The organism is Sphingomonas aracearum (genome assembly GCF_003345355.1).
Taxonomy (GTDB): Bacteria; Pseudomonadota; Alphaproteobacteria; order Sphingomonadales; family Sphingomonadaceae; genus Sphingomonas; species Sphingomonas aracearum.
The window spans coordinates 54,112-109,193 of the sequence record NZ_QQNB01000002.1 but is presented as its reverse complement, the minus strand read 5'-3'; the positions used below and the strand labels follow the sequence as shown (position 1 = coordinate 109,193).

Below are 55,082 nucleotides of genomic sequence, written 5' to 3'. Positions count from 1 at the left end.
CCGGCGGACCAGCTGCCCTTCGCCCTCGGCCGCGATCTGGCCGGCACGATCGAGGCGGTCGGCACGCGCGCCCACAACATGCTGAGCCATGGCGACCGGGTGTTCGCCTTTATCGGCCAGGACCGCGGGGCACAGAGCGACTATGTGGTGGTGCGCGCGACGGAGCTTGTCGCCATGCCCGGGAACATGGATTTCGAGAGCGCCGCCGCCATTCCGCTGGCCGCCATGACCGCCTGGCAGGGATTGCTGGTCCATGGCGGATTGCAGGCCGGCCAGCGCGTGCTGATCCATGGCGCCGCGGGCGGAGTCGGCCACCTTGCGGTGCAGATCGCGCGGTGGAAAGGCGCAACCGTGTTCGCCACCGCCGGTACCGACGACCTCGATTACGTGCGCTCGATCGGCGCGGACACCGTTATCGACTACAAGAACGAGAGATTCGAGGATGTCGCGACGGAGCTCGATCTCGTCTTCGACACCCAGGGCGGCGAAACACAGGCCCGCTCCTTTGGCTGCATCCGGCCAGGCGGTTGCCTGGTGTCCACGCTGGAGCCGGACGAACAGGCCGCCGCCGAGCATGGCGTGCGCGTGCCCCCGCGCTGGCATGCCGAGCCCAATGCGGCGCAACTGGGCGAGATCGCCAAACTGCTGGAGGCAGGCACACTGCGGGTGGAGGTCGCTCGTAGCTTCCCCATCGAGGAGTTTGATGCCGCCTACCGCTTCGCGCGTGACGGCCACCCGCGCGGAAAGGTGGTACTCACCCTGGACTGAGCCGATGGCCACCGCCCGGCGTCACACGAACGTCTCGCATCTGTAACGTTTCTGTCTCTCAGGTTGCACACGGCCGTCATGTCCCGCGCCTACCCGCGGCTCGTGATCGGCAAGGGGGTGCCTGGTCGATCTTGGGCGCACATGCCCAAATGTCACAACAACGACCATCGACCTGGGAGCATTCCACATGGCGACCTTCACGCGCTACGGTTCTTTCCTTCTGGCGACCACGGCCAGCCTCGCGCTGAGCGCGTGCGGCGGCGCCGACGACGTCGCCTCGCCGGGCGCGGGCAGCGTAACGATCGTGCAGCCGGCGCCGACGCCGACGCCGGCCCCCACCGGCACGCCGACCCCGAGCCCGATCACCGCGGCGCAGTTTGCTCAGGCCACCACGCAGAGCGGCATCACCATCACCGCCGACGAGCAGCTGGCGATCGTGAATGCCGGCACCAACAACAACGTGAACGGCACGGGCTCGGCCATCAACGGCATCGCGCCGGTCGGCACCGCATCGCTGGCAACTGCCAGCAACCCGACGAGCATCGACAGCTTCTTCACCGCGACCAGCTATGTCGGCGCGCTGAGCGGCCCGAACGACAATGCCTTCCAGGGCTGGACCTGCAACTCGAGCTCGGCCAATTTCGGCGGAACTTCGGCCTCCTGCGCGGCGGTGCCCGCGATCGGCACCGGCGGTTCGGCGGCGGCCTGCCCGACCGGGACCATCGCGGAAGACGCTCTGGTGCAGACGTTCCGCGTGTGTCGCCTGCCGCAGCTCATCACCTCCAGCCTGACCCTGCCGCGCATCCAGGGCGTGGTCTATCGCCTGCGCGGCGAGACGGTGGTCGGCAACGATGTCGGCACGACGGGTGCGGACAGCGGCGTCACGCTGACGATCGCGCCGGGCGTGACGATCGCGGCCGACAGCTCTGAGCCGACCACGGACGTTCTGGTCATCAATCGCGGTTCGCGCGTCAACGCGGTCGGCACCGCCAGCGAGCCGATCATCTTCACCTCGCAGCAGAACCTGACGTCGGGCAATGTCGGCGAGGGCACGCAGGGCCAGTGGGGCGGCGTGATCCTCCTCGGCCGCGCACCCACCGCGGTCTGCGCCGCGGGCACCGGCCCGAACAATGCGAACGGCACCAGCACCACCTGCCAGCTCAACATCGAGGGCCTGTCGACCGGCCGTCCCTATGGCGGCCCGAACGCGGCCGACAACAGCGGCAACTTCCAGTACGTGCAGATCCGCTTCACCGGCGTGGCGCTGGCCGACGGCAACGAGCTGCAGGGCCTGACGCTGGGCGGCACCGGCTCGGGCACGACGATCGATCACGTGCAGAGCCACAACTCGGCCGACGACGGCATCGAGATCTTCGGCGGCACCACCAACATCCGCTACTTCGCGGTGACGGGTGCGGACGACGACGGCTTCGATATCGATAACGGCTATCGCGGCTTCATGCAGTTCATCATCGCCGCGCAGAAGGTCAGCGGCGCGACCAACGACTCGTTCTCGACCGAGATCGACTCGAACGCCGCCGAGGATCTGCTCCCGCGCACCTTCTCCACCTTCGCGAACTTCACCTTCATCCAGACGGCGGCGGCGCCGGCCGCGATCCGTCAGCGGGGCGGCTCGGACATGCGGTTCGTCAACGGCATCGTGAAGACCCCGGCGAACGTGGCCTGCATCAACCTGATCGCCGGCGAGAAGTCGGCTACCGATCGCTCGACGATCCGGCCGGCAGACCAGGCCCTGCAGGAGTTCGGCCCGCCGTCGTTCAACTCGGTCTACTTCGCCTGCCAGGGCCGCTGAGGAGCGGGCGGCTTCGCCCTTCCTCCAGCACTCGGTTCCGGGGTGGCGGCAGCGCCGCCCCGGCAACCCGTTAAAGCCTACTGAACCGGGGACCACGGCCATGCAGCAGCGGCTTGCTTTCGCGACACTTCTTCTTCTTTCTTCCAACTTCGTGGCACCGGCCGTGCTCGCGCAGGTTTCCGGCGGCACTTCCTCGCCGACGACCAGCTCACCCCCGCCGGCCCAGACCTCCACCACCGGAACGCAGGCGGACACCGCCACAGGCGTGGCCGCAGGCAGCCAGGCGGCGCCCGCGGAGCAGGACCAGGTCGAGATCTCCGCCCCGGGTGCGGGCAGCACCGGCGAGGACATCGTCGTGGTCGGCCGCAACATTCCCAACACGGTGCGAGCGACCGGGCAGGTCGTGTCCGTCCTCTCGACGGCCGACATCGCACGCACCGGCGAAGGCGATATCGCCGGCGCCCTGACCCGCGTGACCGGCCTGTCGGTCGTGGGTAACGGCTTCGTCTACGTGCGCGGCCTGGGCGATCGTTATTCCTCTTCGTTGCTGAACGGCTCGCCGCTCCCCAGCCCGGAGCCGCTGCGTCGCTCGGTGCCGCTGGACATCTTCCCGACGACGATCGTCGGCTCAGCGCTCGTCCAGAAGACCTACTCGGTCAACTATCCCGGCGAGTTCGGCGGCGGCGTGATCAATCTCACGACCAAGGCGATTCCGGACAAGAATTTCATTTCGGGCGGCGCGACCATCTCGGCCGATGATGCGACCACCAGCGAGCTCGGCTATACCTATCATGGCGGCGATGCCGACTGGATCGGCTTCGACGACGGCACGCGCGACGTTCCGTCCTTCATCCGCAACGCTCCCAAGGGATCCGGCATCATCCCGGCGGCGCAGGTGGCCCAGCTGTCCAATGCGTCCACGACGCTGCTCCAGCGCAACAACCAGCTGCCGGCCAACTGGTCGGGCGAGATCAGCAGCGGCACCGTGTTCGATTTCGGTTCCGACCGGCTCGGCATCATCGCCTCGCTGAGCGCGAGCAACACCTTCCGCACCCGCTCGTCCTTGCAGCAGGATACGGTGACGGCCGAAGGGACGCTGCGCAACAGCTTCCAGACGCTCATCACCGACAACCGCATCGTCGCCAACGCGTTGCTCGGCTTGGGGTATGAGTTCGGCGAGAACACGATCCGCTGGACCAACGTCTACATCCACGACACGCTGAAACAGGGTCGTGGCTCGGCGTCCGACACCTACAACAATTTCAGCGGTGTGCGCTTCCAGCAGAACACCAACTGGTTCGAGCGCCAGCTGATCGAAAGCCAGCTGGTCGGCGAGTTCAAGCCGACCGACGCTTTCAGCCTGGACGTGCGCGGGGCCTACGCCAATTCGAAGCGCAACGCTCCCTACGAGCGCCAGTTCGACTATCTCTGCTCTTCGACCACCACCAACGGCCTTCCGATCACCAACGACGGGCTGAACCAGACCGGCGGTCTGCAATGCGCGGGTGCCTATCAGGTCACGCAGCGCTTCAGCCCGTTCGCGTCGATCATCTTCAGTGAGCTGAACGAGGATCTCTGGACCGGCCAGGCGGACGCTTCGTACAAGATCGATGCCGGTCGGCCGATCACGCTTTCTGCCGGCTATTTCTACCAGGGCACGGACCGTACGTCCTCGCGCCTGCAGTTCAACTATCAGACGTCAAATGGCGGCGGCACGGCGCCGCAATATCCGTACAACCTGCTGCGGCCGGATTACCTGCTGAGCCCGGACGTGATCAACAATGCGTGTCCGCAGACGGCGAACACCGCTCCCTGCACGATCGAGCTGCAGTTCAACACGCAGGCGAGCGCCTATCTGTATGACGCGTCGCTGGACGTCCATGCGGGCTATGTGCAGGCCGAGGCGGAGCTGCTGGACGGTTTCCGCGCCGTTGCCGGTGTCCGCTACGAAACGGCCGACGAGCGCGTCACGCCGGTGAACGCGACGACCACGCGGTTGAACAACGATTATTGGCTGCCGGCTCTCACGCTGACGTGGAACTTCGCGCCCGACATGCAGCTGCGCACCAGCGTGTCGAAGACGATCTCGCGGCCGCAGTTCCGCGAATTGGCGCCGCAGTTGTTCCGCGATCCGGACTCGGATCGTCTCTTCTACGGCAATCCGCTGCTGCGCGACTCGAAGCTGTACAATGCCGAGGCCCGCTACGAGTGGTTCTTCGGTCGTGACCAGCGCTTCACGCTGGCGGGCTTCTACAAGCGGATCGACAATCCGATCGAGCAGGTCGGCTTCTATACCGGTTCGGACGACCGCTTGCAGACCGGCTTCACCAACCTGCCCAAGGCGAAGCTGTACGGCGCCGAAGTGGAGTTGCAGAAGTATTTCCCCCTGGCCGACCTGATCGGTGGCGACTTCTTCGCCACGCGCCGGGCGGTGCTGATCGCCAACTATACCTATACCAAGTCCGAGATCACGGCCGACGCCACCTGCGTGCCGAACGTGCTCAACCAGACGCTTCCGAGCTGTCCGGCAGGTTCGGGGTTGGGGCCGGCATTCTCCCAGTTCCGCGACGGTGCGCCGCTCACCGGGCAGTCCGACCATCTGGTGAACGTGCAGGTCGGCATTGAGGACACGGCGCGGTTGTCGCAGCTGACCTTGCTGTTCAACTATGCCAGCGACCGCGTGACCAACCGCGGCCCGTCCTTGCTGTCCGGCGACGGGTTCCAGCCCGACATCGTCGAGCATCCGGGGATCCGCCTCGATCTCGTGGCGCGGCAGGGCATCGAGGCGTTCGGCGGCCGGTTCGAGATCAAGGCCGAGGCGCGCAACCTCACGCGCACCAAGTATCGCGAGAGCCAGACCTTCGCCAACGGCAACGAGGTGTTCATCAACCGGTACAATCTCGGCCGGGTGTTCTCGCTGGGCGCCAGCGTCACCTTCTGACGCTTCAACCTAGGACGGGATGGAGGGGAGGGCGGCGACGTCCTCCCCTTTTTCGTGGGTCAGCCCCAGGGGCGCTCGCGAAACCACTTGGTGATGACGTATTTCACCCCGGCGCGCACCTTCATGCCCTGGTGGAGCGTGGAGGGATTCAGGGTGCCGTCCGTCCGCCGGTTGTTCCAGGCCAGCAGCTTGCCGGTTTCCGGCTGCACGATCTTGTCGACCGCCTTGAACCGGGTCGCGCCCCCCGCCTCCGGCTCGTTGAGGTAGATCATGACCGTCCAGGTGCGATTGCCGGCGACCGAGCAGAAGCGGAGATAGTCCACGCCATTCGGCTCGAAATAGTCGGTATGCCCCTTGAACTCCTGCCCGACAGCGTAACGCTGCCCTTGCATCGGTTCGCCATATGCCGGGTCGAGGCCGGTGAAGGAGGCGATGCGGGCGTCAACCGCCGCCACCAGCGCATCGCCAGCGTCCAGGTCGCAGGTTGCGCTGGTCCGGAACGCTGCGTCGCCGTTCGGGTCGGAGATGGTGGAGGGCCGGCGATGCGCGTCGATGCGCGCCACGAGCCCCGCGCATTCGTCCCGCGAGAGGAAGGCGCGGCGCACGAACAATGTCAGCTTGGCGCTGGGCACCTTCTGCACCCCGGGCTGCGCGCCCAAGGCGGCGACCATCTCCTCTGCCAGAAGGCCGGAACCGAAACGGGCGGGAGCGCCGAACTGCGTGGTCATGCGGCTATGCCTGCCAAACGGGCGCGCGCATTTCCACCCCTTCCGCTGCGTGCAATCCGCCTGTAACAATCGGGCCTTAGCGGACATTCCGTCGCGGGGAGACACGATTGCGCCTGGAACTCGATGCGCGCGCACGCCGTCTCTTGCGGCGGTTGCCGCGTACCAACCCCTATTCGCTTGCCGAGATCGTCCTGCTGGCGGTGCTCGCCTGGCAGTGTGCCGCGCTGATCTGGGCGATCCTCACCCCGGTCGATCCGCTTGGCCGGTGGAAGCCTGTCGCCCCGTCGGGCCCGGCGCTGCCCGGCGCGGTGTTGCGCGGCTTCGACCCCTTCTTCCGCCTGCAGCAGCAGGCCGGGCCGGCGACCGTGACGTCGCTTCAGCTGAAGCTCTTCGGCACCCGGATCGACGAGGCCAATGGCGGCGGCTCGGCGATCATCGCGGCGGCAGACGGCATCCAGAAGAGCTTTGCCGTCGGCGAGGAGGTCGCCCCCGGCGTCCGCCTGAAGGCTGTGGCGTTCGATCATGTCAGCCTCGACCGCGGCGGCGCGAGCGAGGACCTGTTCCTGGATCAATCGAGCGGCGCCCCCGCGCCAGCTCCCGCCGATGGAGCGCCCGCTCCGGGTGGTGCGGCAACGCCGCCGTCGCCGGCCCCCGCCGCGGGCGGCAGCAGCATCGCGCAACTGCGCGGCGAGGTCGGCGCCATTCCGCGCATCGACGGCGGGCGGGTGTCCGGCCTGGTCGTCCGCCCGCAGGGCTCCGGCGCGGCGTTCCGCCGGGCGGGGCTGCGCGAAGGCGACGTCATCACCGCGATCGGCGGCCGCCCGGTCACCGGGCCGGGCGACCTCGACCGCATCGGCACCGAGTTTGCGGGAGGCGGAACCTTGTCCGTCACCGTTGAGCGCGGCAACCAGACGCTTCCCCTCGCGATCACGATCACAGGCCAATGACCAAGACCTTTCTCAAGACCGTGCTCGCCCCCGCCGTGGCGCTGGCCCTCGCCGCGCCGCTCGCGGCGCAGACGACGCTCAACGTTCGCGACGCGGATATCCGCGCCTTCATCGCGGACGCGGCGAAGGTGACCGGGCGCACCTTCATCATCGACAACCGGGTGCAGGGCAAGGTGACCGTGGTCACCGATCGCCCGCTCTCGCGCTCGGAATATCTCGAGGTGTTCCTGTCGACCCTGCGCGCGAACGGCCTCGTCGCGGTGCCGACATCGGGTGGCGCGTTCCGCGTGCAGCCGATCGACAATGCGGCACAGCAGCCGAGCCGCATCGGGGTGGGCGGGGCGCAGCGAAATGCGTTCGTCACCGAGATCGTCCGCCTGCGTTCGATCGACGCGCAATCCGCTCTCGACACCGTCCGCCCGCTGGTGAGCGCGCAAGGATCGGTCACCGCCAATCGTGGCGGCAACTCGATCGTGGTGGTCGATTTTGCCGACAACGTCCGGCGCGTGCGCGAGGTGCTGCGCCGGATCGACACGGACAATGCGTCCACGCGCGTGGTGGCATTGAAGAATGCGGGCGCGCGCGAGATCGCCACGGCGCTGCAGACGCTGGCGGGCGCAGGCGGCGGCGGGCAGCAGGGAGGCGCGCAGGGCGCCGGCGCGGGCGTGAGCGTGGTGGCGATCGCCAGCTCCAATTCCGTCGCGCTGCGCGGTGACCCGTCCACCGTGGCGCGCCTTGCCGCGGTCGCCGAGGATCTCGACCGCCGGGCCAAGGACGGCACCGAGATCAAGGTCATCTTCCTCGAAAATGCCGATGCGGAGCAGCTGCTGCCCGTGCTCCAGCAACTGGTCGGGCAGCAGCCCACCATGCCGCAGGAACGCCAGCTCTCGTCCTCCGGCTCTGCCTTCGGCGGCAACGGCAACAATACGGGGGGGCAGGCGAACACCGGCTTCTCGCAGGCGACCTCCGCCCCCGCGCCGACGCAGGCGGTTTCGACCGGCAGCGGCACCGGCCAGCCCGCCGTCACTTCCGATGGCGGCCGCACGGCTTCGGTGGTCACCCGCTTCCTGGGCGCGAACGCCATCGTCATCGCCGCGCCTGCCGAGGTTCAGCGCCAGCTCGCGGAAGTGATCCGCCAGCTCGACACGCGCCGCGAACAGGTGCTGGTGGAGGCGATCGTCGCCGAGGTTTCCGACCAGACGGTCAACCGGCTCGGCGCGCAGTTCCTGATCGGCTCGCCTTCGGGCGGCGCGTTCGCGGCGTCCACCTTCGGCAACTCGGCACCCAACATCCTCCAGATCGCCGGCGCGATCGGCGCGACCGAGCTCAACACCTCGACCACGACGACGGTGAACACCGACGGCAGCACCACCAGCACCAGCACGCAGAGCGGCGCCGCGGATTCGCTGCAACAATCGGCGATCCAGTCCATCCTGGGTGCCAGCGGCGGCTTCGGCGGGTTCGGCGGGCAGATCGGCGACACGATCTTCGGCGCGATCATCAACGCGGTGAAGAGCGACACCCAGTCGAACCTGCTCCAGGTCCCGCACGTGGTGACGCTCGACAACCAGCAGACGCGTTTCCTGGTCGGGCAGGAGATCCCGATCACCACCGGGCAGGCGCTCAGCCAGAATTTCGACAACGCCTTTCGCACGGTGCAGCGCGAGAATGTCGGCATCCAGCTGGAGGTGCGACCGCAGGTGAATTCTTCCGGCTCGATCAAGCTGTTCCTGCACCAGCAGGTCAGTTCCATCGCCGGCCCGGTTTCCAGCGACAACAGCGACCTCATCCTGAACAAGCGCGAGGTGGAGACCACGCTGACGGTGGACGACGGGCAGATCGCGGTGATCGGCGGCCTGTTGTCGGACGACGAGCGGCGCACCATCGAGAAGATCCCGCTGCTCGGCGACATCCCGCTGGTCGGCAACCTCTTCAAGAGCCGCGCCAAGCAGCGGACCAAGACCAACCTGATGATCTTCATCCGGCCCACCATCCTGCGCAGCGCCGCCGACAGCCGCAAGCTGACCGAGCAGCGCTACGGCTATCTCCGCCTGCAACAGGCGGGCCAGGATCCCGACAGCGAGCCGAGCATCGACCAGCTGGTGCGCGATTACATGGGTGCTGCTACCCCACTGCCGCCGTCCGGACAGCCCGGCAGCATCGAGGACCCTCGCGTCGCCGTGCCGGTGGAGCGCCAGTCGCAGACCGTGTTCCGGCCGGCGCAGCGGTAACGCCATGCAGATCGCCTTTGGCAAAGCGCCGGACGGCCCCGTGGCGGAGAGCGATGCGGTGGAGGTGCCGGCAGGCGACGCGACCTTGCCGGCGCTGCCGATCGTCGACGTGCCCTATGCCTTTGCCCGCAAGTTCGGCGTGGTGGCGCTGCTCGACGAGCGCGACGGCGCGTTGCGGGTGACGTTGCGCGAAGGTGCCGATCCCAAGGTGCTGATCGAACTGCGCCGGTGCTTCGCCCGCCCGTTCGAAATCGATTTCGCCGCCCCGCCGGCCTTCGACCGGCTGCTTTCCGACCGCTATGCCATGGACGGGCAAGCGGCGGCAGCGGCGGCAGGCAATCTGGGTCTTGGCGGCGAACTGGACCTGCTCGCCGGCGATCTGCCCACGGCGGAGGATCTGCTCGACTCCGCCGACGACGCGCCGGCGATCCGGCTGATCAACGGCGTGCTGGCCGACGCGGCGCGGAACGGCGTGTCGGACGTCCATGTCGAGCCTTATGAGAGCGGCCTGGTGGTGCGCATGCGCATCGACGGCGTGCTGCGCGAGACGTTGCGCATGCCGCCCCACGTCGCGCCGGTGGTGGTCAGCCGTATCAAGGTGATGGCGCGCCTCGACATCGCCGAGCGGCGCGTGCCGCAGGATGGGCGCATCGGCATTACGCTGGGCGGCAAGAGCCTGGACGTGCGCGTATCCACCCTCCCGAGCCGCGCGGGCGAGCGGGTGGTGCTGCGTATCCTCGACAAGGATAACGCCGGCATCGACCTGGAAGCACTGGGGCTCAGCCCCGAAATGTATGCCCTTCTCAACGAGGCACTGGCGGAGCCGAACGGTATCCTGCTGGTCACCGGGCCGACCGGATCGGGCAAGACGACCACGCTCTATGCCGCGCTGCGCACGCTGAACGACGGCAGCCGCAACATCCTCACCGTGGAGGATCCGGTGGAATATGCGGTGGACGGGGTGGGTCAGACGCAGGTGAACCCGAAGGTCGGCCTCACCTTTGCCGCCGGTCTGCGCGCGATCCTGCGCCAGGATCCGGACACGGTGATGGTGGGCGAGATCCGCGACCGCGAAACGGCCGAGATCGCCGTGCAGGCCTCGCTGACCGGCCATCTGGTGCTGTCCACCGTGCACACGAACGATGCGGTGGGTGCGATCACCCGCATGCGCGACATGAAGGTGGAGCCGTTCCTGCTTGCCTCCACCCTGCGCGCCGTCATCGCCCAGCGCCTTGTCCGGCGGTTGTGCCCGGTCTGCCGGGAGGCCGTGCCGTCAAGCCCCTCCGTGGCCGCGCTGATCGGGCTGAAGGCGGGCGAGACGGTGTACGAACCGCGCGGGTGCGAGGCATGCGGCCAGACCGGGTTCAAGGGCCGGCTCGGCGTGTTCGAGGCGGTGCGCGTGGATGAGACGATCCGCCGCCTCATCAACGAAGGCGGGGACGAGGCGGCGATCGCCCGCCACGCCTTTGCCCATGGCGCAACCCTGGCGGGCGCGGCGCGTGATCTCGTGCGGCGGGGCGAAACCACGCCGGAAGAAGCGGTGCGGGTGTCGCGGCGCGACGCGATGGACGTTGACGAGGCGGCGCTGCCGCCTGCCGACCATGGCTGACTTCGATTATCTCGCCATCGACACGCGCGGGCGCGAGATGCGCGGCCATGTCGTGGCGGAGGATGCGGCGGATGCGCGCGCAAAGCTCGACGCGCGCAGGCTCTACGTCGTGCGGGTGGAGCCCGGCTCCGGAGCGCCGGCCAAGCCCAAGTCGCTGGTTTCAGGCATCTCGCTGCGCGGGCGGCGGATGGGCGGCAAGCAGTTGACGTTGTTCACGCGGCAGCTGGCCACGCTCAACCGGGTCTCGCCCCTGGAGGAAAGCCTGCGGACCATCGTGCGGCAGACCGAGCAGGAACAGGTGCGCGAGATCGTGTCCTCGGTGCACGCCGGGGTGACCGAGGGCCGGCGGCTGGCGGAAGCGATGGGGCGCGAGCCGAAGAGCTTTCCGCCACTCTATCGCGCGATGGTGTCCGCGGGCGAGAGTTCGGGCTCGCTGCCGGTGATCCTCGAGCGCTTGTCGATCCTGCTGGAGCGGCAGGCGGAGATCCGCGGCAAGTTGATGACGGCCATGGCCTACCCCGCGGTGCTCGCGGTGGTGGCACTCGGGGTGGTCACGTCGTTGATGATCTTCGTGGTGCCCCAGGTGGTCGAGCAATTCGACACGGTGGGGCAGGAGCTTCCGCTCCTCACCCGCCTGGTGATGGGCCTTTCCGCGCTGATGGCCGGATATTGGTGGCTGATGCTGGCGGTGCTGGCGGGGCTTGCGCTGTTGTTCTGGCGGGCGATGAAGGAGCCGGCGATCCGCCTGTCGTTCGACAGCTGGCTGCTGCGCATACCCCTGCTGGGGCGGCTCATCCGCGACCTGCATGCGGCCCGCATGGCGCGAACGCTCTCAACGATGGTCGCCAGCCGTCTTCCCCTTCTGGAAGGGCTCGCGCTGACCGCGGGCACGATCCACAACCGTCGCCTGCGCCTCGCCTCCGACGAGATCGTGGAAGCCATTCGCGGCGGCGGTTCGCTGTCGGCCGCCATGCGGCGCGCGGGCGTGTTCCCGCCGCTGCTGACCTATCTCGCCGCCTCGGGCGAGTCGGCCGGTCGGCTGGACGAGATGCTGGAGCGCGCCGCCGATTACCTGGAGCGCGAATTCGATCGCTTCACGGCAACCGCGCTGTCGCTGCTCGAGCCCGCGATCATCGTCGTGATGGGCGGCATCGTCGCCACCATCGTGCTATCCATCCTGCTGCCGATCCTGCAGCTGAACACGCTCGCGGGGCAGTGAGCATGAGGACCCATATGCGTATCGAACAGAAGAAGCGGCGTCGGCGGGAAGACGGTTTCACCCTGGTGGAGCTGATGGTGGTGATCGTCATCATCGGCCTGCTGGCGACCATCGTGGCGCTCAACGTGCTGCCCTCCGGCGATAAGGCCCGGATCGAGAAGGCACGCGCGGATATCTCTACCATCCAGGCGGGGTTGGACCTCTACCGGCTGCAGAACGGCAGCTATCCGAGCACTTCGCAGGGGCTTCAGGCGCTGGTCACCGCCCCGCAGGGCGCCGATCCGGCCAAGTACCAGTCGGGCGGCTATATCAAGAAGCTGCCGGACGATCCCTGGGGCCGCCCGTACCTCTACGCCTCGCCCGGCCAGCACGGTCAGGCGGACGTCTGGACCCTGGGCTCCGACGACAAGGAAGGGGGCGAGGGGCCCGATGCCGATATCGGCAGCTGGCAATAGGCGGTCGCGCGCGGCGCGCGTCCCCGAGCGCGGCTTCACACTGGTCGAGCTGATGATCGTCATCACGATCATCGGCCTTGCCTCTGCCGCTGTCGCGCTCAGCCTCCCCGATCCGCGCGGGCGGCTGGACGAGGAGGCCGAGCGCTTCGCCGCGCGCACCCGTGTCGCGCGCGATTTCGCCATCATCAATGCGCGGCCCGCCAGCGTGTGGGTCACGGCCGGCGGCTATGGCTTCGAGCAGCGGCGTGGCGGCGCGTGGAGCGCGGCGGCCGACGGCCCGTTGCAGGTCACGCAATGGGGGCAGGGCACCCGCCCGCTGCTGGCAACGCAGCGTGAACGGATCGTGTTCGACCCTACCGGCCTTGCCGATCACGGCTTCGACCTGCAACTGGTGCGCGACGACGCCAACCGTACGGTGCGCATCGGCGCGGACGGGAGCGTGCGCCTTGTCGGCTGAGGCCCCCGCCGCTTCGAGGCCGGAGACCGGCTTCACGCTGATCGAGATGATGGTGGCGCTCGCCGTCTTCAGCCTGGCGGCCCTGGCCCTGTTGCGGCTGGAGGGCGCGACGATCCGCGGCGCCGGCATCGTTGACGAGACCTTTCTTGCGCAGACGGTTGCCCGCAACGTGGCGATCGAGGCGTTGACCGATGCCCGCCCGCCGACGATCGGCGTCACCCGCGGGGTGGAGCAGAATGGCGGGCGCGCCTGGACCTGGTCGCGCGAGGTGCGCCCGGCAGGCGGCGGGCGCGTGCTGACGATCGCCGTGTCCGTGGCCGATCCGGGCGGGGCGACGCTCGGGCGGCTGACCGTCGTGCGCGCGGGAGCGGGCGCATGACGGCTCCGACCGGTCGCACCGGCGGGTTCACGCTGGTCGAGATGATGATCGCGCTGCTGATCTTCGGCATGCTCGCGGCGGCAGGAGTCGCGCTGCTGTCGGTCAGCATCCGTGCGCAGGCCGCGACCGGCGCCAAGCTGGATGATGTCGCGGCGCTGAACCGCTTTTCCTCCGTTTTCTCTGCCGATCTCGCCGAGGCGGTGGCGCGACCCACACGCAACGAAGCGGGCGACAGCGTCCCGGCGTTCTTCGGCGCGCCGGGAGAGATGGTGCTGGTGCGCGGCGGCTGGACCAATCTCGATTCGGCGCCTCGCGCGAGCGCGCAGAAGGTGCAGTACCGGGTAACCCAGGGAGCGCTGGAGCGGATCACCTGGCCGATGCTGGACGGCGCTCCGCCGCTCGCACCCACCGTCCTGCTCGACCATGTGGCGAGCGCGACACTGCGCTACCGGTACAATGGCGCGTGGAGCGACCGCTGGAATGGTGCGGCAACCGCACCGCCGCTGCCGCAAGTGGTGGAACTGTCGGTGCAGCGCGAGAACGGCACGGTTTTCCGCCAGCTGGCGCTGGTCGGCGCTGGCTATGATCCGCGGCCGCCACGCGACGAGGCCGGGGGGCAAGCCAATGCCGGTGCCTGACCGGGAGCGCGGTGCCGCGCTGCTCACCGTTCTGCTGCTGGTGGCGATCATCTCGGTGATGGCAGGAACGGCGCTGGAGAAGATGCGCCTGTCCACCCGCCTCGCGAGCAATGCGGTGGCCGGCAGCCAGGCGCGCGCCTGGGCACAGGCGGCCGAGACGATGGCGCTGTTGAAGGTCACCGACGTGTTGGGCCGCGATGCGAGCCGGGTGACGCTGGCCGGCAATTGGAGCAACACGCCCGTCCCGCTGCCCATTCCCGAGGGCACCGCAGTTGCGCGGGTGCGCGACGGCGGCAATTGCTTCAACCTCAATGGCCTGGTCACCGAAACGACCCCGGGCGTGTACGCCGCCTATGCGCCGGCGATGGTGCAGTTCACGAACCTGATGCGGCTCGTCGGCGTCACCGGCCAGAACCCGGAGGCGATCACCGCCGCTACGACCGACTGGATCGACAGCGGCAACGATCCGCTGCCGAACGGCGCGGAAGACAGCAGCTACAAGGGCTATCGCACCGCCAACACGCTGATGGCCGATGTGAGCGAGTTGCGCGCGGTGAGCGGCATGACGGCGGAAACCTATGCCCGGCTGCGCCCGTGGCTTTGCACCCTGCCCAAGGCGGAGCCGTCAAAGGTGAACGTCAACACGCTGTTGCCGGAACAGGCGCCGCTGCTCGCCATGCTGCTGCCGCAGTCGGTGGCGCCGCAGACGATCTCGGGGCTGCTGCTCCGTCGCCCGCCACAGGGCTATGAGAGCGTGACCGCCTTCTGGCAGGGGCTGGCGCTGGGCGGCCAGGCGGCCGGGCCGGAGGCGGAACGGCAGACCGCGATCACCACGCAATGGTTCGCGCTCGACATCCAGGTCGTGTTGAACGATGCGGAACTGGAACAGCATGGCCTGATCGATGCGACGCGGTTGCCGGCACGCATCGTGTCTCGCGCCTGGGGGGAGCGTTCGTGACTCTGGTTGTGTTTTTGCCGCGGCCGGGCGGCGAGTGGCGCTGGCTGCGGACGGCCGAAACGGGGGTGGTCGCCCGCGGCAGCGGCGTGCCCGTGCCCGCCGCGGAGGAGCCCGTCGTCGCCGTGACGCCGGCCGACGCGGTGGTGCTGCACTGGGCGGAGCTGCCGGACCGCTCGCCCGCGCAGGCGATCGCGGCGGCGCGCCTGCTGGCGGCGGAGGCGAGCCTCACGCCCTTGGCAGACCTTCATGTTGCCGTCGGCCGGGAGGATGGCCGCGCCGAGCGCCCGATCGCCGTCGTGTCGGCACAGGTGATGCAGGCCTGGCTCGCCGACCTCGTGCTGGCCGGCCTTGATGCGCGCGCGATCGTTCCGGCCCCACTGCTGCTGCCCTTGCCCGAAGAAGGGTATGTCGCCGCCGACCTCGGCGGGGAGCGCGTTCTGCGGGGGGTGACGAGCGGGTTTGCTGACGCGCCGGGCCTGACCGAACTCGTCACGGGCGGGGACGAACCGACCCTGCTGGCAGCCGACGCGGTGGATGCCGCCATCCTGGCCGCCGTGGCGGCGCCGGCTCTCGACCTGCGGCAAGGCGCGTTTTCGCGGCGGCGGCGGATCGGGATCGAGTGGCCGCTGGTGCGGCGACTGGCCTGGCTCGGAGCGGCGATCCTTCTGGTCACCCTGCTCGTCAGCCTCACGCTCATCCTGCGCTACAACATCGCCGCCGGCGCGCTGGAGGACCGGGCGGAGGCGCTGGCGCGCGAGAACCTGCCGCGCGGCGAAACGGTGAACAATGCGGACCGGCAACTCGCCGACCGGCTTGCCCGCCTGCGCGGCGGCGGGCTGGGCTTCAGCCGCACGGCCGCCGCGCTGTTCGCGATCATGCGGACGCTGCCCGACGCGGAGGTCACGGCGTTGAACTTCGACGCCACCGGTGTGCTGAAGCCGTCCGTGTCGCTGGCCAGCGAGGCGCAGGCCGCCGATCTCGTCACCCGTCTGCGGGCGCAGGGCTTTGCCGCGACCCCCAGCACCTTTACCAACAATGGCGGCCGGCTGACGGGCGACGTGACTGTGGGGGCTCCATGAGCGGTCTGCGACTCTGGTTCGCGGGACGATCGTTGCGCGAGCGGCGGCTGATCCTCGTGATGCTTGCCCTGCTGGCCGTCACGCTCGTTTGGGCCGGCATCCTGCTGCCGGTGACGGATGGGCTCGCCAGTGCCCGCACGCGGCATGCGGACGCCGTTCTGCGGCTTGCCGAGACGCAGGCGCGCGTGGCGGCGATCCGCGCCGTGCCGCGGGCGGCGCCGCTCGGCCAGCCGCTCGATGCAGAGGTGCGCGCGCGCGCCGACGCCGCCGGCTTCACCGTTGCCAGCCTTGCGCCCCAGGGCAGCGACCGGGTGCAGCTCAGCATCACCCAGGCGCGCCCCGGCGCCCTGTTCGCGTGGATCGCCGGCCTGGAGGAAGCGGGCATCCTGGTGGAGACCATGGCCATCACCAACAATGGGGACCAGACCGTGTCGCTTCAGCTCACCCTGAGGAGCCAGGCATGAAGCGTTTCCAGCTGGCGACGCGCCGTCCCGTCCTTTTCGGCGCCTTCCTGGTGGCGGCGCTGCTCGTCTCCCTGCCGATGCGCCTCGCGCTCGACTGGCTGGGGCTCGACGCGTCCCGTTTCGCCGCCCGCCGCGTGAGCGGGGCGGTGTGGCTGGGCTCGCTGGCCGAGGCACAGATGGGCGATCTGCCCCTCGGGGATCTGCGCGCGCGGGTTTCGCCCTTTCCCCTGCTGATCGGGCGCGCACGGGTGGAGCTTGCGCGGCGCGGCACCGATCCGGCCCAGCCTCTTTCCGGCGGGATCACCATCACGCGGCACAGCGCCGGGCTAGACGATGTCACGGCCACGCTGGCGGCGGGGCGTGCCTTTGCCCCGCTGCCCGTCACAATGCTCGACCTCCAGGCCGTGAGCGCGCGCTTTGGCGATGCGGGTTGCGAGCGCGCCGAGGGCATGGTGCGGGCCACGCTTGCCGGCGACATTGGCGGCGTTCCGCTCAGCCAGGCGCTTTCGGGCGCAGCGCGGTGCGAGGGCGGGGCCTTGCTGTTGCCGCTGGCGGGGGCCGGCGGGACGCAGAGCGTGTCGGTGCGCCTGTGGCCGGAAGGTCGGTACCGCGCGGAGTTGACGCTGGGGGCCAGCGATCCGGCGCAGGCACAGCAACTGGCAGGCGCCGGGTTCCAGCAGACCCCCGCTGGCTGGCGGCTTTCCGCGGAAGGTCGCTTCTGATAGCTTGACGGGGCCGGCATGCTGCCGCTAGGGGCTCTGGCCTTCGCGGCGACCGTAGTTCAATTGGTTAGAGCGCCGGCTTGTGATGCCGGAAGTTGCGGGTTCAAGTCCCGTCGGTCGCCCCACTTTTCCCGAGAGATCAGATGACCTGGGGCTTGCCGGATTTCGACGCCCATGAGGGCGTGCACCTGTTCACCGATCGCGCCAGCGGCTTGCAGGCGGTGATCGCGATCCACTCGACGGCGCTGGGCGCCGCGGCGGGCGGGGTGCGCTTCTGGCATTACCCGGACGAGGCTGCGGCGCTGACCGACGCGCTGCGCCTGTCCCGCGGCATGAGCTTCAAGAACGCCATGGCCGGCCTGCCGATGGGCGGCGGCAAGGGCGTGGTCCTGGCCGAACGCCCGGGCGCGACCATCTCCACTGCGCAGCTGGAGGCGTTCGGCGAAGCCGTCGAGTCGCTCGGCGGCAAATATGTGACGGCCGAGGATGTCGGCATGTCCGAGGAGCGGATGAAGGTCATCGCGACCCGCACGCGCCATGTCTCCGGCCTGCCGGTGGAAAGCGGTGCCGCCGGTGGCGATCCGGGGCCGTATACCGCGCAGGGCGTCTATCTGGGCGTGCGTGCGGCGGCGAAGCGCGGCCTGGGCGCGGACGAGATGCGCGGCGTGCACGTCGCGATCCAGGGCGTGGGCAGCGTCGGCGGCGGCTTGGCCCGGCTGCTGGCGGCGGATGGCGCGCGCTTGACGCTGGCCGACGTGAACGTCGCCAAGGCGCAGGCGCTGGCCGAGGAGCTGGGTGCGGACGTCGTGGCGGCCGATACGCTGCTGGCGACGGAAGCGGACATCGTCAGCCCGAACGCGCTGGGCGCGATCCTGACCGAGCAGTCGATCGACGCGCTGCGCACCACGGTGATCGCCGGCGGCGCCAACAATCAGCTCGCCACCGCCGATCTCGGCGCGGCGCTGCACGCGCGGGGCATCCTGTACGCGCCGGATTACGTCATCAACGCGGGCGGCATCATCAATGTCGGCCTGGAATACCTCGGCCAGGGGGACGAGGCCGAGGTGCTGGCGCGGATCGGCCGCATTCCCGTCCGCCTGGAGGAGATCTGGGCGGAAAGCGTGTCCACCGATACGCCTGCCGCGGATGTTGCCGATGCCATGGCGATGCGGCTGATCGGCCGCGCCTGAGGTTGCCGCAAGACAGGTGACGCCGGCCTTTCGAACACGTAAGGAAAGCCGCGTGGCCAGCCTGCATGCCTTTGCCAATCCGGCACGATTCCTGAAGATCGCTCGCCCGCTGACCGGATGGCTGTTCTGGACCGGCGCGGCGCTGATCGCCTTCGGGTGCTGGGCCGGCCTGACGCAGACGCCGCCCGATTACCTGCAGGGCGACAGCGTTCGCATTCTCTACATTCATGTCCCCACCGCCTGGCTCGGCATGGGCGGATGGAGCGGCATCGCCCTGTCCAGCATCGCCTATCTCGTCTGGCGACACCCGCTGGCGAACGTCGCGGCGCGCGCCATCGCCGTTCCCGGCGCGATGTTCGCGGCGCTGTGCCTCATGACCGGCTCGATTTGGGGTCGGCCGACCTGGGGCACCTGGTGGCAATGGGATGGCCGGCTCACGTCCATGTTGCTGCTGTTCTTCGTCTATCTCGGCTATATCGGGCTGGCTCGCGCCGATCGCGAGCAGGGCGGCGACGGCCGCATTCCGGCTCTGTTCGGCGTCGCCGGGTCGGTGCTGCTGCCGATCATCCGCTATTCGGTGGTGTGGTGGAACACGCTGCACCAGGGCGAGAGCATCGGCCTGGCAAGCTCGACGATCGACGGCAGCATGCTCTGGCCGCTCGGCTTCACGCTGGCGGGCTTCAGCCTGTTCTTTGCGGCGGTCGTGCTGATGCGGATGCGCGACATGCTGGCGCGCGCCAGGAACGAGGCGCGGTTGCGCCGCATGGCGCGCGCATGAGCCACTGGGCGTTCGTGAGCGCCGCGTATGGCGTGACCTTGCTGACGGCGGCGGCGCTTGCCTGGATCAGCTGGCGGGCGATGCGGGGCAGCGAGCGCCAGTGACCGCCAAGAACCAGCGACTGGTGCTGGCCGGCCTTGCCGTGCTGGCCGTGGTCGGCGCGGCATTGCTGGCGCTGTCGGCGCTGAAGGATCAGGCCGCCTTTTTCTATGCGCCGGGCGACGTGGAGAAGAGCGGCCTGCCGCTGGGCCGGGAAGTGCGGTTGGGCGGCATGGTCGCGGCGAACTCGATCGCACGACAGCCGGACGGCGTCTCCATCCGCTTCCGCGTGACGGACGGCCGGGCGACGGTGCCGGTTGCGTTCACCGGCATCGCGCCGGACCTGTTTCGCGAGCGTTCGGGCGTGGTTGCCGAGGGGCATTTCAACCCGGACGGCAGCTTCACCGCGACCAACCTGCTGGCCAAGCACGACGAGAAATACATGCCGCCTGAGGTTGCCGGCGCCATGCACGAAACCAAGACGCTGGAGCGGTGACCGCCGAGCTTGGCCTTGCCGCGCTGTGGCTCGCCGCCGCGCTTGCCCTGCTGCAGATTGCCGCCGCCACGCTCGGCCTGCGCCGCGAGGGCGCGTTGGGAGAGCAGCTGCGTGGTGCCGTGCGCCCCGTGGCGGTCGCCCAGGGGCTGCTGACGGCGATCGCCTTTGCGGCGCTGCTGGCGGTGTTCTCGGGGTCCGACATGTCCGTCGCGCTGGTGGCGGAGAACAGCCACACCGCCAAGCCGTGGCTCTACAAGGTTGCGGGCGCCTGGGGGAACCATGAAGGCTCCATGCTGCTCTGGGTGACCATCCTCGGGCTGGCGGGGGGCGCCGTGGCGCTGCTGGAGCGTCGGCTTCACGAACGCACGCTGGTGGCGACACTGGGCGCGCAGGCGGTGATCGCGCTGGGCTTCTACGCCTTTCTGCTGTTCTCCTCGAACCCCTTCGCGCGGCTCAGCCCCGCCCCGCCCGATGGTCTGGGCCTCAATCCGCTGCTCCAGGACCCCGGCCTCGCCTTTCACCCGCCCACCTTGTACATCGGCTATGTCGGGATCTCCGTCGCCTTCTCCTTTGCGGTTGGCGCATTGGTCACGCGCGATGTCGGGCCGGCCTTTGCCCGCGCGATGCGCCTCTGGGTGCTGGGCGCGTGGATATTCCTGACGCTCGGCATCACCGCCGGCAGCTATTGGGCCTATTACGAGCTTGGCTGGGGCGGCTGGTGGTTCTGGGATCCGGTGGAGAATGCGTCGCTGATGCCCTGGCTCGCGGCGACGGCGCTGCTGCACTCGGTCACCGTGGTGGCCACCCGCGACGGCTTGCGGGCCTGGACGATCATGCTGGCGGTGGTCGCCTTTTCCATGTCGATGCTGGGCACCTTCCTGGTCCGCTCCGGCATCCTGACGAGCGTTCATGCCTTTGCCGTGGATCCGGAACGCGGCACGTTCATCCTGGCGCTGCTCGCCTTGTACATCGGCGGCGCACTGGCGCTGTTCGGCGCGCGGGTGGGCACGGTGCGCGCGGGCGCCACGTTCGAGCCGTTGAGCCGGGAAGGCGGGCTGGTCGCCAACAACCTGCTGCTGTCCGTGATCCTGGGGATCGTGCTGATCGGCACCTTGTACCCGCTGCTGGCGGCGGCGATGGGAACGCAGCTTTCGGTGGGGCCGCCCTTCTTCAACGCCACGGCGGGGCCGATCGCGCTGGGGCTGGTCGCGCTGATGGGGGTGGGACCCTTGCTGCGCTGGCGGCGCGACGACAAGGACGCGCTGGTGTCCCGCACCTTGCCGGCGCTGGGCACGACCTTGCTCGGCATGGCTGGCTTCTTCGCGCTCGGCGGGGTGACGCGTCCGCTGCCGCTGCTGGGGCTCGGCCTGGCCCTCGGGCTGGCGGTGGCGAGCATCGCCCCGCTGTGGCGGCGCAATCTGCGGCGTACCCCGCTGTTTACCTACGGCATGGTGGTGGCCCATCTCGGCATCGCCGTGAGCCTGTTCGGCATGGCCGCGGACAGCGTATTCACCGAGGAGAAGCTGGTGGCAGCGCAGGTCGGACAGCCGGTGCTGGTCGGTCCGTTCAGCGTGACGCTGCAGGGCATCCGCCCTGAGATCGGCGACAACTGGTCCGCGCTGGAGGGCGTGTTGCGGGTCCAGCGAGGCGAGGGCACCCCCTTTCTGTTGCGACCGCAGCAACGGTTCTTCGCCGCCCCGCCCACCACCACCAACGAGACCGCCATCCGCACGGAGGCGGATGGGCAACTCTATACCGTGCTCGGCCGGCAAGGCGCGGATGGCCGCTGGCAGCTTCGCCTGTGGTGGAAGCCATGGGTGACGTGCATCTGGCTGGGCGGCGCGTTGGTGGCGCTGGGCGGGGCGCTGTCGCTACTGGGCCGGCTGCGTCGTGAGCGGCAGGTGCGCGTCGATCCCCATCCGACGGAGCGCTGGACATGAAGCGGTGGCTGCTCTGGGTGCCGCTGGTCGGCTTCGCCGCGCTGCTCGGCGTGATCGCGCAGGGGCTGCTCAAGCCGGCGGATCGCACCGTCCGCTCGGCCATGATCGGCAAGCCGGTGCCGGCATTCCGTCTGGCGGCGATCGCACCGGGCAAGCCCGGCCTTGCCAGTGACGATCTCCAGGGCGGGCAGCCGCGGCTCCTCAACATCTTCGCCAGCTGGTGTATCCCGTGCATTGCCGAGGCGCCGCAATTGCTCCGCCTGAAGCAGCTGGGTGTGCCGATCGACGCGGTGGCGGTGCGCGACACACCGGATGCGGTGGCCGATTTCCTGCGGCGCAACGGCGATCCCTATGCGCGGATCGGCAGCGACCGGGAAAGTGCCGTCCAGCTTGCCCTCGGCTCCTCGGGCGTCCCGGAAAGCTTCGTCGTCGACGGGCAGGGCCGCATCGTGCTCCAGCATGTGGGCGACATCCGCGCCGACGATGTGGATGCGATCGCGGCCGCGGTGCGGAACGCGCGATGAAGCGCCTTCTCCTCCTTGCCGCAGTCCTGCTTTCCGCGCCGGTCCTTGCCGACAGCCGCCTGCCGCCGGCCTCGTTTGCCGACACCCAGCTTGCGGATCCGGCAAAGGAGGCCCAGGCGAAGGAGCTGATGGCAACGCTGCGCTGCCTCGTCTGTCAGGGCCAGTCGATTGCCGACAGCGATGCGGAAATGGCCGGCGACATGCGCGCGCTGGTACGCCGACGCATTCAGGGGGGCGAGCGGCCGGACGCGATCCGGCGCTGGCTGGTCGAGCGCTACGGCGATTATGTCACCTATGACCCGCCGTTCGGCCCGGCGACCGCTCTGCTCTGGATCGCGCCGCTGCTGATGCTGGCGGCAGGGGTGCTCCTGGCGCGCCAGGCGTTCCGGAAAAAGCCGCGCTGATGGGCTGGCTGATGCTCCTGCTGCTGGGTGTCGCCACGGCGGCGCTGATGTGGCGGATGGGTCTTGCCCGTCCGGTCTGGACACTGGCGGGTGCGGCCCTGATGCTGGGGGCTGCCGGCTATGCGCTGCAGGGTCGGCCGACCCTGGCCGCGGCGCCGCGCGTTGCCGACGCGCAGGGCATGGAAGTCGAGCCGGCGATCGTGGAGCTGCGCGGCGCGCTGTTCGGCCGCTTCACGCAGGAAGCCGCCATCATGACCGCGAGCGACGCCCTGTTGCGTGCCGGTGCGCAGCAAGGCGCGGTGCGGGTGATGCTGGGTTCGCTGAACCGCTATCCGCGTGATTTCGCGTTGTGGACCGGGCTCGGCTCCGCTCTCGCGGCGCATGATGGCGGGCAGGTGTCGCCGGCCGCGCTGTTCGCCTTCCGCCGCGCGATCCAGTTGGCGCCGGAGCACCCCGGCCCCCGCTTCTTCCTTGGCCTGGCGTACGTGCGCGCGGGGGACTATGCAGCGGGCCGAGCGCAATGGCGCGCCGCGTTGCGCTTCAGCGAGCCGGGGACAGGATATCGCGCGGAGATCGCGCTGCGGCTCGGCCTGCTCGAGCGCCTGATCGCTGCCACCGGCTGAGCCGATCGCTCAGCGCTGCTGCGCGAGTACCTCATAGGCCATGACAGCCGTGGCCACGGCCGCGTTGAGGCTGTCGGCCTTGCCCAGCATGGGTATCTTGACGAGCAGGTCGCAGGCAGCGGCGTAATCCTCTGGCATCCCGCGCGCTTCGTTGCCGGTGAGCAGGAAGGTGGGCGCGGCATAGCGGGCAGCGCGATAGTCGTGCGTGGTGTCCAGGCTTAGGCCGACGAGCTGGCCGGGCCCGCCGCGTAGCCACTGGAGGAAGTCGCCCCAGCCGCTCTGCACGACCGGCACGGTGAACAAGGCGCCCATCGACGCGCGCACCGCCTCAACCGAAAACGGGTCCACGCAGTCGCCGATCAGGATCAGGCCGCCGGCGCCGACGGCATCGCCGGTGCGCAGGATGGTGCCGAGATTGCCCGGATCGCGCAGCCGCTCGGCCACCAGCCAGATGCCCGCCCTGGTCCTGTCGAGACTGTCCAGCGTGCGCGTGAACTCCTCGTACACGCCGACCACCGCCTGCGGATTGTCCTTGCCCGACAGCTTGGAGAGGATGTCGGCATTGGTCTCGATCGCGTCGCCGCCGCGATCCTCGACATCGGCGATCAATGCCCGGACGAGCGGGTGCGCGGCGCTGTCGGCGGCGAAGAACAGGTATTGGGGCAGGTGGCCCGCTTCGCGAGCTTCGGTCAGCACGCGCAGGCCCTCGGCGAGGAACAGCCCCTCGTCGCGCCGGTGCTTCTTCTCGCGCAAGGTGCGGATGCGTTTGACGAGCGGATTGGAAAAGGCGGTGATCTCGCGAGGCATGACGCGCCCTATCGCAAGCGTGCGCGGAGCGGAAGCGAGGCCGCCGCCTTCGCCCGGCTATTCCTCGCCGAACTTGTCCTCGACCAGTCGGCAGAGCACCGCCACGGTTTCCTCGGCGCCCTCGCCATCGGCGGAAATGGTAATGGTGTCGCCCATCGCCGCGCCCAGCATCATCAGGCCCATGATCGAGGTGCCCGTCACCGAACCGGCGCCGTCCTTTTCCACGGCGACGTCCACCGGTTGCGTGGAGGCAAGCGTCACGAACTTGGCGGAAGCGCGCGCGTGCAGGCCGCGGCGATTGGTGATCTCCACCGAGCGGCGTACCGCCATCACGCCGCCGCCTCGCCCAGCACCTCGGAGGCGACCGAAATGTACTTGCGGCCGGCCTCGCGCGCGGCGGCAACCGCGTCCACCACCTTCATGGTCTTGCGCGCGGATTCCAGGCGGATCAGCATAGGCAGGTTGATGCCCGCGATCACTTCCACGCGACCCTTTTCCATCAGCGAAATGGCGAGGTTCGAGGGCGTGCCGCCGAACAGATCGGTCAGCACGATCACGCCGCGACCGGCATCCACCCGCGCGATCGCGTCGGCGATGTCGCGCCGGCGACCCCCCATGTCGTCCTCCGGCCCGATCGCGACGGTGCCGACGCGCTCCTGCCTGCCGACCACATGCTCCATCGCGGTCACGAACTCATCGGCAAGGCGACCGTGAGTCACCAGAACCAGACCGATCATTAGCTAGACTGTCCCACCCCAACCGTCTCGACCGGGGCGCCTTCCAGCGAGTCCTGGGGCGCGGCGGCGAGATCACGATGGCTCACCGTGGGCGAAAAGCCCGCCGCGCGCAACCGCGCTGCCATCGCTTCCGCGACGTGAACGGAGCGGTGTCTCCCGCCGGTACAGCCGAAAGCGACCGTAACGTAGGATTTCCCCTCCGCCCTGTAGCGCGGGAGCAACAGCTTCAGCAGCGACTCGATCTGGTCCACCGCAGCGTGATAGGCCGGGTCCGCCTGCACATAAGCGGCGACATCCGCGTCCAGCCCGGTGCCGGGGCGCAGGGCCTGGTTCCAGTGCGGATTGCGCAGAAAGCGCATGTCGAACACGAGATCGGCGTTCACCGGCAGGCCGCGCGCGAAGCCGAACGAGAGGATCGAAAAGGTCGGCTCGCCCTGTCCCTCTTGCCCGAACGTCGCCCGGATCTGCTGGGCGAGCTCGTTGGCGGAAAGGCGGGTGGTGTCGATCAGGCGATTGGCGAAGCGCCGCAGCGGCTCCAGCAGCTCGCGCTCCCGCCGGATGCCTTCCACGGCGGGCCGGTCCAGCGCAAGCGGGTGACGGCGACGCGTTTCCGAATAGCGACGCTCGAGCTCGGCGCCGGCACAATCGAGGAACAGCGTGCCGACTTCGTGGCCGTGCGCCTCGCTCAATTGCCGGACGCGGCGAACGATGCGCTCGGAATCGAAGCCACGGGTCTGCGCGCCGATGCCGAGGGCAAGCGGGCGCGCTGCCTGGACCCCCTCCGGCTCCGGTGCGGCGAGCAGGCGGTCGAGCAGCAGCAACGGGAGGTTGTCCACCACCTCCCAGCCGAGATCCTCCAGGGTCCGCAGCACGGTGGACTTGCCGGCGCCCGACAGCCCGGTGACAAGCAGGATGTCCTTGCGCTCGCTCACGTTCCGAGCACCGCCGCCAGCGCCCGCTCCACCTTGATCGGTGCGGAGGCTTCCAGACCCGCCAGGTCCACTGCCGGGAGCTCGACGCCCGCAATGCGGCTGATCTGCGGCTCCGGCAGCCGGGGCACGGCAGCGCCCAGGCGCACCACCAGCGCTACCGGCGCCTCGGGGAGGTGCGGCATGTCATGGATGCCAAGGCCACGTATTTCCATCTTGCCCGCTATATTGCCCGGCGCGCGCGCCCGTACAACCGCGCCGTCGCGGCGGAACAGGGTATAATCATCGCTGACAAGGGTCGCGCCGCGATCGATCAGGCGCAATGCAAGGTCCGACTTGCCGGTGCCGGACGCACCCTCGATCGCCACGCCCTTGCCGCCGATGGCGACCGTCGTGGCGTGGCGCACTTCCTCGACCCCCTCGCTCATTCGAAAGCCAGCGGCAGGCGGACGACGAAGCGCGCGCCGCTCAACCGGTCTTCCCGGTCCTCCACATGAATGGTGCCCTGGTGAGCGTCCACGATGGTGTGGGCGATGGCGAGGCCGAGGCCGGAATGCTGTCCGAACTCCTCCGCCGCGGGGCGGATCGATTGAAAGCGGCGGAACACGGCGTCGCGCGCCTCCGCCGGGACACCGGGGCCCTCGTCCTCCACCCGCAGGACAATTGCGTCGGGCTCACGCGAAACCGCCACCACGATCAATCCGCCATCCGGAGAGAAGGAGATCGCGTTGTCGATCAGGTTCTCCACCACCCGCTCCAGCCGCGCGCCTTCGCCCATCACGATCAGCGGCCCCGGCAGGCCGCGATCGAAGCGCAGCCGGATGTCGCGCTCGATCCCGCGGGCTTCGCGGTTGGCGATCAGCGCCTCCACCATCGCGGCAAGATCCACCGGATCGAACTTGGCGCGGCTGAGCTGCGCATCGAGGCGCGACGCTTCGGAGATGTCGGTGATCAGCCGGTCCAGCCGATGCACGTCGTCGCGCACGATCGCGAGCAGGCGCTCCTGCAGCTCCGGGTCGCGTACCTGGCCAAGACCCTCCACTGCGGAGCGCAAGGACGCGAGCGGGTTCTTGAGCTCGTGGGTGACATCGGCGGCGAACGCCTCGGTGGCGTCGATCCGGGCGCGCAGGGCAAGGCTCATGTCGGACAGCGCGCGGGCGAGCATCCCGATCTCGTCGCGGCGAGAGGGCAGGCGCGGCACCACCACCTCGCGCGCGCGGCCTCGGCGCACCCGCACCGCGGCGCGGGCAAGGCGGCGCAACGGGCGCACGATGGTGCGCGCGAGGAACAGCGACAGGAGCACGGAGACGAGCGCGACGATCAGCAGGACCACGCTCAGCCGGAAGCGCTCCACCCGCACCGTTTGCGTGATCTCGCGGGCGTTCAGCGTCGTCATCACCACGCCCGCCCCCGTGACCGGCGCGGCGGCGGTGAAGACGGGCGTGCGGTCCGGCGCGCGCCAGACCCGCGCGGACACCTTGCCTCCTGCGGCGACCTGAACGTCCGGCCACGCCTGTCCGTCCCGGCGTTCGCGGTAGAGCGGCGCGCGCTTCGCCTGCACCACGGTGTCGATCACGGCATCCAGGAAACGCGCAGCATGCTGCTGCCAGCCTTCCTTGTCGGGATCGAGCAGCCGGAAGTTCCTGAGGCCCGAGGCGCGCGTGTCGAGGAGCAGGCGCCCGGCCGGGTCGAACAGTCGCAGGCGCGAGCCGGTATCCTTTGCCAGCCGCAGCGCCAGCGCCTCGCGCTCCCCCGGCTCGGCTGCCGCCATCGCCTCCGCGATCAGCCGTGCCTCGCGGTTGACGCGCAACAGGGTCGAATCGACGATCCGGCTGCGATAGGAATCGAGATAGAAGAACCCGCCGGCCAGCAGCGCCAGCGCGATGATGTTGACCGCAAGGATGCGCGGGGTGAGGCTGACCCGGCCGGACCAGCGCAGGGACAGCTCGCGCCCGTCCTGCAGCGACAGGTCGCCCGCGTCCTCCGCGTCATTCCTCGGAGAAGCGATAGCCGGCACCGTAGAGCGTCTCGATGGCGTCGAATTCTGGATCGGTCTGGCGAAACTTCCGCCGGATCCGCTTGATGTGGCTGTCGATGGTGCGATCGTCGACATAGATGTCGTCCTGATAGGCAGCATCCATCAACTGGTTGCGGGTTTTCACGATCCCGGGGCGCTGGGCAAGCGTCTCCAGGATCAGGAATTCGGTCACGGTGAGGGTCACGTCCGCGCCGCCCCAGGTGACGCGGTGGCGGGCCGGATCCATCGCCAGGCGCCCGCGCACCAGCGCCTCGCTGGAGGTCGCCTGGTCCTTGTCGGTGCTGGTCTGCACCACCTCCGCGCGGCGCAGGATGGCGCGGATGCGAGCGATCAGCAGGCGTTGCGAGAACGGCTTGGCGATATAATCGTCCGCGCCCATGGCGAGACCCAGCGCCTCGTCCAGCTCGTCATCCTTGCTGGTAAGGAAGATCACCGGCGTCATCACCCGCTCGCGCAGGCGGCGCAGCAGCTCCAGCCCGTCCATGCGTGGCATCTTCACGTCGAAGATCGCCAGGTCCGGCGGATTGTCGACCAGCGCCTTCAGCGCCGTCTCGCCATCCGAATAGACGCGGGTAAGGAAGCCCTCCGCCTGAAGCGCGATCGACACCGAAGTCAGGATATTGCGGTCGTCATCGACCAGCGCGATCGTCGCCGTCACGGAGCGGTGCAGCCTTCGACACTCATCCCCGCAGAGTAGGACAGGCGGGCGACATTCTCAACCGTCGCGCTGAAGCGACGGCCTGCCGCCGGAAGCTGTCGCCGACCCGTAACAGGACACACCCTAGCGCCAGCCGCCACGCGCGGTTACATGGGCCGCCAACTCGCGACTCAGGAGCTTGGCACTTTCATGGACATTCGCCTCGGCCTTACCTTTGACGATGTCCTGCTGGTGCCCGCCGAAAGCGACGTGGTGCCCAGCCAGACGAGCACCGCCACACGGCTGACGCGGGAGATCTCGCTCGACATCCCGATCGTGTCCGCGGCGATGGACACGGTAACGGAGGCGGACATGGCGATCGCCATGGCGCAGTTGGGCGGGCTCGGGGTTCTCCATCGCAATCTGTCGGTGGAGGAGCAGGTCGCCGCCGTGCGCGCGGTGAAGCGGTTCGAAAGCGGCATGGTCGTCAACCCGATCACCATTCGCCCCGACGCCACGCTGGCCGATGCGCAGGCGCTGATGGCGCAGCACCGCATCAACGGCATTCCGGTGACGGAGGCGAGCGGCAAGCTCGTGGGTATCCTGACCAACCGCGACGTGCGTTTCGCGGAGAATCCACGCCAGCCGGTCGCCGAGCTGATGACGCGCGACAATCTCGCCACCGTCTCGCCGGGCGTCAGCTCGGAAGAAGCCCGCCGCCTGCTGCACCAGCGGCGCATCGAGAAGCTGATCGTGGTGGACGAGCACTATCGCTGCATCGGCCTCATCACGGTGAAGGACATCGAGAAGGCCGTCACCTATCCCAACGCGACCAAGGACGCGGCCGGCCGCCTGCGGGTGGGCGCGGCGTCCACGGTGGGCGACAAGGGTTTCGAGCGGACGGAAGCGCTGGTCGATGCCGAGCTCGACCTCGTCATCATCGATACCGCGCACGGCCATAACCGCGACGTGGCGCGCGCCGTGGAGCGGGTGAAGAAGCTGTCCAACTCCGTGCAGGTCGTCGCCGGCAACGTCGCCACGGCGGAGGCGGTGCGCGCGCTGGTGGATGCCGGTGCGGATGCGGTGAAGGTCGGCATCGGGCCGGGCTCCATCTGCACCACCCGCATCGTCGCGGGCGTTGGTGTGCCGCAGCTCACCGCGGTGATGGACTGCGCGGAGGAAGGCGCGAAATCGGGCGTGCCGGTGATTGCCGATGGCGGCATCCGCACCTCCGGCGACATGGCCAAGGCGCTCGCCGCCGGTGCCTCGTCGGTGATGATCGGATCGCTGCTGGCCGGCACGGCGGAAGCGCCGGGCGAGACGTTCATCTATCAGGGACGCGCCTACAAATCCTATCGCGGGATGGGCTCGGTGGGCGCAATGGGCCGGGGTTCGGCCGACCGCTACTTCCAGGGCGACATCAAGGACCAGCTGAAGCTGGTGCCCGAGGGGATCGAAGGCCAGGTGGCCTTCAAGGGCCCGGCCAAGGACGTCATCCACCAGCTCACCGGCGGCATTCGCGCAGCGATGGGCTATACCGGCTCCCCGACGGTGGCCGAGCTTCAGAAGCGCGCGCAGTTCGTGCAGATCACGGGCGCGGGGCTGCGCGAAAGCCATGTGCATGACGTGACGATCACGCGCGAGGCGCCGAACTACCCCGTCGGATGACGCCGGCCGCTCGCACCCAGGCCGCGATCGAGTTGCTCGACGCCGTTCTCGCCGCCGCGCGCGAGGGCGGGGCGGCGGCGGACACGCTGGTCGCGCGCTATTTCGCGACGCGCCGCTATGCCGGATCGAAGGATCGGCGCGCGATCCGCGAGCTGGTCTATCGCGCCATTCGCGCGTTCGGGGAGCCGCCGGAAAGCGGGCGTGCGGCGCTGGCCGGCCTTGCCGACGAGGACCCCGCGCTGGCGCAAACCTTCGACGGATCGGCCCGCGGGCCCGCCGCGATCGCCGCCGACGAGCCGCGGGCGGTTCCCGGCGTCGCCCCGGCGTGGCTGCTCGAACAGCTCGCCGTGTCCGGGTTCTCGAGGTTCGAGCTTCCGGCGCTTGTCGATCGGGCGCCGCTGGACATCCGGATCAACGTGCTTCGGCCCGGCCCGCTGGACCTGCCGGAAGCGGAGCCAATCGCCGGGCTGCCGAACGGACGGCGCCTGCCCAGCGGCACCGATGTCGAGCGGCTCGACGCGTGGCGCGAGGGGTGCATCGAAGTGCAGGATGGGGGCAGTCAGTTCGTCTCCCTCGCCGCGCAGGCGGAGCCCGGACAGCGCATCATCGACCTGTGCGCCGGGGCCGGCGGGAAGACGCTCGCGCTCGCCGCCGCGATGGAAAACAGGGGCGAGCTGCTGGCGACGGACACAGACCGTGCCCGGCTCTCCCGCCTCCCGGCGCGGGCCGAGCGCGCCGGGGCGAGCATCGCGACCACGCGGCTGCTCGATCCCGGCCGTGAGCTGGCGGCGCTGGACGACTGGCGCGGCGGCAGCGACACGGTGCTGATCGACGCACCCTGTTCGGGCACCGGGACCTGGCGACGCAATCCGGAGGCACGATGGCGCCTGACGCCGGAGCGTCTTGCGCGCCTGGTCGATACGCAGGAGCGGCTGCTCGAGATCGGACGCCAGTTGGTTCGCCCCGGCGGCGCGCTGGTGTTCATCGTCTGCTCGCTGCTTGATGCCGAGGGCGCCGATCGCATCGACGGGTTCCTGGCCCGCCATCGCGACTGGGAGGCCGAGGCGCTGGGGCTGGCCGCCGGCCGCCCGCGCGGCGAAGGCGTGCGGCTCACGCCCGCGCATGACGGCACCGACGGCTTTTTTGTCGCACGCCTGCGCGCGCCCTGCTAACCACCCGTCCCGTGTCCACGCTGGAGCAAGTCATGCGTTATACGACCCTCGCTGCCGCCCTCGCGCTGACGCTGGTGACCGTTTCCACATCGCTTCATGGGCAGCGGCCCGACGACCAGATCGACGCTCGCTCGGTTGCGCTCGTGCAAAAGGGCATTGCCGCCCAGGCTGCCGGCAATCTGGACGGAGCGACCGACCTGTTCGAGTCTGCGCTGGCGGTTGATCCCCGTAACCGCGCGGCCTTTATCCACCTTGCCGAAGTGGCGGAGAAGCGCGGTCTGGATGGCAGCGCGATCCGTTACTACCGCGCGGCGTTGCTGCTGGAGCCGACCGATCGCGCTGCCCTCGCAGGTCAGGGCGAGGCACTGGTGATGAAGGGCGCCGTGCGCCAGGCGGAAGCCAATCTGGTGAAGCTGCGGACCCTGTGCGGCAAGTCAGCCTGCCCGGAGGCGACGAAGCTCGCCGCGGTGATCGCCAAGGGTCCGCCGGTGGCAACCGCGGCCGCCACGCCGACAACGGTGCCTCCCGCCTCCGCGCCGGCCAAGAACTGAGCCAGGCGTTCAGCGCCCGCGACGTCGCCGCGGGCGCTCGTGCGGTTCCGGCAGGTCGAGGGACAGGCGCGGGATGACCGCGCACCGCGCCATCACCGTGTCGATCATTGCCAGCAGCCGCGATCGTGCCTCGCCGAGCTGGTCGGGAGCGACGCCGCGCTCCTGCGTCTCCAGGTTCACATACGGAAGCCCGCGGAACACGGCGAAGTTCGACGCGCTGCCATCCGACGTGACCACATGCTCGAACATGATGTTGAAGTCCGCGTCCGAGAGCGGGCGCGCGCAGAAGCCGCTGAACGGGCTACGCTCCCCGAGGTAGGAGACGATCGCCACGCTGTCCGTATCGTCGAACGGCCAGCGCCCGGCGATTGAGCGACGGGGCATGTAGAGGTCGTTGCATAGCAGCACCGAGATGGTGCCCTTGCCGGTTTCCTCGCCCGACTCCGGCGGCAGGCAGCTGGACCCGGCCGCATCATAGCCGGGATCGTTCGTGTGCAGCGCCACGCTCAGCCGCGCAGGGTTGCCGAGATCGGCCAGCATCGCGCCGGCGAAATCTGGCGTGTCGGGGCGGAAGTTGCGGTTCGGGTCCACATCGCCGCCAGCGGCGACATCGCCGTTGCCGCGACTGTCGGGCCCGGCGAGGCTGCGTGCTTCCTCCACTGCCATGACGACGCCGCCATACGAACGCGCCGCGTAGACCGCCGCCTGGAACGCCGCATTCTCGTTGTCGTGCGGCACCAGCCAGAGCGGGCCGTCCGGCCGCCGGGTGTTGGCGATCCGGTATAGCCGCCAGAAGGTGCGTCCTTCACGGAACTCGATCCGGCGGACCTGGAGATCGCGCCATATCTCCGGATCGGCCAGCCGCCGGAAGTCGTCCAGCTCGATCGTCAGCGGGTCCACCGCCGTGACGATCTTCTGCACCGGCGGCGGCGGCACCTGCGCGGCGGCAGGGACGGCGGCGAGCAGCAGGGCGAGAAGGGCAGCGCGCATGTCGCTGCTTACCGAACCGAACGACAGGTTTGAACCCGCACGCCCGGCCCGATGCGGGACAGATCAGGCCGGCACGCCGTACAAGTCGTGCTCGTCTGCGTCCTCGATGGTCACCCGCGCGAAGTCGCCCACCGCCAGATGCCCGGCATCACGCAAGTGGACCTCGCCGTCGATTTCCGGCGCGTCGGCCTGGCTGCGGCCAGTGGCGCCGCCCGTCTCGGCGTCCACCGCATCGACAAGGACTTCCAGCGAACGGCCGATCTTGGCCTGGAGCTTGGCCGCGGAGATGGCCGCGGTCTTCTCCATGATGCGGGCGTAGCGCTCTTCCTTGACCTCTTCCGGTACGTGATCCGGCAGCAGGTTGGCGGCGGCACCCTCGACGGGCTCGAAGCGAAACGCGCCCACGCGGTCGAGCTGCGCCTCGTCCAGCCAATCGAGAAGGTACTGGAAGTCCGCTTCCGTCTCCCCGGGAAAGCCGACCACGAAGGTCGAGCGGATCGCGATGTCCGGACAGATCTCGCGCCACTTGTGGATGCGCTCCAGCACCTTCGCCTCGTTGGCCGGGCGGCGCATCAGCTTCAGCACGTTGCGGCTGGCATGCTGGAACGGGATGTCGAGATAGGGAAGCACCAGCCCCTCGGCCATCAGCGGGATGACCTGATCGACATGGGGGTAGGGATAGACGTAATGGAGCCGCACCCATGGCGCGATCCGGCCCAGTTCGCGCGCAAGATCGGTCATATGCGCGCGGACCTCGGCGCCTTTCCACATGCGCGGGTGATGCTTGATGTCCACGCCGTATGCCGACGTGTCCTGGCTGATGACCAGCAGCTCCCGAGTGCCCGCTTCCACCAGCTTTTCCGCTTCGCGCAGGATCGCATCGGGACGCCGGCTGGCAAGGTCGCCGCGCAGCGAGGGGATGATGCAGAAGGTGCAGCCGTGATTGCAGCCTTCGGAAATCTTCAGATAGCTGTAGTGGCGCGGCGTGAGCTTCAGGTCGGTGAGTTCCACCGCGCCGCCCGGCACGAGATCCAGATAGGCGGAGCGCGCCGGCGGTGCCGCTTCATGCACCGCCTCGACGACCTGTTCGTACTGGTGGGCGCCGGTGACGGCGAGCACCTGCGGGAAGCGGGCGCGGATCGCCTCGGCTTCCTGTCCCATGCAGCCGGTGACGATAACCCGGCCGTTTTCGGCGATGGCCTCACCGATCGCCTCCAGGCTCTCCTCCTTGGCGGAATCGAGAAAGCCGCAGGTGTTGACCAGCACGATGTCCGCACCGGCATAATCGGGCGACATCTGGTAGCCGTCGGAGCGCAGCTTGCTGAGGATCCGCTCGGAATCCACCAGGTTCTTGGGACAGCCAAGCGACACCATGCCGACACGCGGCGGGGAGGGGAGAACAGTTGCCATGGGAGTTCGGGCGCACATAGGCGATGGCGGCGAATTTTTCCAGCCGTCCTCTTCCGCCAGGCGCAAGCTTGTCGAAGGGCGTGCGCCGCACCTACACGGGTGGTGCAGCGGCCCGGTGGAAAGCGCGGCACAGGAGGACAGGTGATCTACGATCTGGTGCCCCATCCGAGCCATCCACCCGGCGGGGTGCAAGGCGTCCGCGTGCAACTCGACCGACAGGACGGCGCCGTGCTCCGGCTCGAATACATCATCCGCCACACCGCTCCGCTCGCCCTGCCGTCGGTTGGGCCGGCAGAGCGCGCGGATGCGTTGTGGAAGACCACCTGTTTCGAGCTGTTCCTGTCGCAGGAAGAGGTCGGCTATTGCGAGTTCAACTTCTCGCCGTCGACCCGCTGGGCTGCGTACCGCTTCGACAGCTATCGGGGAGGCATGGCTGACCTCCCGCTGGCATCGGCCCCCGAGATCGCAGCATCACGCGCCGCGGGAACCTTCACGCTGGCGGTTGAGGCAGAGCTCCCCGTCACCGCCTCATCTCCGAGAATGAGCTTGACCGCGGTGATCGAAGAGCAGGACGGGACCAGGTCCTTCTGGGCGCTGGCGCACGCGGACGGACCGCCCGACTTCCACAACCCGGCTTGCTTCACGGCCACGCTCCCGGCACGAGGAGCGGCATGAACTTCGGTATCGATCGCCTCCTGTCCGACCCCGAACTGCGGCGTCCGTTGGAGGGAAAGCGCGTGGCGCTGCTTGCGCATCCCGCTTCCGTCACCCGCGACCTGACGCACAGCCTGGACGCGCTGATTGCCGCCGGGCTGAACGTGTCGGCGGTGTTCGGCCCCCAGCATGGCGTACGCGGTGACCTGCAGGACAACATGATGGAGTCGCCGGACTTCACCGATCCGACCTATGGCATGCCCGTGTTCAGCCTGTACGGCGAGGTGCGCCGTCCGACCGGGCAGTCGATGGGCACCTTCGACGTCCTGCTGGTCGACCTGCAGGACGTGGGCTGCCGCATCTACACGTTCGTCACCACGCTGCTCTACGTGCTCGAAGCAGCGGCCAAGCATGGCAAGCAGGTGTGGGTGCTGGACCGCCCAAATCCGGCCGGGCGGCCGGTGGAGGGGCTGACGCTGCTGCCCGGTTGGGAGAGCTTTGTCGGCGCCGGTCCGATGCCGATGCGGCATGGCATGACGCTGGGCGAACTCGGCCATTGGTTCATCGCGCACTACAGGCTGGACGTCGACTATCGCGTGATCGCGATGGACGGATGGCAGCCGGCAGCGGCGCCCGGCTTCGGCTGGCCGGCCGAGCGGCCGTGGATCAATCCCAGCCCGAATGCCGCCAACGTCAACATGGCCCGCGCTTATGCGGGAACGGTGATGCTGGAGGGTACCACCCTGTCGGAAGGGCGGGGCACCACACGCCCGCTGGAGATGTTCGGCGCGCCGGACATGGACGCGAAGGCGGTGATCGCGGAGATGCGACGGATTGCTCCGGAGTGGCTGAACGGCTGCACCCTTCGCGATTTCTGGTTCCAGCCGACGTTCCACAAGCATGTGGGCCGATTGTGCAACGGCGTGTTCCTCCATGCGGAGGGGCCGTCCTATGTGCATGACGCCTTCCGTCCATGGCGGGTGCAGGCCGCCGGGTTCAAGGCGATCCGCTCGCTTGCTCCGCAATACGATCTATGGCGCGACTTCCCGTACGAATATGTGTTCGACAAGCTGGCGATCGACGTGATCAACGGGGGCCCTGGCCTGCGCGAGTGGGTGGACGATCCTGCGGCAACCGCATCTGATCTCGACGCCGTGACCCGGCCCGACGAACTCGCCTGGGAAGAGGAAAGGCGGACACACCTGCTCTATTAGGACCAGTGCGGTTCGTTTCGTCGGATGCTGCGCGCAATTCGACGCAGGTTAGGTGATCGGTAAGACTAGATCGCGCAACAGTCCGGCAACGAGTCGGGGTGGGTCGTCGATGGAATCGGACAATCGCTATTATGCGCGCCGGGCGGCGGAGGAATATGTCGCCGCACGTCGCGCGATCACCGAAGAAGCACGCAACCGCCGGCTGGCCCTTGCCGCCAGCTTCGAAGCGAAACTGGCGGCGCTCGCGGCCTGATCTCGGGCGTCGCGGTTGAAGCTACCGCTTGCGCGTGAGTTCCCGCATCGCCTCGTCCAAACCCTCCAGGGTCAACGGGAACATGCGGTCGTTCAGCAGGTCCGCGACCATCCTGATCGACTGCGAATAGGTCCATTGCGCCTGCGGGATCGGGTTGAGCCACGCCGCCGCCGGGTAGGTGTTCGTCAGGCGTTGTAGCCACACCGCGCCCGCTTCCTTGTTGAAATGCTCCACCGATCCGCCCGGATGGCTGATCTCGTACGGGCTCATGGAAGCATCGCCGACGAACACGAGCTTGTAGTCGTGACCGAATTTATGGAGCACGTCCCATGTCGGCGTCCGCTCCTGAAAGCGGCGGCGATTGTCCTTCCACACGCCCTCATACGGGCAGTTGTGGAAGTAGAAGAACTCCAGGTTCTTGAACTCCGATGTCGCAGCGGAGAACAGCTCCTCGCAGAGCTTCACGAACGGATCCATCGAGCCGCCCACGTCGAGGAAAAGCAGCAGCTTGACGGCGTTTCTCCGTTCGGGGCGCATCACGATGTCGAGATAACCCTGACGCGCGGTGCCCGCGATCGTGCCGTCCAGATCCAGTTCGTCCGCGGCGCCCTCGCGCGCGAAGCGGCGCAGCCGGCGGAGCGCGACCTTGATGTTGCGGGTGCCGAGCTCGCGCGTGTTGTCCAGATTGCGGAACTCGCGCTGATCCCACACCTTCAGCGCGCGCTTCTGGCGGCTCTCCCCGCCGATCCGCACCCCTTCGGGATTATAGCCGGAATTGCCGTACGGACTGGTGCCGCCGGTGCCGATCCACTTGTTGCCGCCCTGGTGCCGCCCCTCCTGTTGCTCCAGCCGCTTGCGCAGCGTGTCCATGATCTCGTCCCACGAGCCCAGCGACTTGATCTGCGCCATCTCCTCCGGGGTAAGATACTTTTCCGCCACGGCCCTGAGCCATTCGTCGGGGATGTCGGCATTCTGCGTGCCGTACCCACCGGCCACACCGCGGAAGACCTTGGCGAAGACCTGATCGAAGCGGTCCAGCAGGCCCTCGTCCTTCACGAAGGTGGCGCGGGCGAGATAATAGAAGGCGTCCGGCGAGCGCTCGATCACCTGCCGGTCGAGCGCTTCCAGCAGGGTAAGGTGCTCCTTCAGGCTGGCGGGAATGCCGGCGGCGCGGAGCTCATCCAGGAAGCTGAGGAACATCGGCCAATCATGGCGAGCTTGCCGGGGCGTGGCAATCGCCGGCGCGCAGCTTACTCGTAGGCGTCGATGATCGCCGCCACATAGTCCGGATCGGTCCCGGTCAGCTCGGTCGCCGGCCGCGCGCGGGGAACGCTCGCGCCTTTCACCGGCGTGCCGTAGACGAAGCCGTAGACGGGGTAGGTCGAGCTGCCGAGGCCGTCCATGTCCTTGTACCAGACCTTGACCATGCTCCAGTCGTTGTCGCGGCTGACATCGGTGAGCGTCACGTCCTGCTCCGCATGGCCCCGCTCGCCATTCTGTCGGGACCAGTTGGCGTGGGTGAGCATCAGCACGCGCTGGGTGACGACCCGGCTGACCACGGCGACATGGCCGAGCCGGAGCCGGTCGGACCGGGCGAACACGATCACCGCGCCCTGTTTCGGCCTGGAACCGCGCTGATAGCGTCCCTCGGCCTGATCCCACCAGGTCCAGGCATTGCCGAAAATCTGGATGCCGGAGGCGGCGCGAGCGAACGGCACGCATTCGCCGACATAATCCAGCAGCCGAGCCTGCGCGGGCAGGGCCAGCGCCCCACCGCATAGCGCCGCACCGAGGACGGCGAAAAAGCCTTTGCGAACAACACCCCGCATGTCGCCGCGCTAGCACGCGGGGGTTGGCGAAATGTTGGAGCTTGTGGTTAACGCCCGATTACCCGGCGGCTACCCCGCGGGGGTAGCGAGGCCTACGCCTTGCCGCCCTGTCGCCGCGCCATGAACGCCAGCCGCTCGAACAGCATGACGTCCTGCTCGTTCTTCAGGAGCGCGCCATGGAGGGGAGGGATCGCCTTTGTCGGATCGCGGTTCTGCAGCACCTCCAGCGGCATGTCCTCGTGGAGCAGCAGCTTCAGCCAGTCGAGAAGCTCGCTGGTGGACGGCTTCTTCTTGAGGCCGGGCACCTCGCGCACGTCGTAGAAGATGTCCATCGCCCGGCCGACGAGCAGCTTCTGGATGCCCGGGAAGTGGACATCGATGATCGCCTGCATCGTCTCGCGATCGGGGAACTTGATGTAGTGAAAGAAGCAGCGACGCAAAAAGGCGTCGGGCAGCTCCTTTTCATTGTTCGACGTGATGACCACGATCGGGCGTTCGGCGGCACGCACCGTCTCCCCCGTCTCATAGACGTGGAACTCCATGCGATCGAGTTCCTGCAGCAGGTCGTTGGGGAACTCGATATCCGCCTTGTCGATCTCGTCGATCAGCAGCACGGAGGTCTGCGGCGCGGTGAAGGCGTCCCACAGCTTGCCGCGGCGGATGTAGTTGCCGATGTCGTGAACCCGCGGATCGCCCAGCTGCCCATCGCGCAAGCGGGCGACCGCGTCATATTCGTACAGGCCCTGGTGCGCCTTGGTGGTGGACTTCACGTTCCACTCGATGAGCGGCGCGCCGACTGCCTTGGCGATCTCATAGGCGAGCACTGTCTTGCCCGTCCCCGGCTCGCCTTTCACCAGCAGCGGCCGGCGCAGCTGCACCGCCGCATTCACCGCGACCTTCAGGTCGTCGGTCGCGACATAGCTCTGGGTTCCCTCGAAGCGCTGCATGGTTCGTCCTGTCCCGTTCGATCTTCGGGCATGGACGTGCGGGATTTCGCGACGGCGCGCAAGCGGGCAGCGGGGCGCTGCGTGTCAGGTATCCCGCCGCGCCGAGGAACGCGCTTCCAGCAACTCCCACAAGCCGCGATGCTGGGCGAGCAGCTGCTGCGCGCCGAAGCCGATGGCGCGGCCCAGGCCTGCCGAGGTGGTGGCGGCGGCAAGCATTGCGGTGGTGGTGTCGGGCTCGGGCAGCTCGCTGGCGATCGACTCCACGCCGAACCGAGACGCCGCTGCATCCAGGACCGCGCGCAAGGTACGCCAATCGAGGATGAGTGCCGCCGCTGCGCCCAGCGCGCAGCCGGCGCGATCGGACTGGGCCAGCATGTCCAGGGCATGGCGCTGCCCGGCGATCGCCGCCTCCGTTTCGGCCTGGCCGGGCGTGGAGGGCAGCGGCCCGGCAGCGGAGGTGAGGCGGGCGAGATAGGCACGCTCGGTGCCGATGCCGCGCTCCGCCGTCGTCAGCCATGCGGTTGCCGGTGCCAGGGTGTTCCGGGCCGCCGCATATTCGATCATGCCGGGCAAGCGGCCGTGCAGCGAGCAGAACGCATGAACGGCGTCCGCCAGGTCACGTTGCGCCGCACCGCGCTCGGTCAGCTGCCACACCATCGCCCGCGACGCGCTGCCATCGGTCGCGACGAGCGCAGCGACACTTGCCTCGGGCCGGATCGCGACATTGTTGGTTGCTGCGTTCACTTGACCCCCGAACCGGCACGCTGACATCGCCACTTCCAACAACGAAGCGGCGCAGCCCTTGAACTGCCGGACACCGTTATACCGAAGCACGTAAAGATGCGGTTTATGCGCCGTTTAGCATCCGGGGCTGCGTACCCCGCCTTTCGGGCAGCGGGCGGCAAGCTATCGGGCCGCGATCAGGCCGATGCGCGCGCGATCAGGGCGGTGACGCCGCGGACGGCACCGTTCAGGCGCAAGGCCGCCAGGCCGATCCGCACGGGCACCGGTGCGCTGCGGTTGACGAGCAGCCTGGCATTGACCACCTGCGGCTCGCCGCTGGCGATCACCGCTTCGATGGCATCGCCCGTCAAGGCCCGGGCGGAGATGTCGAGGAGGCTGACGAAGCGGACGCTGGCAAGCGCTTCGCCCGACAGGCCCGTAAGAGCCTCCAGCAAGGAGTCCGGCGCTTCCAGATAGCCGCGCAGGTTGATCCGGGCGACGGCCATGTCGCGCATCGCCTCCAGCGCCTGACGCCGGGCATCGTCAACGGCGCGCGCCTCCGCGAGATCGGCGGCCAGCGTCGCATCGCGCGCGGTGAGGGTCACGCCGCCGCCATGGGGCGCGATCGCCACCATCAGCGTCCGGCAGGGATAAGTCGGCGAAGGAAGTTCCAGACTTTCGGCGACGCCGGTGCCGGCCACGCGGCGCACGGCCTCCGCCAGGATCGTGCCGGCGCTGCTCGAACTGAGGCCGGCCACGTTGGCGCCCACCGCCGCTGCCTCGCCGAAATAGGCCCGCGCCGCCTGGTTGGCGAAGCTGACGCGCAGGGAGCCATCGGCGACCACCACCAGATCGCTGACCCCATCGACCAGCGTTCCATCGATATCGGCCGAGGTCCCCGCCTCTTCGCCTGACGGCGCACATAGCGCCTCCATCACATCAATGGTCGTCAACACGAATCGCGGGCGACCGCGCTGCAGCACATAGACGGGCGAGCGGGCCGCCCGATCCTGCCAGATGCCGAAATGACGTACGAGATCGGAGGAGGTGACGACCTGGTCGCGACCAGGCTCCAGGCGGGCGATGCGAGTGGGGGCGTTCATGCGCCAAAACAACAAGCTAACCCGCAGTCGGGCAACGTGATACTGCCCGATCGGTCCCGCTATTCACGAAGAAACCGGCCATTTCGCGCCGGAATGGATCGAAACAGACGATCTGTTCGACCAAAGTTGGTCCCACACCGCCCCGTCTGTTCCGCAATTCACGGAATAAGCGCGCGCGCGGCATTGTCGCCGTCGCAAGCTCGGGCGGGCAAAAGAGGGTGAGGCCGCAGCGATGCTGCCGGTCTCCTGCTTCGGTTGCGGAAGAGGCGCCGGTCCCGCGCCCTTTTCCTCCGATCGAAGGAGCGCGCCGCTTCTCCCCCGCCTGTCCGCGGTGCGCATGGGGGCGGCCCCGGCGAAGACTGGTCCTCCTCGCCGGGGCCGCTTGCCGCTTACTGGTCCAGGAACGACCGCATCTTGCGGCTGCGCGACGGGTGTTTGAGCTTGCGCAGCGCCTTGGCCTCGATCTGGCGGATGCGCTCGCGCGTCACCGAGAACTGCTGGCCGACCTCCTCCAGCGTGTGATCGGTGTTCATGCCGATGCCGAAGCGCATGCGCAGCACGCGCTCCTCACGCGGGGTGAGGGAAGCCAGGACGCGAGTGACGGTTTCCTTCAGGTTGGCCTGGATCGCGGCATCCACCGGGATCACGGCGTTCTTGTCCTCGATGAAGTCGCCCAGATGGCTGTCTTCCTCGTCGCCGATCGGCGTTTCGAGGGAGATCGGCTCCTTGGCGATCTTCATCACCTTGCGCACCTTCTCGAGAGGCATCGAGAGGCGCTCCGCCATTTCCTCCGGCGTCGGCTCGCGGCCCTGCTCGTGGAGGAACTGGCGGCTGGTGCGGACCAGCTTGTTGATCGTCTCGATCATATGCACCGGAATGCGGATCGTGCGCGCCTGGTCGGCGATCGAGCGGGTGATCGCCTGACGGATCCACCAGGTCGCATAGGTCGAGAACTTGTAGCCGCGGCGATATTCGAACTTATCGACCGCCTTCATGAGGCCGATATTGCCCTCCTGGATCAGATCCAGGAACTGCAGGCCGCGATTGGTGTACTTCTTGGCGATGGAGATGACGAGGCGCAGGTTCGCCTCGACCATCTCCTTCTTGGCGATCCGCGCCTCGCGCTCGCCCTTCTGGACCATGTTCACGATGCGGCGGAACTCGCCCAGCGCCATGCCGGTCTGCTGGCTGATCTCGCTGATCTCGATCCGGATACGGTCCACCGCATCCGCCTCGTTGGCAGCGAAATTGCCCCACTTCTTGTCCACGCCCTTGACGCCCGGCAGCCACTGCTCGTCGAGCTCGTGGCCGACATAGCGGTCGAGGAAGTCCTTGCGCGGCACCTTGTGGCGCTCGGCCAGGCGCAGCATCTGGCCGCCCAGCGCGGTAAGGCGGCGATTGAAGCTGTAGAGCTGATCGACGAGATACTCGATCTTGGCATTGTGGAACTGCACCGATTCCACCTCGGCGGTCAGTTCCTCGCGCAGCTTCTGGTACTTGCGCTCGTCCGCGGCCGACAGCTCGCCGCCGGCGCCCATCTGATCCAGGCGGCTTGCCTGCATCTTGGAGAACTTCTTGTAGATCGCGGTGATGTTGGCGAACCGCTCCAGCGCCATCGGCTTGAGCTGCTCCTCCATCTGCGCCAGGCTGAGGGTGTTGTCCTCCTCCTCGTCGTCGCTGGGGCGCGGCGCGCGACGCTCGGTCATGTCGTCGTCATCGTCGTTCGACGCGACTTCCTCGGGCTCCTCCTCTTCCTTGAAGGAGGGACCGGCGGCACTTTCGCTGATCTCGCCCGAATCGTCCTCGGCGCCCGCGACCTGCTCGGCCGACGGACCCTTGGAGAGCATGGCGTCGAGATCGAGGATCTCGCGCAGCTGCATGGTGCCTTCGTTGAGCGCGGTGGACCAGTCGATGATCGCGTTGAAGGTGATCGGCGATTCGCACAGGCCCAGGATCATCGTGTCCCGGCCGGCCTCGATCCGCTTGGCGATGGCGATCTCGCCCTCGCGCGACAGCAGCTCCACCGCGCCCATCTCGCGCAGGTACATGCGAACGGGATCGTCGGTGCGATCAACCGTTTCCTTCTTCTTCTCGACGACGAGTGCAGTGCCGTCGTCGGAAGATTCCGCCTCGGGCGTATCCTCGTCGTCGGCGCGCTCCTCGGTCTCGCCGTCCTCGCCCTGTTCCTCGTTCTCGACGATGTTGACGCCCATCTCGTTGAGCGCCGACATGATGTCTTCCATCTGGTCGGACGACATCTCGCCTTGCGGCAGCGCTTCGTTGAGCTGGTCATAGGTGATATAGCCGCGCTTCTTGGCGCGGGCGATCACCTTCTTGATGTTCGCATCGTTGAGATCGATCAGCGGCGCGTCCCCGGTGTCGCTCGTGTCCTGGACGTCCGCCATATCCGTCTTCGCCATCAATTGCCCTCGGCCTTGAATGCTCTTGCGTCTTCGTTTGCCTGCACGAGATTTGCAAGCCGCGCTTCGAGCGCCTGTTTTTCCCGCACCAGCGATACCTGCCGCTCGAACGCCTCGTCCGAGTAATGGGCCTGCATCGCCGCCGTCGCCTCGGCCAGAGCCGCGTTCACCTCCGGCCCCGCGACCAGAATCGCGATCGCTTCATCGAGATCGGCCCGAGCCATGGCTGGATCGGCATCCCTCTCGGTGAAAGAACAACGAAGCTGGTCGGCGCGCAAGAGATCACCCGCGATCTGGTCGAAGCCGGATTTCGCCAATATGGTAACCAGGCGCTCGGTATCAAGCGCCCTGTCCTCCACCGCGAGATCGACAACAGCCTCGAACAGGCGTCCCAGCGCACCATCCGCGAGCTTCAGGGAGCCCAACACCTCCATGTGGCGGGCGATCTCGGCGGGATGGCGGATGAGCCCGGCGAGCACCGCCTTGGCGAGCACGCGATCGATACCCGCGGCCTTCACCGCCAGCGCCTGCTCGGTCGCGGGGGCGAGCGGCGGCTTCCACCTGGTGCCGGGTGCACGCGGCGTCCACTCGCGGCGCGCCGGGCGCGCGGCCTCGCGCAGCGCGTCGAAGCGAGCGCGAAAGTCCGCCTTGTATTCCGCCTGAACACCCGGATGCGCGATCGTCTGCGCGAGTTCCTGCATGCGCTGGCGAAAACCGGCACGCTGCTCGGGTGTGGCAAGCGGTTCTGCGGCGTGCTCGTGCGCCCAAAGTCGGTCGACCAATGGCTGCGCCTGGGCGAGGAGCGCCTCGAACGCGCCAGCGCCCTTGCCGCGGACGAGGTCGTCCGGGTCTTGGCCGTCCGGCAACGTCACGAACGACAGGCTCTTGCCCGGCTGCAGCAGCGGCAAAGCGCGGTGGGCGGCGCGGATCGCTGCCTTCTGGCCGGCCGCATCGCCGTCGAAGCAGAGGATCGGCACGTCGGACAGGCGCCACAGCCGTTCGAGCTGCGCCTCGGTGAGCGCGGTGCCGAGCGGCGCGACCGCCTCGCCGAAGCCGGCCTGGGCGAGCGCGATCACGTCCATATAGCCTTCGACCACCAGCACGCGGCCCGCCTTGCGCGACGCAGGGGACGCGCGGTCGAGGTTGAAGAGCGTGCGCCCCTTGTCGAACAAGGGGGTCTCGGGAGAGTTGAGGTATTTCGGCTCGCCGTCACCGATGATCCGGCCGCCAAAGGCGATCGTCCGGCCGCGTTGGTCGCGGATGGGGATCATCAGCCGCCCGCGGAAACGGTCGTAGGGCTCCTTGTTGTCGACCTGGATCAGCAGGCCGGCTTCCACGAGCAGCTGGTCGCCATATTCCTTGAGATCGGCGCGCAGCTTGCCGCGACTGTCCGGCGCGAAGCCCAGGCCGAACGCCTTGGCCGTCTCCGGCTTGACGCCGCGCTTGGCGAACACGGCGCGCGCCTCCGCGCCGGCAATGCCGCCCAGTTGCTGGACGAACCAGTCGGCGGCGTCCTCGCACGCCTCGACCAGGCCCTTGGCGCGCTCGGCCTTTTTGGCCGCGTGGCGATCCTGTGCCGGCATGGCGAGGCCGGCGGCCTGCGCCAGCTCCTTGACGGCATCAATGAAGGGCAGGCCGCGCTGGTCGGTCATCCAGCGAATGGCGTCGCCGTGCGCGGAGCAGCCGAAGCAGTGATAGAAGCCCTTCTCGTCGTTGACGTAGAAGCTGGGCGTCTTTTCGTTGTGGAACGGGCAGCAACCGCGAAACTCGCGACCGGCCTTGGTCAGCTTGGTCGTCTTGCCGATCAGCGCGGACAGGTGCGTGCGGGCACGCAGTTCGTCCAGAAAGGCGGGCGAGAGACTCATGCCTGCGAGTATAACTTGTATTGCTCGGATGCGCGGAAATGGCAATCGGAGGAAAAGAAGAAAGGTGGTTCACGCGAAGGCGCGAAGGCGCGAAAAGGGCGCATGATTGGTCACAATCGGGTCCCGCCCTGCTCGCCGCGCCAGCAGCTGTGAACCCTTCTTGATCGGCGCTGACGCGCCAATCATCAGGCTGACCTCTTCGCGCCTTCGTGCCTTCGCGTGAACAATCTGCCTTCTTACGAGAGCGCCGCCTTCACCAGCCCGCTCGCCTTCGACATGTCCAGGTTCGCCGCGTGGCGGGACTTCAGCTCCGCCATCACGCGGCCCATGTCCTTCCTGCCCGACGCGCCCAGCTCCGCCTTGATCGCCTCGATCGCGGCGCGGGTCTCGTTCTCGCTCATCTGCTGCGGCAGGAAGCGCTCGATCACCGCGACCTCCGCCTCTTCGCCCGCGGCAAGCTCCTCGCGCCCGCCCTGGCGATACATGGCGATCGATTCGCGGCGCTGCTTCACCATCTTCTGGAGCACCTCGACCACCAGCGCGTCGTCGTCGGCCACCGGCCCTTGCGTGCGCGCCTCGATGTCGCGGTTCTTGATTGCGGCCTGCATGAGGCCGATCGCGGCGCGGGATTCCTTGTCGCCGGCCTTCATGGCGGCGATCTGGGATTGCTTGATGTCGTCTCGAATCATGGAGAGCCGTGTAGCGACGGTTGACGGATCGGGGGAGGGGGTCTAGCCGCCGCCACTTAGCGAACATCGCCGACCACCAACCAGGAGTGCCCGCCCGCAATGGCCGACGCCAACCCTCATGCTGCGCCCGCCAAAGCCCCCGAGGGCGCCACGGGCGTTCTCGTCCTCGCGAACGGGGAGGTGGCGTGGGGCCGAGGCTTCGGCGCGGAAGGCGAGGCGGTGGGCGAGGTATGTTTCCACACCGCGATGACCGGCTATCAGGAGATCATGACGGATCCGTCCTTTGCCGGGCAGATCATCACCTTCACCTTTCCGCATATCGGCAATGTGGGCGCCAACCCGGACGACGTGGAGGCGGACGACCCCCACGCGCTGGGCATGATCGTGCGCGAGGACGTGACCGCGCCGTCCAACTTCCGCTCGGCCGAACGGCTGGACGAGTGGATGAAGAAGCATGCGCGTATCGGGCTGGCGGGAGTCGACACCCGCGCGCTGACCAAGCGCATCCGGCAGGGCGGCGCGCCCAACGGCGTGATCGCGCATTCGGCGAGCGGCGAGTTCGATATTCCGCTGCTGCTCGACATGGCGCGCAGCTGGCCGGGGCTCGAAGGCATGGACCTCGCCAAGGACGTGTCGACGGAAACGCATTACGGCTGGGCGGGCGGCGTGTGGCGGCTGGGATTCGGCTATGGCGCTGACGAGGACGCGGCGGACCGCCCCCATGTTGTCGCCATCGACTATGGCTCCAAGCGCAACATCTTCCGCAATCTCGCTCATGCCGGTGCGAAGGTGTCGGTGGTGCCGGCGACCGCCACGGTCGAGCAGATCATGGCGCTCAAACCCCAGGGCATCTTCCTGTCCAACGGCCCCGGCGATCCCGCCGCGACTGGCGAATATGCCGTGCCGGTGATCCGCGCATTGCTCGACACCGGGCTGCCGCTGTTCGGCATCTGCCTTGGCCACCAGCTCCTTGCGCTGGCGGTGGGCGGGCGCACGACCAAGATGTTTCAGGGCCATCGCGGCGCCAACCACCCGGTCAAGCGTCTGGCGGACGGCGTCGTGGAGATCACCAGCATGAACCACGGCTTCGCGGTGGAACGCGAGAGCCTGCCCGCCAATGCGCGCGAGACGCATGTGTCGCTGTTCGACGGCTCCAACGCGGGGCTGGAGCTGACCGACCGGCCGGCGTTCTCGGTGCAGTATCATCCGGAGGCGAGCCCGGGGCCGCAGGACAGCCTGTATCTGTTCGAGCGATTCGTAGGGATGCTGCGGTGAGGCCGGGCCGGCTCATCGTGCCGATGCTGCCGGCTCTGCTAACTGGATGCGCAATCATCTTTGGCCATCCCATGACCGAAGACGAGTTTGCCCAAGCCGAGGATCGATGTGACCTGAAGGGCGCGACACTGATCGAGGGCAGCTTGATAAAAGGCAATCCTTCAATCATCGAGGCACCTGCGAGCATCCGGCCTTCTGATTGGGACGGCAAGTTAGATTGCGTAGCTCGCCTGTTCGGCGGCGATGGGGTCTCCAAGGCAACGTCCAACTCTTTCGTAATTAGGTTCTCGAGCTAATGCCCAAGCGCACCGACATCTCCTCCATCCTCGTGATCGGCGCGGGGCCGATCGTTATCGGTCAGGCGTGCGAGTTCGATTATTCGGGCGTGCAGGCGATCAAGGCCCTGAAGGAAGAGGGCTATCGCATCGTCCTGGTCAATTCGAACCCGGCGACGATCATGACCGATCCCGAGCTCGCCGACGCGACCTATGTGGAGCCGATCACGCCCGAGATCGTCGCCAAGATCATCGAGAAGGAGCGGCCGGACGCCGTCCTGCCGACGATGGGCGGGCAGACCGCGCTCAACACGGCGCTGGCGCTGTTCGAGGACGGCACGCTGGCGAAGTTCGGCGTTCAGATGATCGGCGCCGATGCCGAGGCGATCGACAAGGCGGAGGACCGGCAGAAGTTCCGCAATGCGATGGACAAGATCGGGCTGGAATCCGCCCGCAGCCATGTCGCGCATTCGGAAGCCGAGGCGCTGGAAGGCCTCGCCAAGGTCGGCCTGCCGGCGATCATCCGTCCGAGCTTCACGCTGGGCGGCACTGGCGGCGGCGTGGCGTACAATCGCGAGGAGTTTCTGGAGATCGTCCGCAAGGGGCTCGACGCCTCACCGACCACCGAGGTGCTGATCGAGGAATCGCTGCTCGGCTGGAAGGAATATGAGATGGAGGTCGTGCGGGATCGCAACGACAACGCCATCATCATCTGCTCCATCGAGAATGTCGATCCGATGGGCGTCCATACGGGCGATTCCATCACCGTCGCGCCGGCGTTGACGCTGACGGATAAGGAATATCAGATCATGCGCAACGCCAGCATCGCGGTGCTGCGCGAGATCGGCGTGGAGACGGGCGGCTCCAATGTGCAGTTCGCGGTCAATCCGAAGGACGGCCGCCTCATCGTCATCGAGATGAACCCGCGCGTGTCGCGCTCCTCCGCGCTCGCCTCCAAGGCGACCGGCTTCCCGATCGCCAAGGTCGCGGCGAAGCTGGCGGTGGGCTATACGCTGGACGAGATCACCAACGACATCACCGGCGCGACGCCGGCGAGCTTCGAGCCGACGATTGACTACGTCGTCACCAAGATTCCGCGCTTCGCCTTCGAGAAGTTCAAGGGCGCCGAGCCGATCCTGTCCACCGCGATGAAGTCGGTCGGCGAGGTCATGGCGATCGGCCGCAATATCCATGAGAGCCTGCAAAAGGCGCTGCGCGGGCTGGAAACGGGGCTCTCCGGCTTCAACCGCGTCGATCACCTCGCCGGCGCACCGCGCGCGGAGATCGAGGCGGCGCTGTCGCGAGCGACGCCGGACCGGCTGCTGGTCGCGGCGCAGGCGCTGCGCGAGGGCTTCACCGTCGCGGAGGTGCATGCGATCGCCAAATACGATCCATGGTTCCTGGAGCGGATCGCCGAGATCGTCGCGGCCGAGGAAGAAGTCTGCCGCGAGGGGCTGCCGATCGAGGCAGCGGGGATGCGCCGCCTCAAGTCGATGGGCTTCAGCGACAAGCGTCTCGCCTGGCTGGCGCTGCAATCGGCGAACCTGCGGGGCATGCAGCGCGGCATCGCGCGCGGCTCTGGCCTGATTCACGATGCCGTCGTGGCGATGACCGGCGGGGTGACCGAAGGTGAGGTGCGCGCGCTGCGGCATCGGCTGGGTGTGCGGCCGGTGTTCAAGCGGATCGACACTTGCGCGGCGGAGTTCGACGCGAAGACGCCCTACATGTACTCGACCTACGAAGCGCCGACCTTCGGCGAGCCGGAGAACGAGAGCCAGCCGACAAGCGCGCGCAAGGTCGTGATCCTGGGCGGCGGTCCGAACCGCATCGGGCAGGGGATCGAATTCGATTACTGCTGCTGCCACGCCTGTTTCGCGTTGGGCGACGCGGGCTTCGAGACGATCATGGTCAACTGCAATCCGGAAACGGTGAGCACCGACTATGACACCTCCGACCGCCTCTATTTCGAGCCGCTGACGGCCGAGGACGTGCTGGAGATCCTGCATGTCGAGGCGAGCGAGGGCGAGCTCGTCGGCGTCATCGTGCAGTTCGGCGGACAGACCCCGCTCAACCTCGCCAAGGCGCTGGAGGAGGCGGGCATCCCGATCCTCGGTACCTCGCCCGATGCGATCGACCTGGCCGAGGATCGCGAGCGGTTCGCGGCGCTGGTCAACAAGCTTGGCCTGAAGCAGCCGGCCAACGGCCTTGCGCGCAGCCGCGAGGAGGCGATCGCCGCCGCCGAGCGGATCGGCTATCCCGTGCTGATGCGGCCGAGCTACGTGCTCGGCGGGCGGGCGATGGAGATCGTCGACGGGCGTACGCAGCTTGAGGAATATATCCAGACCGCAGTGCAGGTGTCCGGCGACTCGCCGGTGCTGATCGACCAGTATCTGCGCGACGCGATAGAGGTCGACGTGGACGCGATCTGCGACGGCACGGACGTGGTGGTCGCAGGCGTGCTCCAGCATATCGAGGAGGCGGGCGTCCATTCCGGCGACAGCGCCTGCTCGATCCCGCCCTACAACCTGCCACGGGACGTGATCGCCGAGATCGAACGGCAGACCGTCGCCCTGGCCAAGGCGCTGAAGGTCGTCGGCCTGATGAACATCCAGTTCGCGGTGAAGGACGGCCTGGTCTACCTCATCGAGGTCAACCCGCGCGCCAGCCGCACCGTGCCGTTCGTCGCCAAGGCGATCGGCGCGCCCATTGCCAAGATCGCGGCGCGGGTAATGGCCGGCGAAAAGCTCGCCAACCTTCCGGCCATTGATCGCGACATCGGCTATTCGGCGGTGAAGGAAGCGGTGTTCCCCTTCAATCGCTTCCCCGGCGTCGACCCGGTGCTGTCGCCGGAGATGAAGAGCACGGGCGAGGTGATGGGGATCGATCCCGATTTCACCCTGGCCTTCGCCAAGTCGCAGCTCGGCGCCGGCACCGTCCTGCCGGCGAGCGGCACCGTCTTCATCAGCGTGAAGGACGGGGACAAGATGGCGATCCTCCCGGCGGCCCGACTGCTGGCGGAACAGGGCTTTGCCATCGTCGCGACGGGCGGCACCGCGGACTTCCTGACGGCAAACGGGGTGCAGGTGGAGCGCATCAACAAGATTGCGCAAGGCCGTCCGCACATCGTCGACCGGATCAAGGATGGCGATGTGCAGCTGATCTTCAACACCACGGAAGGGTGGCAGAGCCTGAAGGACTCGCAGCCGATCCGCGCCACGGCGCTGTCGTTGAAGATCCCGTACTTCACGACGGCACCTGCCTCCGTGCAGGCGGCGGAGGCGATTGCCGCCCTTGCAACGCGGCGGCTTGAAGTGCGCCCGCTCCAGTCCTACTATTCGCGCTCGCACAACTGATCTCCGGACATGCTGATGTAAGTGCGGGCGCGGCCCTTCGGGGACGGGCTAGGGGGAAGTTTTCAGACGAGCGAAGGACAGGGAATGGCGACCGTCGAAAAGATGCCGATGCTGCAGGAAGGCTATGACAAGCTGACCGCGGACCTGCGTCGCCTGAAGGAAGAGCGTCCGCAGGTGGTGGATGCGATCGAGGAAGCGCGCGCGCATGGCGATCTTTCGGAGAACGCCGAATATCATGCGGCCAAGGAGCGCCAAGGCCAGATCGAGGCGTCGATCGCGGACATCGAGGACAAGCTGTCCCGCGCGCAGGTGATCGATCCCAAGGACCTGTCGGGCGACAAGATCGTGTTCGGCGCGACGGTGACCCTGCTGGACGAGGACGACAAGCCGGTTCGTTACCAGATCGTCGGCCAGACGGAGGCGGACGCCAAGACCGGCCGCATCTCCTACAATTCGCCGATCGGCCGCGCGCTGATCGGCCGGTCGATCGACGACGAGGTGGAAGTGTCGGTGCCGGCTGGCGACCGCTATTATCTCGTGTCCAAGATCGAGTTCATCTGAACGGGTTCCATCTTCCTCGCGGGCGGGTGACGGATGCACTTGTTGCGTTCGCGTTGTTCGTCGCGCTTCTGCTGATCCTGCCGACCGGCGCGGCAGGCTGGGCGGGCTATTTCGCGTTCCTGCCGGCCGACATCCTTGGTGGAGCCCTGCAGGAGACGCCGGTGCGCGCGGCGCTGTCGCCGCTCGTGTCGCAGTTCCTGAGCGTCGGCGTGCTGGGCACCGCGCTCAACCTTGTGTTTCTGCTGATCGTCGGCCGGTATCTGGAGAAGGCGCTGGGCGGCGCCGGCATGCTCGCGCTGTTCGTGGCGGGAGCATATGGTGGCGCACTGGCGCGGTTGTTGCTGACGCCGGGATCGCTTGTGCCGACCATCGGTTGCGAGTCCGCGATCCTCGCGATGATCGGCGGCTATCTCATGCTGTATGGCCTGCCGCGGGCGGTGCCGGTGATGCCGGGTCGTCCGCGATTGCACCAGATTGCGGCCGTCGCAGCGATCTGGACCGCGTTTCAGCTGCCGTTCGTGCTGCTTTCGGGTGCGGGGGCGCTGTCGGTCGGGCTCGTCGAGCCGCTCGGCGGCCTGATCGCGGGCGTGGCGCTTGCCCGGCCGCTGCTCCTGTGGCGGTATCGCAAGGCGTAGCGGCCCTGCGATAGCCCGTGCACACGCGGTTCCGATCGGCCCGCGCCGCGAGCCGATCGACCGAGCCCGGTTAGGCCTGGACTTCCGGAGAGGTCAGCAGGTTCGGCTCGAGCAGCCGGTGCAGGTGCACCACCACGAACTTCATCTCCGCATCGTCCACCGTGCGCTGCGCGGCCGCGCGCCAGGCGCGCTCGGCGCTGGCATAATCGGGGAAGACGCCGACGATCTCGAGGTTCGAAGGGTCGGCGAAGTCGAGGGTGCGCGGGTCCTTCACGCGACCGCCAAAGACGAGATGCAGCTTGCTCATATCGGTTTCCGCTGGGGAGGGGGTTCTCCCCCTCCCTAGCGGCGACGGTCAGCCTTTGGAACCCTCGGCGGGCGGATTGGCTGCCTTGCTGGCGGCGAGCGCTGCGGTGCTTGCCGCGATCACCGCGCGGAGCACGTTCTGCGCCACCTGGCTGCCATGCTGGCTGGCGCTGTCGCGGGTAAGCCCTAAGGCACCGAGTTCGGCGCGGCCGCTGTCCTTCGCGGCTGCAACCGCGTCCTTGGTCGTGGAGGCAAGCTTGCGCCCGACCGGCGCGAGCAATTGCCTTTCCTGCTGTGCGCGCGGGAGCAGGGCGCCGGCGATCACGCCAACGGCAAGGCCGCCGACAACGGCCGGCAGCGGATTGGCCTCGATCGCCTCCACCGTCCGCCGGGCCGCCAGGCTCGCCTGCTCCCGTGCGTCGGTGACCGCCCTGCCGAGCGTGTCCTTCTTGGAAGCCGCGTCTGCCTGGCTTGCGCCCTTCGGCTTGGCTGCTGTGTTCTGCGTGTCCGCCATGGTTGGTTTCCTTATTTCTGCTGATCGGGGGAGCGGCGAGTGATCCGCCGCAATGCGCGAGCGAGCGGCTTCCGCGCCATGAACAGGGTCAGGGCTCCGGCGGCGCCGGCCAGCGGCACCTTGTTACGCACGGCCGCTTCCTTGACGTCCTCGGCCACGTTGGCCGGGCGTGCCCGCTCCTGGAGTTCGGCCAGGGTCTGCTGCATCCGCGCCTTTGCCAGATCGGCCCGCGCCTGCGCTGCCTTCACTTCCGGGGCGCTCATTGCCCGCCTCCAAACGCCACGGCGAACTTCCGGGCGGCCAGCCATCCGAGCAGGCCGGCGATTGCCAGGGTGACGATCACCACGACCGCGGTGGCGCCGCCTGGCCCGATCAAGGTCGCAAGCGTGAAGATCAGGCCCACCAACAGCGCAACCAGCGCCGACAGGGCCAGCACGAGCGCGGCCACGCCGAAGATCGCTCCGGATTTCGCCGGAGCGGAGCGGGAAGAGACCTCCGCCTTGTAGACGCCGATCTGCGCCCGGCCATATTCAACCGCATCGTCCCGCAGGCGCAGGACAAGCGTGCCGATGCTCTCTTCCTCCGCCGGGCGCATGCTGGCTTCAGGCATCGGTCTTGTTGGCATCGATCCCCGCCTTGACCACGCGCATCAGCACGAAGCCGAGCGCCGCGGCAGTGCCGATCGCAACGGCCGGGCTTTTCTCGACGAAGCCGCGGGCCTCGGCGACGAGTTCGTCCAGATCCTTGTTCTTCACCTTGCCGGAGAAGTCCGACACGGTGCTGGCCGCCGAGCGGGCGTAGTTGCCATATTGCTCGCCCAGCTTGCCGTCGACATTGCCCGCGGCATCCTGGAGCAGCCTGGCGAAATCGTCGAGCAGCGAGCCGGCCTTCGCCTTGCCGTCCTCGGCATAGGCGCGGGCCTTGTCGCCGGTGAAGGCGGTGAGCTTCTGCGAGGCATCGGAAAAGGCCTGCTTGGCGGTGCCCGCCGTCGTGCCGCCTGCCGTGCTGCCGGTTTCTTCCGACTTGTTCGCCTGCGGGCCGCCGGCGGCGCTGTCGAACTCGACTTCCATGGTGTCGAGCGGCGCGGCAGGAGAGAATTCGGTGCCGGTCGGCGGGGTTTCGTTTCCGCTGTTGTTCGTATCGGCCATGTTCAATGCCCTTCGTTCCGATGGTCGCCCGGTTCAACCGGCCTGCAAGCGTAACGTTCCATCCGCCCGGCCTGATTTGCCCCGTTGCGGCTTACTGGCTAGAGGCTCGCCTGCGCTCTGCCGCATCCACAGGATAGAGGATCGTTTCGTGACCGCAATCATCGACGTGCATGCCCGCCAGATCCTCGACAGCCGGGGCAATCCGACCGTGGAAGTGGACATGATGCTGGAGGATGGCAGCTTCGGCCGCGCCGCGGTTCCGTCCGGCGCGTCGACCGGCGCGCACGAGGCGGTGGAGCTGCGCGACGGCGACAAGAGCGTGTTCCTCGGCAAGGGCGTGCTGAAGGCGGTCAACGCCGTGAACGAGGAGATTGCCGACGCGATCCTCGGCCTGGAGGCGGAAGACCAGGCAGAGCTGGACGCCGCGATGATCGCGCTGGACGGCACGGAGAACAAGGGTCGACTGGGCGCCAACGCGATCCTGGGCGTGAGCCTGGCGGCGGCGAAGGCGGCGGCGGATGCGCGCGGGCTGCCGCTCTATCGCTATGTCGGCGGCGTGGCGGCGCATGTGCTGCCGGTGCCGATGATGAACATCATCAACGGCGGCGAGCATGCCGACAATCCGATCGACTTCCAGGAATTCATGGTCATGCCGGTCGGCGCCGCGACGCTGGCCGAGGCGGTGCGGTGCGGCGCGGAGATCTTCCACACGCTGAAGAAGAACCTGCACGACCAGGGGCTGGCGACGGCGGTGGGCGACGAGGGCGGCTTCGCTCCCAACATCGCCTCGACCAGCGACGCGCTGGATTTCATCATGCGTTCGGTGGAGCAGGCCGGGTACAAGCCGGGCGACGACGTCATGCTGGCGCTGGACTGCGCCGCGACCGAGTTCTTCCGCGACGGCCAGTATCATATCAGCGGCGAGGGCAAGGTCCTGTCGAGCGGGGAGATGGCCGAGTACCTCGCCGACCTCACCC

At 68.2% G+C, this 55,082-nt stretch carries 58 protein-coding genes and 1 tRNA gene (2 of these 59 only partly in view); 36 read left to right on the top strand and 23 right to left on the bottom strand.

From position 1 onward, the window contains the following. The 3 genes from DVW87_RS07715 to DVW87_RS07705 all read left to right on the top strand — a co-directional run. On the top strand, positions 1–768 hold the 3' portion of the coding sequence (locus DVW87_RS07715) for an NADP-dependent oxidoreductase (protein ID WP_114687231.1). The gene continues 219 nt to the left of window position 1, outside the view; 768 of the gene's 987 nt are visible here — the last part of the coding sequence; its start codon lies beyond the left edge, outside the window; the stop codon is at positions 766–768. 187 nt (positions 769–955) lie between these two features. Beyond that, the gene (locus DVW87_RS07710) at positions 956–2,581 is read left to right on the top strand and encodes a hypothetical protein (protein WP_114687230.1); all 1,626 of its coding nucleotides are present in this window, start codon (positions 956–958) and stop codon (positions 2,579–2,581) included. A gap of 100 nt (positions 2,582–2,681) precedes the next feature. Further along, positions 2,682–5,522, top strand: coding sequence for a TonB-dependent receptor domain-containing protein (locus DVW87_RS07705; RefSeq protein ID WP_114687229.1), 2,841 nt, complete (start codon positions 2,682–2,684; stop codon positions 5,520–5,522). 59 nt (positions 5,523–5,581) lie between these two features. Here the strand turns inward: DVW87_RS07705 and DVW87_RS07700 are convergent, their stop codons facing one another. After that, entirely contained in the window at positions 5,582–6,193 is a 612-nt protein-coding gene (locus DVW87_RS07700; RefSeq protein ID WP_239017884.1) for a prolyl hydroxylase family protein, read from the bottom strand. A 164-nt stretch (positions 6,194–6,357) separates the two neighbouring features. On the opposite strand from DVW87_RS07700, the gene DVW87_RS07695 reads away from it, so the two are divergent. The 21 genes from DVW87_RS07695 to DVW87_RS07595 all read left to right on the top strand — a co-directional run bounded on the left by DVW87_RS07695 (position 6,358) and on the right by DVW87_RS07595 (position 23,402). Continuing rightward, on the top strand, positions 6,358–7,197 hold the full coding sequence (locus tag DVW87_RS07695) for a type II secretion system protein N (protein WP_114687227.1): 840 nt from the start codon (positions 6,358–6,360) through the stop codon (positions 7,195–7,197). Next, positions 7,194–9,428 carry a type II secretion system secretin GspD gene (gene gspD, locus DVW87_RS07690; RefSeq protein ID WP_114687226.1) on the top strand — a complete coding sequence of 745 codons (2,235 nt, stop codon included), beginning with the start codon at positions 7,194–7,196 and terminating at the stop codon, positions 9,426–9,428. Before DVW87_RS07695 ends, gspD begins: the two co-directional genes overlap by 4 nt. A gap of 4 nt (positions 9,429–9,432) precedes the next feature. Next, positions 9,433–11,037: a type II secretion system ATPase GspE gene (gspE, locus tag DVW87_RS07685; RefSeq protein WP_114687225.1), complete on the top strand. Its 1,605-nt coding sequence runs from the start codon at positions 9,433–9,435 to the stop codon at positions 11,035–11,037. Beyond that, a complete protein-coding gene (gene gspF, locus DVW87_RS07680; RefSeq protein WP_114687224.1) occupies positions 11,030–12,256 on the top strand; it encodes a type II secretion system inner membrane protein GspF in 1,227 nt (408 codons plus the stop codon). Before gspE ends, gspF begins: the two co-directional genes overlap by 8 nt. 14 nt (positions 12,257–12,270) lie before the next feature. Beyond that, on the top strand, positions 12,271–12,711 hold the full coding sequence (gspG, locus tag DVW87_RS07675; protein WP_114688135.1) for a type II secretion system major pseudopilin GspG: 441 nt from the start codon (positions 12,271–12,273) through the stop codon (positions 12,709–12,711). Continuing rightward, a complete protein-coding gene (locus tag DVW87_RS07670) occupies positions 12,686–13,168 on the top strand; it encodes a GspH/FimT family pseudopilin (protein WP_114687223.1) in 483 nt (160 codons plus the stop codon). Before gspG ends, DVW87_RS07670 begins: the two co-directional genes overlap by 26 nt. Then, on the top strand, positions 13,158–13,547 hold the full coding sequence (gene gspI, locus DVW87_RS07665) for a type II secretion system minor pseudopilin GspI (RefSeq protein WP_275402077.1): 390 nt from the start codon (positions 13,158–13,160) through the stop codon (positions 13,545–13,547). The genes DVW87_RS07670 and gspI overlap by 11 nt, the downstream gene beginning before the upstream one ends. Beyond that, positions 13,544–14,185, top strand: a complete 642-nt coding sequence (gene gspJ / locus DVW87_RS07660; protein ID WP_114687222.1) for a type II secretion system minor pseudopilin GspJ — start codon at positions 13,544–13,546, stop codon at positions 14,183–14,185. Before gspI ends, gspJ begins: the two co-directional genes overlap by 4 nt. After that, positions 14,172–15,143, top strand: coding sequence for a type II secretion system minor pseudopilin GspK (gspK, locus tag DVW87_RS07655; protein WP_114687221.1), 972 nt, complete (start codon positions 14,172–14,174; stop codon positions 15,141–15,143). Before gspJ ends, gspK begins: the two co-directional genes overlap by 14 nt. After that, the gene (gspL, locus tag DVW87_RS07650) at positions 15,140–16,222 is read left to right on the top strand and encodes a type II secretion system protein GspL (protein ID WP_114687220.1); all 1,083 of its coding nucleotides are present in this window, start codon (positions 15,140–15,142) and stop codon (positions 16,220–16,222) included. The genes gspK and gspL overlap by 4 nt, the downstream gene beginning before the upstream one ends. Further along, entirely contained in the window at positions 16,219–16,686 is a 468-nt protein-coding gene (gspM, locus tag DVW87_RS07645; RefSeq protein WP_114687219.1) for a type II secretion system protein GspM, read from the top strand. Before gspL ends, gspM begins: the two co-directional genes overlap by 4 nt. Further along, entirely contained in the window at positions 16,683–17,408 is a 726-nt protein-coding gene (gspN, locus tag DVW87_RS07640) for a type II secretion system protein N (RefSeq protein ID WP_114687218.1), read from the top strand. The genes gspM and gspN overlap by 4 nt, the downstream gene beginning before the upstream one ends. A gap of 48 nt (positions 17,409–17,456) precedes the next feature. Then, a tRNA-His gene (locus DVW87_RS07635) sits at positions 17,457–17,533 on the top strand. Positions 17,534–17,551: 18 nt separating this feature from the next. Then, a complete protein-coding gene (locus DVW87_RS07630; protein ID WP_114687217.1) occupies positions 17,552–18,598 on the top strand; it encodes a Glu/Leu/Phe/Val family dehydrogenase in 1,047 nt (348 codons plus the stop codon). A 52-nt stretch (positions 18,599–18,650) separates the two neighbouring features. Further along, the gene (ccmC, locus tag DVW87_RS07625; RefSeq protein WP_114687216.1) at positions 18,651–19,376 is read left to right on the top strand and encodes a heme ABC transporter permease CcmC; all 726 of its coding nucleotides are present in this window, start codon (positions 18,651–18,653) and stop codon (positions 19,374–19,376) included. Next, positions 19,373–19,480, top strand: a complete 108-nt coding sequence (locus tag DVW87_RS07620) for a heme exporter protein CcmD (protein WP_114687215.1) — start codon at positions 19,373–19,375, stop codon at positions 19,478–19,480. Before ccmC ends, DVW87_RS07620 begins: the two co-directional genes overlap by 4 nt. Then, a complete protein-coding gene (ccmE, locus tag DVW87_RS07615; protein WP_114687214.1) occupies positions 19,477–19,911 on the top strand; it encodes a cytochrome c maturation protein CcmE in 435 nt (144 codons plus the stop codon). Before DVW87_RS07620 ends, ccmE begins: the two co-directional genes overlap by 4 nt. Continuing rightward, on the top strand, positions 19,908–21,851 hold the full coding sequence (locus tag DVW87_RS07610) for a heme lyase CcmF/NrfE family subunit (RefSeq protein WP_114687213.1): 1,944 nt from the start codon (positions 19,908–19,910) through the stop codon (positions 21,849–21,851). Before ccmE ends, DVW87_RS07610 begins: the two co-directional genes overlap by 4 nt. Beyond that, the gene (locus tag DVW87_RS07605; RefSeq protein ID WP_114687212.1) at positions 21,848–22,375 is read left to right on the top strand and encodes a redoxin family protein; all 528 of its coding nucleotides are present in this window, start codon (positions 21,848–21,850) and stop codon (positions 22,373–22,375) included. Before DVW87_RS07610 ends, DVW87_RS07605 begins: the two co-directional genes overlap by 4 nt. Further along, positions 22,372–22,779: a cytochrome c-type biogenesis protein gene (locus DVW87_RS07600; RefSeq protein WP_114687211.1), complete on the top strand. Its 408-nt coding sequence runs from the start codon at positions 22,372–22,374 to the stop codon at positions 22,777–22,779. Before DVW87_RS07605 ends, DVW87_RS07600 begins: the two co-directional genes overlap by 4 nt. Then, a complete protein-coding gene (locus DVW87_RS07595) occupies positions 22,779–23,402 on the top strand; it encodes a tetratricopeptide repeat protein (RefSeq protein ID WP_114687210.1) in 624 nt (207 codons plus the stop codon). The genes DVW87_RS07600 and DVW87_RS07595 overlap by 1 nt, the downstream gene beginning before the upstream one ends. A gap of 9 nt (positions 23,403–23,411) precedes the next feature. On the opposite strand, the gene DVW87_RS07590 is transcribed toward DVW87_RS07595, so the two are convergent. Genes DVW87_RS07590 through DVW87_RS07560 form a run of 7 tightly spaced genes read right to left on the bottom strand, consistent with a single transcriptional unit; the run spans position 23,412 to position 28,571 of the window. Beyond that, complete coding sequence (locus DVW87_RS07590; protein WP_114687209.1) at positions 23,412–24,209, bottom strand: TrmH family RNA methyltransferase; 798 nt, start codon at positions 24,207–24,209, stop codon at positions 23,412–23,414. 57 nt (positions 24,210–24,266) lie between these two features. Then, positions 24,267–24,539, bottom strand: coding sequence for an HPr family phosphocarrier protein (locus DVW87_RS07585; RefSeq protein WP_114688133.1), 273 nt, complete (start codon positions 24,537–24,539; stop codon positions 24,267–24,269). Next, entirely contained in the window at positions 24,539–24,946 is a 408-nt protein-coding gene (locus DVW87_RS07580) for a PTS sugar transporter subunit IIA (protein ID WP_114687208.1), read from the bottom strand. Before DVW87_RS07580 ends, DVW87_RS07585 begins: the two co-directional genes overlap by 1 nt. After that, on the bottom strand, positions 24,946–25,878 hold the full coding sequence (gene rapZ, locus DVW87_RS07575) for an RNase adapter RapZ (protein ID WP_114687207.1): 933 nt from the start codon (positions 25,876–25,878) through the stop codon (positions 24,946–24,948). The genes DVW87_RS07580 and rapZ overlap by 1 nt, the downstream gene beginning before the upstream one ends. After that, positions 25,875–26,303: an HPr kinase/phosphorylase gene (locus tag DVW87_RS07570; protein ID WP_114687206.1), complete on the bottom strand. Its 429-nt coding sequence runs from the start codon at positions 26,301–26,303 to the stop codon at positions 25,875–25,877. Before DVW87_RS07570 ends, rapZ begins: the two co-directional genes overlap by 4 nt. Next, positions 26,300–27,892 (bottom strand): sensor histidine kinase, encoded by a 1,593-nt coding sequence (locus tag DVW87_RS07565; RefSeq protein ID WP_420822328.1) that lies wholly within the window; start codon positions 27,890–27,892, stop codon positions 26,300–26,302. Before DVW87_RS07565 ends, DVW87_RS07570 begins: the two co-directional genes overlap by 4 nt. After that, on the bottom strand, positions 27,864–28,571 hold the full coding sequence (locus DVW87_RS07560) for a response regulator transcription factor (protein ID WP_114687205.1): 708 nt from the start codon (positions 28,569–28,571) through the stop codon (positions 27,864–27,866). Before DVW87_RS07560 ends, DVW87_RS07565 begins: the two co-directional genes overlap by 29 nt. Positions 28,572–28,760: 189 nt before the next feature. Between DVW87_RS07560 and guaB the strand changes: the two genes are divergently transcribed. Genes guaB through DVW87_RS07545 form a run of 3 tightly spaced genes read left to right on the top strand, consistent with a single transcriptional unit; the run spans position 28,761 to position 31,941 of the window. Further along, positions 28,761–30,218, top strand: a complete 1,458-nt coding sequence (gene guaB, locus DVW87_RS07555) for an IMP dehydrogenase (protein WP_114687204.1) — start codon at positions 28,761–28,763, stop codon at positions 30,216–30,218. After that, positions 30,215–31,390: an RsmB/NOP family class I SAM-dependent RNA methyltransferase gene (locus tag DVW87_RS07550; protein WP_114687203.1), complete on the top strand. Its 1,176-nt coding sequence runs from the start codon at positions 30,215–30,217 to the stop codon at positions 31,388–31,390. Before guaB ends, DVW87_RS07550 begins: the two co-directional genes overlap by 4 nt. A 32-nt stretch (positions 31,391–31,422) precedes the next feature. Next, complete coding sequence (locus tag DVW87_RS07545) at positions 31,423–31,941, top strand: tetratricopeptide repeat protein (protein ID WP_114687202.1); 519 nt, start codon at positions 31,423–31,425, stop codon at positions 31,939–31,941. A 9-nt stretch (positions 31,942–31,950) separates the two neighbouring features. Here the strand turns inward: DVW87_RS07545 and DVW87_RS07540 are convergent, their stop codons facing one another. Then, the gene (locus DVW87_RS07540; RefSeq protein ID WP_114687201.1) at positions 31,951–32,931 is read right to left on the bottom strand and encodes a hypothetical protein; all 981 of its coding nucleotides are present in this window, start codon (positions 32,929–32,931) and stop codon (positions 31,951–31,953) included. Between the two features lie 63 nt (positions 32,932–32,994). Continuing rightward, a complete protein-coding gene (gene rimO / locus DVW87_RS07535) occupies positions 32,995–34,341 on the bottom strand; it encodes a 30S ribosomal protein S12 methylthiotransferase RimO (protein ID WP_114687200.1) in 1,347 nt (448 codons plus the stop codon). Between the two features lie 141 nt (positions 34,342–34,482). On the opposite strand from rimO, the gene DVW87_RS07530 reads away from it, so the two are divergent. From DVW87_RS07530 to DVW87_RS18055, 3 genes are all read left to right on the top strand, one after another. Next, a complete protein-coding gene (locus DVW87_RS07530; RefSeq protein WP_239017817.1) occupies positions 34,483–35,016 on the top strand; it encodes a DOMON-like domain-containing protein in 534 nt (177 codons plus the stop codon). After that, positions 35,013–36,209, top strand: coding sequence for an exo-beta-N-acetylmuramidase NamZ family protein (locus DVW87_RS07525; RefSeq protein ID WP_114687199.1), 1,197 nt, complete (start codon positions 35,013–35,015; stop codon positions 36,207–36,209). The genes DVW87_RS07530 and DVW87_RS07525 overlap by 4 nt, the downstream gene beginning before the upstream one ends. Before the next feature lie 109 nt (positions 36,210–36,318). After that, positions 36,319–36,462, top strand: coding sequence for a hypothetical protein (locus DVW87_RS18055; RefSeq protein WP_181814768.1), 144 nt, complete (start codon positions 36,319–36,321; stop codon positions 36,460–36,462). Positions 36,463–36,483: 21 nt separating this feature from the next. Here the strand turns inward: DVW87_RS18055 and DVW87_RS07520 are convergent, their stop codons facing one another. From DVW87_RS07520 to DVW87_RS07485, 8 genes are all read right to left on the bottom strand, one after another. Further along, complete coding sequence (locus tag DVW87_RS07520; protein WP_114687198.1) at positions 36,484–37,662, bottom strand: vWA domain-containing protein; 1,179 nt, start codon at positions 37,660–37,662, stop codon at positions 36,484–36,486. A gap of 50 nt (positions 37,663–37,712) precedes the next feature. Next, the gene (locus DVW87_RS07515) at positions 37,713–38,291 is read right to left on the bottom strand and encodes a CHAP domain-containing protein (protein ID WP_114687197.1); all 579 of its coding nucleotides are present in this window, start codon (positions 38,289–38,291) and stop codon (positions 37,713–37,715) included. 92 nt (positions 38,292–38,383) lie between these two features. Further along, entirely contained in the window at positions 38,384–39,238 is an 855-nt protein-coding gene (locus DVW87_RS07510; protein ID WP_114687196.1) for an AAA family ATPase, read from the bottom strand. A gap of 84 nt (positions 39,239–39,322) precedes the next feature. Then, entirely contained in the window at positions 39,323–39,982 is a 660-nt protein-coding gene (locus tag DVW87_RS07505; RefSeq protein ID WP_114687195.1) for a DUF6975 family protein, read from the bottom strand. A gap of 176 nt (positions 39,983–40,158) precedes the next feature. Then, complete coding sequence (locus DVW87_RS07500) at positions 40,159–41,064, bottom strand: PAS domain-containing protein (RefSeq protein ID WP_114687194.1); 906 nt, start codon at positions 41,062–41,064, stop codon at positions 40,159–40,161. A 389-nt stretch (positions 41,065–41,453) separates the two neighbouring features. Then, a complete protein-coding gene (rpoD, locus tag DVW87_RS07495; RefSeq protein ID WP_114687193.1) occupies positions 41,454–43,484 on the bottom strand; it encodes an RNA polymerase sigma factor RpoD in 2,031 nt (676 codons plus the stop codon). Continuing rightward, the gene (gene dnaG, locus DVW87_RS07490; RefSeq protein ID WP_114687192.1) at positions 43,484–45,349 is read right to left on the bottom strand and encodes a DNA primase; all 1,866 of its coding nucleotides are present in this window, start codon (positions 45,347–45,349) and stop codon (positions 43,484–43,486) included. The genes rpoD and dnaG overlap by 1 nt, the downstream gene beginning before the upstream one ends. A gap of 236 nt (positions 45,350–45,585) precedes the next feature. After that, positions 45,586–46,038: a GatB/YqeY domain-containing protein gene (locus DVW87_RS07485; protein ID WP_114687191.1), complete on the bottom strand. Its 453-nt coding sequence runs from the start codon at positions 46,036–46,038 to the stop codon at positions 45,586–45,588. 99 nt (positions 46,039–46,137) lie between these two features. Between DVW87_RS07485 and carA the strand changes: the two genes are divergently transcribed. The 5 genes from carA to DVW87_RS07460 all read left to right on the top strand — a co-directional run bounded on the left by carA (position 46,138) and on the right by DVW87_RS07460 (position 52,137). Next, positions 46,138–47,313, top strand: a complete 1,176-nt coding sequence (gene carA, locus DVW87_RS07480) for a glutamine-hydrolyzing carbamoyl-phosphate synthase small subunit (protein ID WP_114687190.1) — start codon at positions 46,138–46,140, stop codon at positions 47,311–47,313. A 71-nt stretch (positions 47,314–47,384) separates the two neighbouring features. After that, positions 47,385–47,609, top strand: a complete 225-nt coding sequence (locus DVW87_RS07475; RefSeq protein ID WP_147276230.1) for a hypothetical protein — start codon at positions 47,385–47,387, stop codon at positions 47,607–47,609. Continuing rightward, positions 47,609–50,941 carry a carbamoyl-phosphate synthase large subunit gene (gene carB / locus DVW87_RS07470; protein ID WP_114687188.1) on the top strand — a complete coding sequence of 1,111 codons (3,333 nt, stop codon included), beginning with the start codon at positions 47,609–47,611 and terminating at the stop codon, positions 50,939–50,941. Before DVW87_RS07475 ends, carB begins: the two co-directional genes overlap by 1 nt. 84 nt (positions 50,942–51,025) lie before the next feature. Continuing rightward, positions 51,026–51,502, top strand: a complete 477-nt coding sequence (gene greA, locus DVW87_RS07465; RefSeq protein WP_114687187.1) for a transcription elongation factor GreA — start codon at positions 51,026–51,028, stop codon at positions 51,500–51,502. Positions 51,503–51,528: 26 nt separating this feature from the next. Continuing rightward, entirely contained in the window at positions 51,529–52,137 is a 609-nt protein-coding gene (locus DVW87_RS07460) for a rhomboid family intramembrane serine protease (RefSeq protein WP_181814767.1), read from the top strand. Between the two features lie 70 nt (positions 52,138–52,207). Here the strand turns inward: DVW87_RS07460 and DVW87_RS07455 are convergent, their stop codons facing one another. From DVW87_RS07455 to DVW87_RS07435, 5 genes are read right to left on the bottom strand one after another with little or no spacing between them, the layout of a single operon-like run. After that, positions 52,208–52,444: a DUF4170 domain-containing protein gene (locus DVW87_RS07455; protein ID WP_114687185.1), complete on the bottom strand. Its 237-nt coding sequence runs from the start codon at positions 52,442–52,444 to the stop codon at positions 52,208–52,210. A gap of 48 nt (positions 52,445–52,492) precedes the next feature. After that, a complete protein-coding gene (locus DVW87_RS07450; RefSeq protein ID WP_114687184.1) occupies positions 52,493–52,957 on the bottom strand; it encodes a hypothetical protein in 465 nt (154 codons plus the stop codon). Between the two features lie 11 nt (positions 52,958–52,968). Beyond that, complete coding sequence (locus DVW87_RS07445; protein WP_114687183.1) at positions 52,969–53,220, bottom strand: hypothetical protein; 252 nt, start codon at positions 53,218–53,220, stop codon at positions 52,969–52,971. Further along, positions 53,217–53,567: a phage holin family protein gene (locus DVW87_RS07440; RefSeq protein ID WP_239017816.1), complete on the bottom strand. Its 351-nt coding sequence runs from the start codon at positions 53,565–53,567 to the stop codon at positions 53,217–53,219. The genes DVW87_RS07445 and DVW87_RS07440 overlap by 4 nt, the downstream gene beginning before the upstream one ends. Continuing rightward, a complete protein-coding gene (locus tag DVW87_RS07435) occupies positions 53,560–54,105 on the bottom strand; it encodes a hypothetical protein (RefSeq protein WP_114687181.1) in 546 nt (181 codons plus the stop codon). Before DVW87_RS07435 ends, DVW87_RS07440 begins: the two co-directional genes overlap by 8 nt. 148 nt (positions 54,106–54,253) lie before the next feature. Between DVW87_RS07435 and eno the strand changes: the two genes are divergently transcribed. Beyond that, positions 54,254–55,082, top strand: the 5' portion of a protein-coding gene (eno, locus tag DVW87_RS07430) for a phosphopyruvate hydratase (protein ID WP_114687180.1). 449 nt of this gene lie beyond the right edge of the window; 829 of the gene's 1,278 nt are visible here — the first part of the coding sequence; the start codon lies at positions 54,254–54,256; its stop codon lies off the right edge, out of view.

Bases quoted from the DNA above. Each gene is read 5' to 3' on its own strand.
- DVW87_RS07605 (WP_114687212.1), top strand. From the start codon at position 21,848: ATGAAGCGGTGGCTGCTCTGGGTGCCGCTGGTCGGCTTCGCCGCGCTG.
- guaB (WP_114687204.1), top strand. From the start codon at position 28,761: ATGGACATTCGCCTCGGCCTTACCTTTGACGATGTCCTGCTGGTGCCC.
- DVW87_RS18055 (WP_181814768.1), top strand. From the start codon at position 36,319: ATGGAATCGGACAATCGCTATTATGCGCGCCGGGCGGCGGAGGAATAT.
- rpoD (WP_114687193.1), bottom strand. From the start codon at position 43,484: ATGGCGAAGACGGATATGGCGGACGTCCAGGACACGAGCGACACCGGG.
- DVW87_RS07570 (WP_114687206.1), bottom strand. From the start codon at position 26,303: ATGAGCGAGGGGGTCGAGGAAGTGCGCCACGCCACGACGGTCGCCATC.
- DVW87_RS07525 (WP_114687199.1), top strand. From the start codon at position 35,013: ATGAACTTCGGTATCGATCGCCTCCTGTCCGACCCCGAACTGCGGCGT.
- DVW87_RS07540 (WP_114687201.1), bottom strand. From the start codon at position 32,931: ATGCGCGCTGCCCTTCTCGCCCTGCTGCTCGCCGCCGTCCCTGCCGCC.
- gspK (WP_114687221.1), top strand. From the start codon at position 14,172: ATGCCGGTGCCTGACCGGGAGCGCGGTGCCGCGCTGCTCACCGTTCTG.
- DVW87_RS07670 (WP_114687223.1), top strand. From the start codon at position 12,686: ATGCCGATATCGGCAGCTGGCAATAGGCGGTCGCGCGCGGCGCGCGTC.
- DVW87_RS07710 (WP_114687230.1), top strand. From the start codon at position 956: ATGGCGACCTTCACGCGCTACGGTTCTTTCCTTCTGGCGACCACGGCC.
- DVW87_RS07595 (WP_114687210.1), top strand. From the start codon at position 22,779: ATGGGCTGGCTGATGCTCCTGCTGCTGGGTGTCGCCACGGCGGCGCTG.
- DVW87_RS07590 (WP_114687209.1), bottom strand. From the start codon at position 24,209: ATGCCTCGCGAGATCACCGCCTTTTCCAATCCGCTCGTCAAACGCATC.
- DVW87_RS07585 (WP_114688133.1), bottom strand. From the start codon at position 24,539: ATGGCGGTACGCCGCTCGGTGGAGATCACCAATCGCCGCGGCCTGCAC.
- DVW87_RS07700 (WP_239017884.1), bottom strand. From the start codon at position 6,193: ATGGTCGCCGCCTTGGGCGCGCAGCCCGGGGTGCAGAAGGTGCCCAGC.
- carA (WP_114687190.1), top strand. From the start codon at position 46,138: ATGGCCGACGCCAACCCTCATGCTGCGCCCGCCAAAGCCCCCGAGGGC.
- DVW87_RS07475 (WP_147276230.1), top strand. From the start codon at position 47,385: ATGACCGAAGACGAGTTTGCCCAAGCCGAGGATCGATGTGACCTGAAG.
- DVW87_RS07600 (WP_114687211.1), top strand. From the start codon at position 22,372: ATGAAGCGCCTTCTCCTCCTTGCCGCAGTCCTGCTTTCCGCGCCGGTC.
- DVW87_RS07620 (WP_114687215.1), top strand. From the start codon at position 19,373: ATGAGCCACTGGGCGTTCGTGAGCGCCGCGTATGGCGTGACCTTGCTG.
- gspJ (WP_114687222.1), top strand. From the start codon at position 13,544: ATGACGGCTCCGACCGGTCGCACCGGCGGGTTCACGCTGGTCGAGATG.
- gspG (WP_114688135.1), top strand. From the start codon at position 12,271: ATGCGTATCGAACAGAAGAAGCGGCGTCGGCGGGAAGACGGTTTCACC.
- DVW87_RS07520 (WP_114687198.1), bottom strand. From the start codon at position 37,662: ATGTTCCTCAGCTTCCTGGATGAGCTCCGCGCCGCCGGCATTCCCGCC.
- carB (WP_114687188.1), top strand. From the start codon at position 47,609: ATGCCCAAGCGCACCGACATCTCCTCCATCCTCGTGATCGGCGCGGGG.
- DVW87_RS07510 (WP_114687196.1), bottom strand. From the start codon at position 39,238: ATGCAGCGCTTCGAGGGAACCCAGAGCTATGTCGCGACCGACGACCTG.
- gspM (WP_114687219.1), top strand. From the start codon at position 16,219: ATGAGCGGTCTGCGACTCTGGTTCGCGGGACGATCGTTGCGCGAGCGG.
- gspN (WP_114687218.1), top strand. From the start codon at position 16,683: ATGAAGCGTTTCCAGCTGGCGACGCGCCGTCCCGTCCTTTTCGGCGCC.
- gspD (WP_114687226.1), top strand. From the start codon at position 7,194: ATGACCAAGACCTTTCTCAAGACCGTGCTCGCCCCCGCCGTGGCGCTG.
- DVW87_RS07440 (WP_239017816.1), bottom strand. From the start codon at position 53,567: ATGCCTGAAGCCAGCATGCGCCCGGCGGAGGAAGAGAGCATCGGCACG.
- DVW87_RS07455 (WP_114687185.1), bottom strand. From the start codon at position 52,444: ATGAGCAAGCTGCATCTCGTCTTTGGCGGTCGCGTGAAGGACCCGCGC.
- DVW87_RS07515 (WP_114687197.1), bottom strand. From the start codon at position 38,291: ATGCGGGGTGTTGTTCGCAAAGGCTTTTTCGCCGTCCTCGGTGCGGCG.
- rimO (WP_114687200.1), bottom strand. From the start codon at position 34,341: ATGGCAACTGTTCTCCCCTCCCCGCCGCGTGTCGGCATGGTGTCGCTT.
- gspF (WP_114687224.1), top strand. From the start codon at position 11,030: ATGGCTGACTTCGATTATCTCGCCATCGACACGCGCGGGCGCGAGATG.
- DVW87_RS07500 (WP_114687194.1), bottom strand. From the start codon at position 41,064: ATGAACGCCCCCACTCGCATCGCCCGCCTGGAGCCTGGTCGCGACCAG.
- DVW87_RS07485 (WP_114687191.1), bottom strand. From the start codon at position 46,038: ATGATTCGAGACGACATCAAGCAATCCCAGATCGCCGCCATGAAGGCC.
- gspE (WP_114687225.1), top strand. From the start codon at position 9,433: ATGCAGATCGCCTTTGGCAAAGCGCCGGACGGCCCCGTGGCGGAGAGC.
- DVW87_RS07630 (WP_114687217.1), top strand. From the start codon at position 17,552: ATGACCTGGGGCTTGCCGGATTTCGACGCCCATGAGGGCGTGCACCTG.
- DVW87_RS07545 (WP_114687202.1), top strand. From the start codon at position 31,423: ATGCGTTATACGACCCTCGCTGCCGCCCTCGCGCTGACGCTGGTGACC.
- DVW87_RS07550 (WP_114687203.1), top strand. From the start codon at position 30,215: ATGACGCCGGCCGCTCGCACCCAGGCCGCGATCGAGTTGCTCGACGCC.
- DVW87_RS07580 (WP_114687208.1), bottom strand. From the start codon at position 24,946: ATGATCGGTCTGGTTCTGGTGACTCACGGTCGCCTTGCCGATGAGTTC.
- DVW87_RS07705 (WP_114687229.1), top strand. From the start codon at position 2,682: ATGCAGCAGCGGCTTGCTTTCGCGACACTTCTTCTTCTTTCTTCCAAC.
- DVW87_RS07435 (WP_114687181.1), bottom strand. From the start codon at position 54,105: ATGGCCGATACGAACAACAGCGGAAACGAAACCCCGCCGACCGGCACC.
- greA (WP_114687187.1), top strand. From the start codon at position 51,026: ATGGCGACCGTCGAAAAGATGCCGATGCTGCAGGAAGGCTATGACAAG.
- DVW87_RS07445 (WP_114687183.1), bottom strand. From the start codon at position 53,220: ATGAGCGCCCCGGAAGTGAAGGCAGCGCAGGCGCGGGCCGATCTGGCA.
- dnaG (WP_114687192.1), bottom strand. From the start codon at position 45,349: ATGAGTCTCTCGCCCGCCTTTCTGGACGAACTGCGTGCCCGCACGCAC.
- DVW87_RS07450 (WP_114687184.1), bottom strand. From the start codon at position 52,957: ATGGCGGACACGCAGAACACAGCAGCCAAGCCGAAGGGCGCAAGCCAG.